The organism is Bacillus cereus group sp. BcHK124 (genome assembly GCF_027712065.1).
GTDB lineage: Bacteria > Bacillota > Bacilli > Bacillales > Bacillaceae_G > Bacillus_A > Bacillus_A pacificus.
Genome location: NZ_JAQFPJ010000001.1, coordinates 460,518 through 517,180, shown reverse-complemented (window position 1 = coordinate 517,180; position 56,663 = coordinate 460,518). Strand labels below are relative to the sequence as shown.

The following is a 56,663-nucleotide window of genomic DNA, read 5'->3' as shown; positions in this document are numbered from 1 at the left end:
GCGGTTTTAGTAACGTAACTAACTTATTAAAGAAGAAATCTTCATACCTTACGTAAATAAATATTAACGTAGATAATATGGTGACTGGAATAACTGTACATAACGCTATCAATTTCTTCTGAATACCTGACATAAATAAAATACATGCAATGGCAGCAGCGTATAAGAACACCATACCTGTATCCGGTTGGCTATATACAACAGCCATAGGCGGAAGGGATACTAGCATAATTTTACCTACTAGTTTTAAATCCGTTTGGAATGTCCTTGCCATATACTGCGCATTATGTTTCACTGCTATACTTGCTACTACGAGAAGCAATGAAATTTTGAAAAACTCAGACGGCTGAATTTGTCCAACTAGCGGAAATACAAACCATCTTTTTGCACCTAATTTTTCAGGTGTGAAAGTGGAAACCGGTAGTATTTTCAAAAGAATAAGTGAGGCAAACCCAACGATATAAAGTGGCCAAGACAATTTTTGCAATTGATCTAAGTCGATGCTTGCAACAAGTAATAACAAGACAGCTCCAATTATGTAGTTCAAACCCTGTTTCATCGCAAAGTTTGCATCTCCATATTGTCCTGTTTGCTGACTGCTATATATAGCAGCTATACTCGTAACACATAATGCACACAAAATTAAAATTAATTTTACATCTAAACTTTTTAAAAACTCGGTACTTCTTTTCATGACATCCTCCTGAAACATTGTTACAGCAAAATAAAAAACCAGGAGTCAACATTCTTCATGTTTTGACGACTGATTACACATTATCTATAAAACACTTATATAGAATAACTCTCTTTTTCATACAATACAATATATTATACTACAGTTTCATCAGTAAGATTTGCCAAAAAAATTATTCTTTTCTTATTTTATATCCATATACCATATATCAGCAATGTATTTTCATAAATTCCTAATACATAATCGTTCATTGTAAGATTACTGGGAAAGGTATTATACATATAGTAGGATGCAAATGAAGAAATAAGATAATAAAAAGCTCGCCATAAGCGAGCTTTTTATTAGTATACAGATGTATTATTTTCTGACGTATTTTCTAAAATTTCTTTTACACGTCCTAAGAACTTACCACAAATTAAGCCATCTAGTACACGGTGATCAAGTGATAAACATAAGTTAACCATGTCGCGAGCACCAAACATGCCATTATCCATAATTACTGGGCGTTTTACAATTGATTCAACTTGTAAAATAGCCGCTTGTGGGTAATTAATAATACCCATAGATTGAACAGAACCGAATGATCCTGTGTTATTAATTGTAAACGTTCCGCCTTGCATTTCGTCCGCTTTTAACGATTTCGTACGTACTTTTCCTGCAAGCTCTGTAATTTCACGAGCGATACCTTTAATTGTCTTCTCGTCCGCGTGTTTAATTACTGGTACAAATAGTTCGTCCTCTGTTGCAACAGCGATAGAAAGGTTAATATCTTTCTTCTGAACAATTTTATCGCCAGCCCACATTGAATTAATTTGAGGGTATTCTTTTAACGCTTGTGCTACTGCTTTTACGAAGAAAGCAAAGAACGTTAAGTTAAAGCCTTCACGCTTTTTGAAATCACCTTTAATTGAATTACGGTATGACACAAGGTTTGTCACATCTACTTCAATCATCATCCAAGCGTGTGGCGCTTCGTGTTTACTACGTAACATGTTCGCTGCGATTGCTTTACGCACACCTGTTACTGGAATTTCGATATCGCCAGGCATTGTTGGTACAGAAACTGGTTTCGCAGATTCTACTTTTTGCGCTACTGGCGCTGCTTTTGGTGCTTCTGGACGCGCTTCTACTACTGCTGCTACCGCTTCCTCTTTCTTCGCCGCACCTGCTTGCGGAATATTTCCAGATTCCACTAGCTTTAAAATATCTTTACGAGTGATACGGCCGTTTGCCCCCGTACCTTCTACTTGATCTAAATCAACGTTATGCTCACCCGCAAGTTTTAACACAGCTGGTGAAAAACGAGGTTTTCCATCAGTTGGTTGTTTTGCTTTCGGTGCTTTTTCAGGCGTAGCTACTTCTGCCTTTGATTCTTCTTTTGTTTTTTCCTCAACAGCTGTTGCTGCTACTTCATCTGCGCCTTCTACTTGAATTACACAAACTACTTCACCTACAGCTAACGTATCACCTTCAGCAGCAATTAACTCTTTCACAATACCAGTGAAAGAAGATGGTACTTCAGCGTTTACTTTATCAGTCATTACTTCTGCAAGCGGATCATATTTGTTTACGTGATCGCCAACATTCACGAGCCATTTACTAATTGTACCCTCTGTAACGCTCTCCCCGAGCTGAGGCATTGTAATATTTTCTACAGCCATGTATAGTCCCCCCGATTAAAATTCCGCAAGCTCGCGCATTGCTTTTTCAACTTTATCTGGATTTACCATAAAGAATTTTTCCATTGTTGGTGCATATGGCATTGCTGGAACGTCTGGACCTGCAAGACGTGCGATTGGTGCATCTAAATCAAACAGACAGTTTTCAGCAATAATTGCTGCCACTTCACTCATAATACTTCCTTCTTTATTGTCTTCTGTTACAAGAAGAACTTTACCTGTTTTAGAAGCTGCTTCAATGATTGCTTCTTTATCTAATGGATATACAGTACGTAAATCAAGAATGTGTGCAGAGATGCCATCTTGTGCTAACTTTTCAGCTGCTTGAAGAGCAAAATGAACACATAATCCGTATGTGATAACAGTAATATCATCACCTTCACGTTTTACATCTGCTTTTCCGATTGGTAATACGTAATCATCTTCTGGCACTTCACCTTTAATTAAGCGATATGCACGCTTATGCTCAAAGAATAATACTGGATCTTCATCACGAATTGCAGCTTTTAGTAAGCCTTTTGCATCATATGGTGTAGAAGGGATAACGATTTTTAAACCAGGTTGGTTTGCAAACATCGCTTCTACAGATTGCGAATGATACAATGCACCGTGAACACCGCCGCCAAATGGCGCACGAACTGTAATTGGACAAGTCCAATCATTATTAGAACGGTAACGAATTTTTGCTGCCTCAGAAACAATTTGGTTTACTGCTGGCATGATGAAATCCGCAAACTGCATTTCAGCGATTGGACGCATTCCATACATTGCTGCACCAATTGCGACCCCAGCGATTGCAGATTCTGCAAGTGGTGTATCTAGCGCACGATCTTCACCAAATTGATCATATAATCCGTGTGTCGCTTTAAACACGCCACCTTTTTTACCAACATCTTCACCTAAAACGAATACTTTCTCATCGCGTTCCATTTCCTCGCGCATTGCTAATGTAATAGCATCAATATAAGACATTACAGCCATGAAACGTTCCCCCCTATTCTGCGTATACGTGCTTCAATGCATCTTCAGGTGCTGCATACGGAGCATTTTCTGCATATTCTGTTGCTTCGTTTACGATATGCATAATTTCGTCTAACATTTGTTTTTCAGATTCCTCAGTTAACACGCCAACCTCTTTTAAATAAGCAGCAAATGTTACAATTGAATCATTTTTCTTCGCTTCTTCTACTTCTTCTTTATCACGATAAACACGATCATCATCGTCACTTGAATGTGCTGTTAAACGATATGATACTGTTTCAATTAAAGTTGGACCTTCACCACGGCGGCCACGGTCTGCTGCTTCTTTTACAGCTTTATATACTGCAAGCGGATCGTTTCCGTCTACTGTATATCCAGGCATACCGTATCCAATTGCACGGTCGGATACATTTTTACATGCTAATTGTTTTTCAACTGGAATAGAGATCGCGTATTTATTATTTTCACACATAAAAATAACAGGTAACTTGTGTACGCCAGCAAAGTTTGCACCTTCATGGAAATCACCTTGGTTGGAAGAACCTTCACCGAATGTAACAAACGTTACTAAATCTTTCTTTTCCATTTTTCCAGCTAATGCAATACCAACTGCATGTGGTACTTGCGTTGTTACTGGAGATGAACCTGTCACAATACGATTTTTCTTTTGACCGAAGTGACCAGGCATTTGACGACCACCAGAGTTTGGATCTCCAGCTTTCGCGAAACCAGATAGCATCAGTTCTTTCGCTGTCATACCAAACGCTAGTACAACACCCATATCACGGTAGTATGGTAATGCATAATCTTTCTCTCTATCAAGAGCGAATGCTGCTCCAACTTGTGCTGCCTCTTGTCCTTGACAAGAAATTACGAATGGAATTTTACCAGCACGGTTTAATAACCACATACGTTCGTCAATTTTACGTGCAAGTAACATCGTACGGAACATTTCTAATACTTGCTCATCACTTAAGCCAAGCTCTTCATGGCGCTTTTCTTTTACTTCTGCCATTTTTCATAACCTCCTAAATCCACATTTTTATGCGTGTAACGCTTTTCCATCTACAGCTAATGCTGCTTCACCAATCGCCTCAGATAATGATGGATGCGGATGAATTGTATGTGCTACTTCCCAAGGTGTTGCATCAAGTACTCTTGCAAGACCCGCTTCAGAAATCATATCTGTTACATGCGGTCCAATCATATGAACACCGAGAATATCATTTGTTTCTTCATCAACTACAAGTTTTACGAAACCATCTGATTCGCCGTATACAAGCGCTTTTCCGATTGCACGGAATGAGAACTTACCTACTTTTAGCTTATAGCCTTTTTCTTTCGCTTCTTGTTCTGTTAAACCGACAGAAGCAACTTCCGGACTGCTATATACGCATTTTGATACCATAGAATAATCAATTGGTGTAACTTCTTTACCAGCAATATGTTCTACTGCAACAATTCCTTCATGAGAAGCAACGTGAGCAAGCTGTAAGCCACCGATTACATCACCGATTGCGTAAATATGAGATTCTTTCGTTTGATAAAACTCATTTGTTTGAATGTATCCTTTTTCCACAACGATATCCGTATTCTCTAAACCAATATTTTGCGTATTGGCTTGTCGTCCTACAGATACAAGCATTTTTTCTGCTTTAAATTCTTTATTCTCACCGTTATGTTCAGCTTGAATTGTTACTCCATTATCTTTTACCAATGTTTCTGGTAATACTTTTGCACCAGTTACCACTTTAATACCTTTTTTCTTGAATAGACGTTGCATTTCTTTTGAAACGTCTTGATCTTCTAGTGGTAGTATCGTTTTCGCATACTCTAATACTGTAACTTCTACACCGAAGTCAGCAAGCATAGATGCCCACTCAATACCGATTACACCGCCACCAACGATAATAATTGAACTAGGAAGCGTTTCCATTTTTAGGGCATGATCGGAAGACATTACGTACTCTCCGTCTAATTCTAAACCTGGTAATGAATTTGGACGAGAACCTGTTGCAATAAGTACATTTTTTGGAATTAACATTTCATTCTCTTCTCCACTTGCAAGTTCAACTGAAATTGTCCCTGGCATCGGAGAGAAAATAGATGGACCAAGAATACGGCCAATACCTTCAAACACATCAATTTTACCTTGTTTCATTAAGTGCTGAACACCTTTATGAAGTTGCGTTACAATCTTCTCTTTACGCTCTTGTACTTTTGCAAAGTTTAGTTCTACATTACTTGCAATAACCCCGAACTCTTCACTTTTCTTAGCAGTTGCGTATACTTCCGCACTACGTAAAAGGGCTTTACTAGGAATACATCCTTTGTGTAAACAAGTACCACCAAGATTTTCTTTTTCAACAAGTGCCGTTTTTAAACCTAGTTGTGATGCACGAATAGCAGCAACATATCCACCAGTACCGCCGCCAACGATGACTAAATCATATTCTTTTGCCATTATCTCAACCCCTAGCTACCGTTTCTTTTTCACGTACAATATATTCTTTTGGAGCTTCTTCTTCACGTAGTACACGAAGTGCCCCTTCTGCTAATGCTTGTAATTCATCTTCTCCTGGATGTACGATAACATCTGCAATCCAGTCTACTCGTTCTTTTATTTCATCAACAAGAATTTTACTGTAAGCAAGTCCACCAGTTAATACAATTGCATCGATTTTCCCGTGAAGTACAGCGCTAGCTCCACCAATTTCTTTTGCAACTTGATACGCCATTGCTTTATAAATAAGAGTTGCTTCAGGATCACCTTTTTCAACCATTTGTTCTACTTTAATCGCATCATTTGTACCAATAAGACTTACAAGTCCACCTTGTCCGACAAGTTTTTTAACCATTTCGTCTCGGTAATACTCACCAGAGAAACACATTTCAACTAGTTGTCCTACTGGTACTGTACCCGCACGCTCTGGGCTAAATGGTCCTTCTCCATTTAAACCATTATTCACATCGATAACTTTTCCTTTTTTATGAGCACCAACTGTAATACCGCCGCCCATATGTGTAACTAATAAATTTAAATCCTCATATTTGTGGTTTAATTCTTCAGCCACTTTGCGAGCGACTGCTTTTTGATTTAATGCATGAAAAATACTTTTACGTTCCATACCAGCGATACCACTTATACGAGCAACCGGCTCCATTTCATCTACAACGACAGGGTCTACAATGAATGCCGGAATATTTAATCCAGAAGCAATTTCATATGCTAAAATGCCCCCAAGGTTTGAAGCGTGATGACCGCTAAATCCATTTTTCAAATCTTCTAACATCGCATCGTTTACTGTGTATGTTCCGCCCTCGATTGGACGAAGTAATCCCCCGCGTCCACAAACTGCGTTTAACTTTGAAATGTTAATACCGTGAGAATGTAGAACTTCTAAGATCGTTTCTTTACGAAACTCATATTGGTCAATAATTCGCTTATATTTTCCAATCTGTTCTTCGTCATGACGAATAGTTTCTTCTAAAACGGGTCTTTCATTATCAAAAACACCGATTTTTGTGGATGTACTACCCGGATTAATAACAAGAATTCGATTTAAAGACACTGTTGCTACCTCCACTAATAAATTCAAAAGGAGGTGGAAACCTCATAAGAGGTAACCACACCTTTTGTAAAAGTAATATATGAATGATTAGCGACGGCTAATAATGTCGTGACCGTTGCGTAAGTATGTGCTACGAGAGTTTTTCAAGCTTGCAATGCGCTCTTCAGCTAGACGATCAGCTGCTACATAAGTTGCAATGCCATCGCGTTTTGAAATTTCGATTACTTTTGCAATTGTGTCATAAATTGACTCAACGCGTTTTAATGCACGTTCTCTATTGTATCCATATAACTCGTCTGCTACGTTAATTACGCCACCTGCATTAATTACATAATCTGGTGCGTATACGATACCCATTTCATGAATGATGTCGCCGTGACGATCTTCTTTTAATTGGTTATTCGCAGAACCAGCGATTACTTTTGCTTTAAGTTGTGGGATAGTTTCGTCATTAACTGTTGCGCCTAATGCACATGGTGCGTAAATATCACATTCAACACCGTAAATTTCATTTGGCTCAACTGCTGTTGCACCGAATTCTTCTACTGCACGTTGTACAGCTTCTTTATTAATATCTGTAACGATTAGTTTTGCTCCTTCAGCGTGTAAATGTTTGCATAGGTGATATGCTACGTTACCAACACCTTGAACAGCAATTACTTTTCCTTCTAAATTATCAGTACCGAAAGCTTCTTTCGCAGCAGCTTTCATACCACGGTACACACCGTATGCAGTTACTGGAGATGGGTTACCAGAAGAACCGAATGATGGTGAAATACCTGTTACAAAGTCAGTTTCTTCGTGGATAATATCCATATCATCTACTGTTGTACCAACATCTTCAGCTGTAATGTAACGTCCGTTTAGTCCTTGAATGTAACGTCCTAATGCACGGAACATTGCTTCGCTCTTATCTTTACGTGGATCACCGATAATTACTGTTTTCGCACCACCTAAGTTTAAGCCAGCTGCTGCGTTTTTGTATGTCATCCCTTTTGCAAGACGCAATGCATCTTCAATCGCCGCTTCTTCAGAATCATATGTCCACATTCTTGTTCCACCAAGAGCTGGTCCAAGTGTTGTATCATGAATTGCAATGATTGCTTTTAAACCAGATTCTTTATCTTGACAAAATACTACTTGCTCATAATCATATTTTTCTAAGTATTCGAAGATTTCTAATGTCATTGTCGTTTCCCCCTAATTGTTTTACCCTATTTGGTTTATTTTGAAGCAGTCGCAACTGCCAATGCTAATGAATATACTTTTGTTTCTGCTGAATCAGCACGAGATGTTAAAACAATCGGTGCTTTTGCGCCAGCAATCATTGCTCCTACTTTTGCATCCGCAAAGTATACGAGTGATTTATATAGCACATTTCCAGCTTCAATCGTTGGGACGAGTAAAATGTCTGCCTTACCTGCTACATCACTTACTATGCCTTTATGTTCTGCTGCAATTTGTGATACTGCATTATCTAAAGCAAGTGGTCCATCAACGACACAATTTTTAATTTGTCCGCGGCGATTCATTTGAGTTAACATCGCTGCATCAATTGTCGCTTGCATCGCAGGATTCACAACCTCTACCGCTGCAATTGGTGCTACCTTTGGCAAATCAATTCCTATTGCCCGGGCAACTTCTACAGTATTCTGTATAATAGCAGCTTTCTGTGTTACATCAGGTGCAATGTTCATCGCTGCATCTGTAACAAAAATGAGACGATCGTAATTTGGAACTTCAAATGCTGCAACGTGTGAAAGTACGCTACCTTTACGAAGTCCCCACTCTTTATTTAATACAGCTTTCAAAATATTTGCTGTTGGGATGTTTCCCTTCATGAGCACATCTGCTTCGCCGTTTCTTACAGCTTTCACAGAAAGTTCTGCAGCCTCAGCACTTGACTGTGCTGCAATCACTTCAATATGTTCTGAAGTTTGTAAATTATGTTCTTGTAACATCCCCATTATTTTTTCTTGGTTTCCATATAGACGAAATTGAGCTAGCTGTAATGTAATTGCTTTCGCTACAGCTTCAATTACTTCATGATCTTCAGCTACTGCTACAGCCACAGTTTTTTTAGGCTGGCCTGCTGCTTGATCAATTAAGTGTTCTAACTTCATATTTTGTAATCAACCCTTTCCGTCGTCCCTCGTCTTTTTATTAAGCAAATACCGTGCCAACTTTTTAAAGTGGTCTTACCAATAATGAAAACGCATTCAAAACACAGTAAAATCAATACTTTGGAAAATAACAAAAGATTCTGTCTCATTTTGTCGCTTTTTGTATACCATGCAATAAATTGCACGGTACGCAATTTATTGCATGCTATTTTTTGCACACTCATACTTTTCTAGCTTGTAATATAAATTTCGAACCGAAATTCCTAACGCTCTTGCTGTTTGTGTTTTATTTCCACCAAACCTCTCTAAATATTCATGAATGATATTCCCTTCAAACTCCGTCACTAAATGCTCAAGTGGCTTTTCTTCTAACTCAGGTAATAAATGAGCTTGCTTTGACTCCACCTGCTCTTCGTTATGTAATGGCGGTAAATGTTGTACATCAATATAAGTCTCGTTATAATTCATAAAGATAATAGCTCTCCCCAAAATGTTTTCAAGTTCCCTCACATTCCCTGGCCATTCATATGATTGTAAATAGGAAATAGCAGAATTAGTGAGCCCCTCTATATTTCGGCCATAATCTTGGTTAATTTTTTGAATTAATCTGTCTGCGATTGCCGGTATATCCCCTTTACGCTGACGAAGGGATGGAATGTGAATTGGAATTTTATTTAATCGATAATATAAATCCTCCCTGAATTCTCCTTCTAAAATGGCTTTTTCTAAATTCACGTGCGTCGCTGCAATTACTCTGACATTAATAGGGATTGCTTTCGTTCCACCAACTTTTACAATTTCTTTCTCTTGCAAAACGCGAAGGAGTTTCGCTTGCGTATTGGCAGATAGTTCGCCTATTTCATCTAAAAAGATACTGCCGTTATTCGCTTCCTCAAAGAATCCACGTTTTCCGCCTCTTTTCGCGCCAGAAAACGCCCCTTCCTCATAACCAAATAATTCACTTTCTAACAAGGTCTCCGAAATAGCTGCACAGTTTACACGAACGAACTTATTATATTTTCGATTACTTCCATTATGGATAGCATGTGCAAACAATTCTTTACCTGTCCCTGACTCCCCGCGTAGCAATACTGTTGCTGGTGTATTCGCCCCCAGTTTTGCCTGCTCAATAGCAGCCGTTGTTTCATCTGAATTTCCGACAATGTCATCAAATGAATATTTCGCTTCTAACGTTCGAATAATTTGCCTTGCTCGATTCAATTCATTTGTTAACTTTTGAATTTCTGATACGTCACGAATTACACCAACGCTCCCTTTCAATATTCCATCTACAATGACTGGTGCTACGTTTACAATTACGTCTCGCTTTTTTTGTCCAATCTTCATATGTATTCCTCGTACTGCCCTACGCGTTCGAAGTACTTTCATATGCATACTTTCACCTTCTACAATATCAGTTGTAGCTGGCTTTCCAATAATGTCCTCTTCTGTTAAACCTGTTAATTTCGTATATGCAGGGTTAATTACTAACCCTCGTCCTTTTTCATCCACGACCGAAATGGCTTCCTCAGACGAGTTAATAATCGCCTCAAGTAACGTTTGAATCTCCTTTAAATCTGTAACTTCTTCCGCAAGATCTACAACCTCTGTTATATCTTTAAAAATCGCAAATGCCCCTTGTACCTCTCCTCCCTCTTTTAATATTGGAATACGGGTTGTAATAATTTTCTTTCCATTCTCAAGCGTCAGTTCATAATTTACTTCTATTTGTTTCGTACGTATAATACGAAGCAGCTTACTAGTCGGAATAACTTCTAAAATATATTTGCCTACCGCATCTTCTTTTTTATATCCGATAATACGTTCTGCACTTTTATTAAATAGGCGAACTTGTCCTTCTTGATCAATCACTATCATACCGTCATGCGTGGAGTTTAAAATTAAATCACCTTGCTGCGTTTGCTCTTCTAACTTTCCAATTAAATCTTCCTTCTCATGTGCTAATCTCGTAACAATCTTTGCAATATCACCTGGTATAAGAAGAGTATCTTTATGCTTTTTCTTTAATAAATCTTTATGTAAATCATCGTCACCTGTCATATCAAACATTACATCAATGTGCATAGAAAGAAACGGAGTCACACTCTCTCCAATTGCAATCCCGTATTCCTTTGCCATCTGTAACCCTTTTGCTATCGGATTTATATCAATAATCCCTATAATTTGAAATATATTCGAACTCTGTAACAGACGTAGCAGTGTACTACCACCTTCACCTGCACCAACAATTAAAACTTTTTGTTTCATATATTACACTTCCTCTCGAAGTATCTCTGCAAAATTTTTCACACCCTTATCTTACTCGTTCAGCCCCCTCTTGACAAACCCCCTTTTCATATAACATTATTGAAATAAACGAAATAATCTGAAAAGGAGCGTTTATATGCAGCGTTACCTTGCTCTATTATTAGCACTCATCCCTATTTCATTAGCTGTGCTTGGCATTAAGTTAATGAGAGATACAGTATTCGGGATTCTATTTCCTCCACTCTCTATACTTTGGTTACAATTTTTAATTGGCGCTCTTTGCTTCGGACTAGGGTTTTATATTTTTGGTGGCTTCGTCTTACACCGAGACCGTAAACGAAATAAAGTACAAGCGCGCTTTAAAAGATAGGAAAGTCCTACTACTTATCAATAAAAAAATGAGACCGTTACACGCGGTCTCATTTTTTTATTGGCAATAACGTTCTTGCCGTTTCAGGATAATCAGTAATAATCGCCGATATGTTCATATCAAAATATTTACGCATAAGTGTTTCTTCATTAATTGTATAGGGCCGAACTTCTACATCACTTTCCATCGTTAATTCAGCAATGGCATCTTGAAGGTAACGATAATTCGGATGCACCGCAGTAGCTCCCATCTTTTTTGCATATGCCCATGGGCTATGCAGGCCTTCGCGATATAAAATCGCTGTTTGAATATCAGGAGCCATCATATGACACCTTTTCATACTGTAGTGATTAAATGAAGAAAATATAACACGATTTTCTAAATTAAATTTGCGTACAAGCGTTATAACTTCTTCCTCTAAGCCTCTGTATGGAATTTTATTATTTTTAAGTTCAACATTAAGTAACAACCCTGTTTGTTCAATCCATTGTAACACTTCTTCTAAAAGAGGTATTTTACAAAAACCTACTTTATCACCAAATTTATAGCTCGCATCTAATTTACATAAATCCTCATATACATAATTTCGAACCGCACCTTTTCCATTTGTTGTCCGGTCCACTGTTTCATCATGAATGACGACAACCTTTCCGTCTTTCGTTAATTGAACATCAAGCTCAATTCCATCTGCCTTAAAAGATTCAGCTGCTTCAAATGAAATCATCGTATTTTCTGGGTACGTTCCCGCTGCACCACGATGTGCAAATATAAGAGTCATCCTCACTCCCCCAATCTTATGCTATACTATACGAAAAAGGAGGTACTTCTATGAGACCATTACAAATTTCTCCAGACACTGCAGTCCGCCTATCAAAAGCATTAGGTGTTCCACTTGAACAACTTATGCATATGCCGCAGCACATTTTAATTCAAAAGTTAGTTGAATTAGAAAAACAAAATAAAGACGAAGAATAATACAGTCCTGTTTCACAGGACTTTTTATTATTTTCTATTATATCACGGATGACTTGCTTGCTAAAATCCCTCATCGGATATACCGTGATTCAATTTAACCTTCACTTCGAACATGTACAATAAAAAGACCAACGAATTCTAACATTCATTGGTCTTTAATTAAAAAGTTCATTGGTTTTAAATTTACTATCAAGTATACATTTCAAGAATTATTAAAAACTTAAATCCCTTACTTCTTCTATTCTCAGCTAGCCTTATGTTCAAGTCTCAGCTTATCCGCAACCATTGCGATGAACTCGGAGTTCGTAGGTTTTGCTTTTGACATAGATACTGTATAACCGAATAAGGACGAAATAGAATCGATATTCCCGCGACTCCATGCTACCTCAATTGCGTGACGGATTGCCCGCTCGACACGGCTTGCTGTTGTATTATATTTCTTCGCGATATCTGGATACAATACTTTCGTAATAGATCCAAGTAATTCGATGTCATTGTACACCATAGAAATTGCTTCCCTTAAGTACATGTACCCTTTAATATGAGCAGGCACACCAATTTCATGAATGATACTCGTAATGCTTGCATCTAAGTTTTTCGGTTTTCCATCTACTGTTGTTGCTGATCGGAAAGATGGCAGTGGACGTTTAATAGTAGCGTTCGCTTTACCGCTCACTTGACGAATATGACTCGTTAAATTCTCCATATCAAATGGTTTTAATATGAAATATGACGCACCTAAGTCAACTGCTTTTTTCGTCACATCTTCTTGTCCAAACGCTGTCAACATAATTACGCTAGGCTGTCTTAACCTTTCAATATGGCGCATTTTCTCTAGTACAGCTAACCCATCTAAATGTGGCATAATAATATCTAATACAAGTACATCCGGCTGCTTATCTTTTAATAAATTTAAACACTCTTGACCATTATAAGCAGTACCGATTACTTCCATATCCTCTTGAGCAGCTACATAACTCTCTAGCATTGATACTAATTCTTTATTATCATCCACAAGACATACTTTAATTTTCTCCACAGCTTTTCCTCCCTTACCGAATCGATTCTCCGACATGTGTATCCTTCTAGGCTACATGAATTGTTCGACAATTGTGTGAAAATTCCCTTTTAAAGTTTGTTACTTTCCGATAAAATCACAAAAAAATATGTTTATCGTTTATTTATTCCTTTTCGCAACACATTCCATCATAGAAAAACAACGAAACGTTCAACCCTTTCCTTTTATTTTACAACAAAAAACACCTCTTGCGGAGCTTTTACAAAATTTCAACGAATTTTTCAATAAAAAAACGAGCTAATTATTAATTAGCTCGCTTTTCTTTCTTGATCATAAATGTTAATTCCAGCCTCATGTAACATCCATTCAATATGAACACCATATCCTGATGTTGGATCATTTACAAATACATGTGTAACCGCGCCAATTACCTTTCCATTTTGTACAATTGGACTTCCGCTCATCCCCTGTACGATACCACCTGTTTTCGCTAATAAACGTTTATCTGTTACTTTTATTACCATGCCTTTTGTTGCCGGAAACTTTTGAGGTACTGTACTCACAACTTCAATATCAAACGCTTCCACTTTATCTTGATCAATAACTGTTAATATTTTTGCTGGTCCTTCTTTTACTTGATGAGATAGTGCAATAGGCATTGCTTTATCCATTACGCCATTTGTCATATTTGTATTCAATTTGCCAAAAATACCAAATGGACTATTGATTGTAATATTGCCAATCACTTCACGATCAGGTGAGAACCTCGCTAATTTCTCCCCTGGATTCCCATGACTACCTCTTTCAATTGATGTAACTGTCGAACGCATAATTTGTCCATCTTCGACTTGAATCGGCTTTTTCGTATCATTATCAGAAATGACATGACCAAGTGCCCCATATTTCATAGAATCAGGATGAACAAATGTCATTGTTCCGATTCCAGCTGCCGAATCACGAATATATAAACCAATGCGATAAGACGATTCTCCACTGTCTTTTTGTGGTGTTAATTTAGTGCGGATATGCTTTCCATCCCTTAACAAAACGAGATTAAGCGGTTCGCCTGTTTCCCCACTATTATGAATAAATGGTGCTACATCACTCATTCTTTCAATTGTTTTACCATTAATTTCAGTAATCATATCTCCAATTTGCACACCAGCTGTTTCACCAGGAGATACTTTCCCTTTTTCAGTTTGAATTAAATGATGGCCTACAACAAGTACCCCTTTTGTGTTTAACTTTACACCAATTGATTGTCCACCTGGAATAACTTTGAAATCTTTTAATACTCTCACATTTACTTTTTTCACTGGAAAACCAGCAAGCTGAAACACCATATCTGCTTCACCATTTTGATGAGAATTTACCATAAGTCCTTGTTTTTGTTCATTTGAACTTACTGTAAACACATGACGATCTGTAGATGAAGCTTTAAACACTGGTAATGAAGCTATTTCTGATTGTTGTCCTTCAAAAACAACAAGTTGCTTCGGAGATGAAATAAACGTCCGAAGCGGTTTAAAACACCCAATAAAAACTAAAGAAACAAGGAGAAAAATACCTATTATTTTGCGAAATCTTTCTAATTTCAATTTATTCACTCTCCTCGCTCCTACCCCACATTCAGCCTTTTGGCTTCACTTTTTAATCTCTCCTTGCAATGCTTTATTTATAACCGGAAGAATTAAGAAATCATCATTTGAGAAAAAAAGCTATCCATTACTGGATAGCCTCTGCTGTCTGTTTAAAATGATGCGCTTGCGTAAGTAATTCTTTCGCATGTTCTGTCGTTAAATCTGTAATTTCCACACCAGAAATCATTCGAGCTATTTCTGTTACTTTATCCTCCATAGTTAAAACGGTAACTGATGTAATTGTTCGATCATTTGCTACTTGTTTTCGAATAAATAAATGCGAATCCGCCATTGAAGCTACTTGAGGTAAGTGCGTAATACAAAGTACTTGTGAGTTTACTGATACTCGATAAATCTTTTCCGCAATAGCCTGTGCGACCCGGCCACTTACACCAGTATCCACTTCATCAAAAATAACAGATGCAACACCTTGATGCTTAGAAAAAATGCTTTTTAAAGCTAAAATAATACGGGATAACTCTCCGCCAGAAGCAACCTTTGAAAGTGGTTTTAGCGGCTCACCCGGATTTGTTGAAATATAAAATTCCACATGATCGTAACCATCCGCTGTAAGTCTTACCGGTGCTCCCTCCACGAGAGGCTCTTCTGCATTTCCTTCTCGCTTCATGATTCTCACTTCAAATTTTGTTTTTTCCATATATAATTCTTTTAATTCCTGATGAATGGCATTTGTAAGATGCTCTGCAAGTTCATGACGCATATTACTTAACAACGTTGCTTCTTTCAGAATAACACTTTCTAATTCCTTCAACTGTTTCTTCGTCGTTTCAATATGAACGTCTTTATTTTCAATCGTAAAAATTTCTTGTTCAATTTTATCAGCATACGCTAAAATCTCTTCTACAGTATTTCCATATTTTCTCTTTAGCATACGAATTTCATTTAAACGCGTTTCAATTTCGTCTAAGCGATTCGGATCATATTCCATCATATCGAGCTTTTCTCTTAGTTGATACGCAACTTCTTCTAATAAATAATAACTATTGGCAATGGAATCATGATTTTCTTGATACACTTCATCTAAATGTGTAATACTCTCCATTTGTCCCATTGCGCTTCGTACATTATCTAACCCTTGTCCGTCAGCACTTAACGAGCGATACGCGTCACCTAATGCTTTATAAATCTTTTCGAAATTAGAAATTTGCAATCGTTCTTCAGTTAAGTCATTTTCTTCATCCATCTTTAAATCAGCTTTACGGATTTCTTCATGCTGGAATTGAATTAAATCTAAGCGATGCGCCATTTGTTGTTCATTTTCACTTAACGATTTCAACTGTTTTTTTAATTTCTCATAGTCAGCATATACGTTTTGGTATATATCTAATTGTTTAACGATACGCTCTCCATCAAAATGATCGAGCATAAATAAATGACGTTCTTCATTCATTAAGTCTTGCGTTTCGTGTTGCCCATGAATATCAACAAGTGTTTTTCCAATTTCTTTTAATACACTAAGGGTAACTAGTTTTCCATTTACACGACATACACTTTTTCCGTTTGCAGCGATATCACGCTTCAAAATAATCATGCCGTCTTCTATTTCTATATCCAACTCTTCTGCTTTTTCAATACATGGATGCTTATCATCTTCCACATAAAATAGCCCCTCTATCTCAGCTTTTTCTGTTCCATATCGAACAAATTCTGCTGAACCACGGCCACCTACAAGTAAACTAATCGCATCAATAATAATCGATTTTCCGGCCCCTGTTTCACCACTTAAAACCGTTAATCCTTTTTGAAAAGAAATATTTAATGCCTCAATAATAGCAAAGTTTCTAATCGATAATTCCGATAACAATGCCCCATTCACCTCGTTATAAACTAATCCCCTATGAAGGGCTTTTCTCAGTTCTTTATTCAAATAGTCATACTATATGTTTGTATGTATAAATTACTTTTCTAACCGCTCCATTGTACCAAACATTTGTTTTACGGGTCAATCCATCTATTTCCTAATTTTATTCAAAGAAAATATTATATTACAATTAAGAATTCACGTTTTTAACCAATAAAAATATCCTGTTCACTTTCCACTTTACAGAGGAAAGCAAACAAGATTTTTTTGTTACAGCATATTTAAGAAACGATCAGAGACAACACCTGTATCTTCAGGTGTACGGCAAATAATTAAGCAAGTATCATCACCACAAATGGTTCCGATGATCTCATCCCACTCTAAATGATCAATAAGTGCTCCAAGTGAATGAGCGTTACCAGGCAATGTTTTTAGCACAAGCATATGTCCTGCCGTGTCTAATTTTACAAATGAATCCACTAGATTGCGTTTTAATTTTTGTAACGGGTTAAATCGTTGATCTGCTGGCAAGCTATATTTATAGCGACCATCATGTAATGGCACTTTCACTAAGTGCAATTCTTTAATATCGCGCGATACTGTCGCTTGCGTTACATTAAATCCCTCATTACGTAGAATATCAACTAATTCATCTTGTGTTTCAATTTCTTTGTTCGCAATAATTTCCCTGATTTTAATATGGCGCTGACCTTTATTCATACATTTGCACCTCACACTATCTCTTACCATAGTTTAAACATTGGTATACTTCACTTATTTATGTTAACTTATAATTCGTTACTTGTACACAATTGTTTTTACAATCATTATACAATTACAACAAAAAGAGGAACAACATATGTTATTCCCCTTTCCCTTTTTGTTTTAGGACATCATGTGCCTCTGTAACTACTTGCTCAACAGAAACTGGAGAATGATTTTCGCCATTCTCACGTTCACCATGCCATTTCAGATGAATTAAAAATTCAATGTTACCATCCCCGCCCGTAATCGGTGAGAATGTTAAACCTTCTACGTCGTATCCTTCTTTTATAGCAAAGTCTACAATCATTTCTACGACAGCCTCATGTACTTTTCGATCGCGAACGATACCCTTTTTACCAACTTGCTCTCTTCCAGCTTCAAACTGAGGTTTAATTAACGCTGCTACATCCCCATTCGGCATAAGCATTGTTTTTAAAACTGGTAATATAAGTTTTAATGATATAAACGAAACATCGATACTAGCAAATTGCGGTAAACCACGTTCTAAGTCTGCTGGTGTTACGTAACGGAAGTTCGTTCGTTCCATTACGACAACACGCTCATCTTGACGCAATTTCCACGCAAGTTGATTGTACCCTACATCTAATGCATAAGATAATTTCGCTCCATTTTGAAGCGCGCAATCGGTAAAGCCACCAGTTGATGAACCAATATCTATCATAACTTTATCTTGTAAATCAAGATGAAATGTCTCTAATGCCTTTTCAAGTTTATAACCACCACGGCTTACATACGGCATAACTTGCCCCTTCACCGTAATCTCTGTATCTTGTGGGATTTTCTCTCCTGGCTTATCCAATCTCATCTCATTCGCATATACAAGGCCGGCCATAATGGCGCGTTTTGCTTTCTCACGTGTTTCTATAAGCCCTCGCTCTACTAATAGTACATCTACTCTTTCTTTTTTCGCACTCATTTGTTACGCCCTTTTTTGTTTTGATGGAATCATTGTATGAATACGGTCTACAACAGCATCTGTCGTTAAACCGATTTCTTCTAATAATTTTGTTACACTACCGTGCTCTATGAAACGATCTGGAATACCCATTCGTTCAACTAACGCACTATGGTACCCGTTCTCAGACGCAAATTCAACTACTCCTGTTCCAAAACCACCAATTAAGCAAGCTTCTTCAATCGTTAAAATTGGTATATTTTTTCCTAAGAGATCATGTAAATATGCTTCATCCATTGGTTTAATGAAGCGAGCGTTCACTACTTTCACTGAAACTCCAGCCTTTTCAAGACGCTCAGCCGCTTCCATTGCCATTGGTATTGTCGTACCAAATGTTAAAATAGCTGCTTGTGTACCTTCTTTTAACGTTTCCCATGAACCGATTGGAATCGCCTTTAATTCTTCATCCATATGAACGCCAAGTCCATTACCTCGCGCATAACGTAATGCGATTGGTCCATCTTCATATTGCATTGCCGTGTATACTAAATGTTGCCCTTCATTTTCATCTTTTGGCATCATAAGTACCATATTCGGCAAGTGGCGTAAGAATGAAATATCAAATACACCTTGATGCGTTTCACCATCTGCTCCTACTAAACCAGAGCGATCGATTCCGATGAAAACATTTAAATTTTGGCGGCATATATCATGAACAACTTGGTCATATGCTCTTTGTAAAAATGTTGAATAAATCGCTAAGAATGGTTTCATACCTTGCGTTGCCATACCCGCTGCCATTGTTGTAGCATGCTGTTCTGCAATACCTACATCAATCATACGATCTGGGAATTCTTTTTGGAATTTCTCAAGTTTCGATCCAACAGGCATTGCAGGTGTAATTGCAACGATACGCTCATCCGTTCTCGCTAACTTAAGTACTGTTTCACTAACAACAGCACTCCATGCTGGTGCAACTTCTTTCGGTTTAACGAAGTCGCCTGATTCAATTTTATAAGGTCCTGTTCCATGCCAAGTGCCAATAACATCACTCTCTGCTGGTTTGTAACCTTTTCCTTTTTTCGTAATAACATGAACAAGCACTGGGCCTTTTGTTTTCTTTGCATATTGCAACGTTTCGAATAACTTTTCATAATCATGTCCATCGACTGGACCTAAATATGTAAAGCCTAACTCTTCGAAAAAGACACCGGATACTAGTAAATATTTAAGACTATCTTTTATTTTCTCTGCTGTCGCAGCAACTTTCCCACCGACAGCTGGGATTTTCTTCAAAATATACTCTAGCTCGTCTTTTACCCAATGGTATTTTCCTGCGGTACGTAGACGTCCAAGCACATTATGAAGCGCACCAACGTTTGGCGCAATTGACATTTCATTATCATTCAAAATAACAATCATGTCTGTTTTTTCATGTCCAATATGGTTCAATGCCTCTAAAGCCATTCCGCCCGTTAAAGCACCATCACCAATGATTGGTATAACATATTCTTTCGTTTTCTTTAAATCACGTGCTAGAGCCATTCCCATTGCAGCAGATAATGATGTCGAGCTATGGCCCGTTTCCCATACATCGTGCTCACTCTCACAACGTTTTGGGAAACCACATAGACCTTGATATTGCCTTAATGTGCCGAATTCTTTTGCACGTCCAGTTAAAATTTTATGTACATAGGATTGATGTCCTACATCCCATAAAAATTTATCTTTCGGACTATCAAATAATTTATGCAGAGCAATTGTGAGTTCTACTACACCTAAATTAGGCGCAATATGTCCACCTGTTTGAGAGAGCTCTTCAATTAAAAACTTACGAATATCCTCACTCAATCCCTCTAGTTCACTGATAGACATATCTTTCAAAAAACTAGGGTTTTGAATTTGCGTTAGATCCACATGGATCACTCACTTTCATTTCATAATCTGTCAACATGTCAAATATTATAAAAAACATTTACACAAAACAAGAAATTCTCTTTTTTTATTTTTCACCTTGTCCTGCTATTAACCAGTCTATTGCGCCCTAATCTTATTATAAACCATATTTCTTTAGGCGATGAAAAAAATAGCCGCTAACACGAAGTGATAACGGCAATGTAATCTACATATATTTTTGCCAATAACAAGAAAAGAAAAACCTTTTCCTACATTTATATCATAAAATGATGAATGACTCAACAAATGAAAACGCTGTTATATTAGTTATTACGTTTTGCAATCAAATCGCAAATAGATAGTAAATATTCATCTTGTAATTGCAAGGAACTAATAGCATCTTTTGCTTTTGCAATCGTTTCTTCTAAAATATCCTTTGCTCTATCTACAGTAAATAACGTCGTATATGTGCTCTTTTCGTTGGAAACATCACTACCAATCGGTTTTCCAATCTCTTCTTCGGTTCCTTCCACATCTAAAATATCATCTCGAATTTGGAAAGCTAGGCCGATATATTTTGCAAACTCAAGTAATTTTTCTTCCTGTTCTTCTGTGGCATTAGAAAGTATCGACCCTGCAAGTACAGCGAATTCAAGTAGTTTCCCAGTCTTATGCTTATGAATATACTCTAGCTCATCGATCGTAAGCTGTTTCCCTTCCGCTTCCATATCTGCTACTTGTCCGCCAACCATTCCCTCTGGCCCTGCCGCCTTTGCAAGCTCAAGAACAAGTCTTACTTTTTTCTCAGCAGAGATTTCCTTTTGTTCATATGCCATAATAACTTGAAAAGCATATGTCAACAAACCATCTCCTGCTAAAACTGCCATCGCTTCACCAAATACTTTATGATTTGTGGGCTTCCCTCTTCTTAAATCATCATCATCCATACAAGGTAAATCATCATGAACTAACGAGTATGTATGTATCATTTCAAGAGCACAAGCTGCACCTACACCAAGATTTTTTTCTTTACCAAACGCTTGTAATGTTGCAAATAAAAGTAACGGGCGGAGACGCTTTCCACCCGCTTCCAAAGAATATGCCATCGCTTCACGAAGTACATTTGGACATTGTAATTCATTTGCATAGCTTACAAGCTTCTCTTCTACGAAAGTTTTACTTTCTTTCAAAAAAGTATCAAAAGCAATTGTCACTATGCTTCATCTCCTAAAGCAGTAAACGGTTCAAGCTCTCCATCTTCCCCAAGAATAACTGCCATTTGTTCTTGTACGTTCTTCAACTTCTCATCACAAAGCTTAGATAATTCCATACCCTCTTTAAAATAAGAAATTGCTTCTTCTAAAGGTACGTCACCTTGCTCTAACTTAGAAACGAGGTGCTCAAGTTGCGAAATTGCCTCTTCAAAGCTTAATTTATTTTCCATTATTCAATTCACGCTCCTCTATTCCTGATACGCTACAATCTAGTATTCCATCTTGTAATTGAACTGAAACAGCATCTCCAAGGCTAACATCTTTCACACTTTTTAACACTTGCTTCTCTTCATCATATACAAGCCCGTACCCTCTCATCATTACTTTAAGCGGACTTAGCGCTTCAAGTTTTTGAGCAGCTCTTACAAAGGCAAATTCTTTCGTTTGGAGTAACGTTTGCATTTCACGTTGCAATTGCTTTTGCAATGTTTCAACTGCTACCTTCGTTTGCATAATTTTTTGAGATGGGTGGTGCTTCTCTAAATAAAATGAAAGCTGTTTTAACTGATTTACCTTTTTATCAATATAGCGCTCTTTCGCTAACACAAGCTGTTCTAACGCTCTATCCAATTGTTCTTCTTTTTGCTCATATACTTGTCTTGGATAACGGAACGCATAAGATTTTTGCAATACTTGTAGTTTTTCTTCTTTTTTATGTACTAACTCTCTCATTGCTCTTTGCAACCTTAGAGTTCTTTGTAATACCTTTTCTTGTAACTCGATAATATTAGGCGCTGCCAGCTCAGCCGCTGCAGTTGGTGTTGGTGCTCTTAAATCGGCAACAAAATCCGCAATTGTAAAGTCTGTTTCATGTCCTACTGCTGAAATAATAGGGATCTCACTCTTGAAAATAGCTCTTGCAACCATTTCTTCGTTAAACGCCCACAATTCCTCAATAGAACCTCCACCGCGCCCAACGATTAGGACATCTATCCCTTCCATTTCATTCGCTGTACGGATCGCTTGTACAATTGAGGGAGCTGCTGACTCCCCCTGTACAAGTACTGGAAACACAATAACATTTCCAATTGGATAACGACGTTTAATCGTTGTTATAATATCACGAATCGCTGCTCCTGTTGGTGACGTAATCACACCTATTGTTTTCGCATAAGGAGGGATTGTTTTTTTATAAACTTGAGAAAACAATCCTTCTTCCTCTAAACGAACCTTTAATTGTTCGTAAGCTAAATGCAGGTTTCCGACTCCGTCAGGCTGCATGTCTTGAATATAAATTTGATAAGAACCACTCGCCTCGTAAACAGAAATTTTCCCTTTCACGAGTACCTTCATCCCATTTTCAGGTCTGAATTTAATATTACGATTATGACCCGCAAACATAACCGCTGCGATTCTTGCATTTTCATCTTTCAATGTAAAATACATGTGGCCACGGCTATGATTTTTAAAGTTGGAAATTTCACCTTTTAACCAAACAGACTGTAAATGCGGATCATATTCTATTTTTGTTTTTATATAGCGTGTTAACGCTGTAACGGTTAAATATTGTTTCTCCATTTCTCTCTCCTCATAGCCGACTCAAATTATTTACAAACGACACCTGCACGCTTAGCCGATTCAACAGTATTATGAAGAAGCATTGTGATCGTCATTGGACCAACACCCTTTGGAACAGGTGTAATGTAACCTGCAACATCTAACACGTTGTCAAAGTCAACATCACCACAAAGTTTTCCTGTTTCTAAACGGTTTACACCAACGTCAATTACAACCGCTCCTTCTTTCAGATAATCAGCTGTTACCATTTTAGGTCGTCCTACTGCTACGATTAAAATATCAGCTAGCTTCGTTAACTCTTTCATATTTTGCGTCTTTGAATGACAGTATGTGACAGTTGCATTTTCATTTAAGAACAATTGTCCCACTGGCTTGCCGACAATATTACTTCTTCCAATTACTACAACATGTTTTCCCGAGATATCAAGATTTGTTTCTTTTACTAACTCTACAATACCATGCGGTGTACATGGAAGGAATGTATCTTGTCCCGTCATCATACGTCCCACGCTGATTGGGTGAAATCCATCTACATCTTTTTCTGGTGAAATTCTTTCAATGATAGCTTTTTCTTCAATATGTTTTGGTAAAGGTAATTGCACTAATATGCCATTAATGCGGTCATCTCCATTTAAGCGATCGATTTCAGCAAGCAAACGCTCCTCCGTAATTGTTTCAGGAAATTCAATTAGCTCTGAATAGATTCCTACTTGTTCACAGCCCTTTTCTTTTCCTTTTACATAAGAACGAGATGCTGGATCTTCTCCAACTAAAATAACTGCTAATCCTGGTACAATCCCTTGCTCTTTCAACTTCACAACTTCTTCTGTTAATTGTGCTCGTTTTTTCTCCGCAACTTCATTTCCTTTGATGATTACTGCTACCATTTTAAGATTCCCCCTTAAAGAAATTACAGTGTATCTTTTATATTAGATAAAACGCCGTTAATAAAACGACGAGATTCCTCATCCCCAAATGTTTTAGCAATTTCAATTGCCTCGTTAATTGTTACGTTGTGCGGAATTTCTTCCATATATTTCATTTCATACACAGCTACACGTAAAATACTGCGATCAACAATACTAATACGCTCAAGCTTCCATTTTTTTAAGTTTTGACGAATCGCTTCATCAATTACTTCTTTATTTTCTACAAAACCTACTACAAGTGATTCTAGAAACTCATTTGTTTCTTCACCTTCATCTAGCGTGTTTTCCACCGCTACTTTCGGTTCTAATTCACCTGTAATATCCATTTGATATAATGCTTGCATAGCTCTTTCTCTAGCCGTCCTACGTTTCATTGTAACTCTCCTTTATGCTTCAAGTCTTTCCTTATGCTTTGTTATATTATTATAATTTATAAGCCGTCAATTCACTTACTCTTACAGTTTTCATTGATTTTCCAACCTTATAATACAATGATAATAACACAATTTATCGTTTCACACACGGGTTACAAGGCTGAAAAATAATAAAAAGATTAACTTCAAGTTCCATATCTTATCACAATGTACGTTTTTTGGTAAAACGAAACATTTTCTTTTTTATTTCTCATTTTTTGAAATAGTATAATAATTAGAGGGTTGTAATTTGTGAAGAAACGAAACGATAAAAAAGATGCCTATGTTACTAGGCACCTTTTTCATTCTTACACTGGTTCGATTTCTGTTTTTTGTGTTTCGAATGTTACGCCAACGATGTGAACATTCACTTCTTTTGGCTCAAGCCCTGTCATTGTAAAGAGTGCTTGGCGGATGTTGTCTTGAATCTTTTGTGCAACAACTGGAATTGCTACGCCAAAATACATCACAACATAAAGGTCAACGATAATATCTTCGTTTGCTAATTCAACCTTTACACCTTTACCATGATTTTTCTTACCTAACTTCTCAACAACATCTGTAGCAAAATTACCACGCATTGCCGCTACGCCTTCTACCTCAGCAGCTGCAATACCTGCGATTACTTCAATTACTTCTGGTGCAATTTCTACTTTACCAAGAGTTGTATCTTGACCCATATCTAACATATGTTCAGCCATGAAAAAAACCTCCTTTAATGTATCACTGCGTCACAAGTTCATGCTCTTCCAAAAATTTCGTATTAAACTCACCTTTTACAAAATCAGGATGATCTAACAATTGCAAATGGAACGGGATTGTTGTATGTACGCCTTCAACGACAAACTCACTGAGTGCACGCTTCATTTTTGCAATTGCCTCTTCACGTGTTTTTCCGTGAACAATTAATTTAGCAACCATCGAATCATAGAAAGGTGGGATTGAATATCCCGGATATACAGCTGAATCGACGCGAATACCAAATCCGCCTGGTGGTAAGTACATTTCTACTTTACCTGGAGATGGCATAAATTTTTTGGCAGGGTTTTCCGCATTAATTCGGCATTCAATTGCCCAACCATTAAATTGTACTTCTTCTTGCTGTAACGATAACTTTTCTCCAGAAGCAACAAGAATTTGTTCTTTAATTAAGTCTACCCCTGTTACCATTTCAGTAACTGGATGCTCAACTTGGATTCTCGTATTCATCTCCATGAAATAAAAGCTTTTCGTTTTATATTCATAAATAAACTCAACCGTACCAGCACCTGTATAATCAACCGCTACCGCCGCTTTAACTGCCGCCTCACCCATCTGCTTACGCACATTTTCATCAAGTGCTGGTGATGGACTTTCTTCTAGTAGTTTTTGCAAGCGGCGCTGAATTGTACAATCACGCTCTCCTAAATGAATGGCATTTCCGTGTGTATCTGCCATTATTTGAATCTCAACATGGCGGAAATCTTCAACGTACTTTTCTAAGTATACACCAGGGTTCCCAAAAGCGGTACTAGCTTCTTGCTGTGTAATTTGAATTCCTTTTACAAGCTCTTCTTCATGGCGCGCAACACGAATACCTTTTCCGCCGCCACCTGCAGTCGCTTTAATAATAACAGGATACCCAATTTGATTCGCAAGTTCGATCGCTTCTTCGGTATTTTTAATAATTCCTTGTGAACCTGGTACAATCGGAACCCCTGCTTCTTTCATTGTATCACGAGCAACGTCTTTTGTGCCCATCTTTGAAATAGCTTCTGGACTTGGACCGATAAAAATTAAGTTACACTCACGGCATAACTCTGCAAAATCTGCATTCTCTGCTAAAAATCCGTATCCCGGATGAATTGCATCGCAGCCTGTTAACTTCGCAACACTAATAATGTTCGTCAAATTTAAATAGCTTTCTTTCGAAATCGTTGGTCCTACACAATACGCCTCATCAGCAATTTGTACGTGAAGTGACTCTTTATCTGCTTCTGAATAAATTGCGACTGTTTCAATATCCATTTCTTTACAAGCACGAATAATTCGTACAGCAATTTCCCCACGATTGGCTATTAATACTTTTTTTATCATCACAAAGACTCCCTTATTACGCTTTTACAAGAAATAGCGGTTGTCCATACTCAACAAGCTGTCCGTTATTAACAAGAATCTCAACAATTTCTCCATCTACATCTGCATCGATTTCGTTAAATAACTTCATAGCCTCGACAATACATACGATAGAATCTTTCGATACTCTATCCCCTACACTTACATATGGAGGCGTATCAGGAGAAGAAGAAGAATAGAATGTACCTACCATTGGTGATGTAATTTTATGTAGGTTTTCATTCTGAACAGCTTTTTTCTCTTCTTGTTTTGGCACTTCCACTTGTGCTGCCGCTACTGTTGTTTCAACTTCAACAGGTGCTACTGGTTGCACGGCTTGTTTTGCTACAGGTGCTTGCACCGCAACAACTTCATTACCACGCTTTTTCATTTTGATTGTCGTACCATCTTTTTTGTATTCAAATTCATCAATATTAGAGCTATCAATTAATTTAATTAATTCACGAACTTCTTGAATTTTAAACATGTAAAATCCACTCCCATACTCTTGTTTGTCCCGTTTTTACAGATTTCTCGTCACTAAAAACTAGATTGACTGTAAAAATACGATGTACTCTATTAGATCCTGCATTTCATTTACTAATAGAAATAGTTACTATTTCCATCTTACGATAAATTTTTTAAACATTCCAATTTATATTTCTTTATAATAAATCGAAATTCCTGTAAAAATGTTATCCCATTAAAAACTTAATACCTAGTAATAATACCAAGTTTCACATGAAATTGGCAAGACCACTTCCTAAAAAACATCCACTACTTATTCAAAACTGTACACAGTAACCCCCCACTCCCTCTCTACTCTTCGCCACATCTATAGTCAATAACGTATTTTTACCAAATATTATTTTTTTGTTTACACGTCGTTCATCATTCCTTCATATAAGAATAGTATGTTCAAAGTGTAGAAAATATATTGTATCGAGGTGTGGACATATGATATGGCTCATTCTCTTCTTACCTGCCGTAATGGTCTGGGCATTCGTTCTCTTCATCCACGTCAAATCCGTAAAAAGTAATCACCGCTACCATGAACCACTAATCTTTTACTCACAACGTATTTCTCCGTTCCGAGTTGAACATAGTAAAAACAATTACAAAGACGAAACAGAAAAAAGCTATCGAAAATGATAGCTTTTTTTCTATTATTATTTTTACCCCACTGATTAAAATTTCACTTTATCTAACTATTTTCAAACAATCCGAGTCTTAAAAACGAATAATCCGCGGAGGATTTCCCCACGGATTATTCGTTTTATTTTGTTGGTGGATCAAATTTTACACCTACATCTTTTGATCCGCCTTCACTTCTTACAAGTTGTATAATTTTATTCGCTTCTTTTTGTGAATGTTTTGCTGCTTTTACAGTCACTTTAATGTCAGTTCCATCAGCTCTTACAAGGGCATCTTTATATCCACCTTGAGATTTAATTACTGTCTCAAGTAATTCTTGCTTCGTTTCCATTGTCGTAATGGCATCAAAATTTTCTTTCGCTTTATTTTTTTCTGTTGCTGAAGCTTTTGTTGAACTCATCACTTCTTGTAATTTTGCTTTTTGTTCACTTCGCTGATCTTCCATTTGCATACGTAATGCTGTGAAATTTTCATCACTTGATTGAACTGTTACGTTAGCTTCTTTTTTGCTTGTTTCTTTTGTAGCACTCTCTTTTTTATCTGTTTCTTTGTTTGTTTCTTTATTTGATGTTTCCTTGCTTGTATTCTCTTTTTTTGGCGTTTCTTTAGGTGCTTCATTTGTTACTGCTTTATCAGTACCTTGTTTTTCTTGTCCAATCTTTTCACCTGTTGCCGGCGATGCTGTATTCATTTTTTCTGGAGTTGTTACGTAATACACAGATAGTACAACAACTAAACTCAACATCGTTAATAGCCAAACCGTTTGTTTTTTTAACACTTTATTTCCTCCCTATCAATTTTTCGGTGATACTGAAACGCGATGGGCTGGTACATCTAGCAGCCGTATGACAGCTTCTTTTACCATCGCTTTAACTTGTATATTATCCACTCCCTTTGCTACGACAAGAACACCTCGCACTTTCGGTTTCTCTGTTCGTAAAACAACGGGAGTTTCTTTATCCCCTTCACGTATAATGACTGTCTTTTCATCAAGAGACTCATCTTCTACTTCCCTCTTGCCACCTGTTTTATCTGTTTCACCTGTTGTTTGTGAACGTTTCACTGTATTTTTTTCTAATATTTTTTCCTCTGATGAGTCCAAATTCACATTAATCGTTACATCTTTTACTCCTGCTATTTCTTCTAAGGCTGCTTTTAATTCTTGCTCATACGCTTTTTCATATTTTTCTACATTTGACATATTATCATTATTTTTTTGTCCAAAAGTTGGTACGTCTTTTTCTTGGTTTTGAGTTTTTTGTTCTTTAAATACAGGTACTTCTTCTTTTTTACTTGAAAAAAAACTACTAGAAAACATAAGCAACATTCCAAGTATGAGTAGGACAAGTAAGAACTTAGGTGTTACCTTTTTTCCCTTCTCATTACTTTCTTTTTCATCTCCATTCAATAAGTTTCGAAAAAATGAGAACTTCGAATTTTTATCTTTATTGTCCATTTACTCTACCTGTCCTCCCTTCCATTTGAACTTGGATTTGTTTATTCTCTAGTTGCCACCTGCTTGAAAAGAAGTCTTTCATTTCTCCATTCGTTTCCTCTACTTTTTTCGGTGGTTCTTTCGTGTTAATTTCAACTGGTTTTACTGTTTCGATTGCATCATTTTTACTACGCTCTTTTTCTTTCAACGTCACAACAACAGATTGAATATCTTTCGCTGACTTTACTTCCGCTGTACTTTCCGCTGCGACTATTTGTATTTCAGAGACTGACATACCATACTGTTTCTCAAACTCTTTTCCTACTTCTTTTTTCATTTTGGTAGCCATCTCTTCTAAACTATATGCACGTGTTAGAGCTTGTATTTCTTTTTTCTTCGAATCTATTGAATTTTTTACAGATCCTTCTGCTACGTACTTCTCTTCATTAAAATTTGCGATTACTTCATTTACATCTGTTTGCAATAGTTTAAATAGAGGCGTTAAAATTAAAACAACTAATAATAGACTTACAACGAATTTAACGTACTTTTGCAAATTAGAATTTGGAAGAATAAGATGAAGCATTGTCGCTAAGAGTAAAAAAACGATAATATTTCTAATCCACTCTGTAACAAATTGCATACTCTTCACCTCCTACCGCATCATAAGTGTAATATTCCCCGCAGCAATAATAATTGTGATACTTAAAAAGAACATAAACGATACGATAGCTAAGCAAGCAAATACATAAATAATGCTCCGTCCAATGATATCTAAACATTGAATAATTGCTCCGCCGCCAACTGGTTGCAATACTGCTGCTGCGAACTTATAAATAAATGCAATGCAAAAAATTTGAATCGCTGGAAAAGCGACAATTAAACATAGAATGACGAGTCCGATAATTCCGACTGTGTTTTTTAATAATCCCGACGCACTAATAACTGTATCCGCCGCCTCTGTAAACATTCTTCCTACTACGGGAATAAAGTTTCCTGTTACAAATTTAGCTGTTTTCACAGCAATTCCATCAGCAACAGCTGTCGCTGTTCCTTGTACAGATAATACGCCTAAAAAAATCGTTAAAAAGATACCGATAATCCCGACGCTAACGTTTTGCAGAAGCTTGGACAATTTCGTAACTTTATATTGATCACTCATCGTACTTACAATACTTAATATCGTTGCAAGTAATAAAAGTGGTAGAACGATATAATTCATCAAAAGCCCACTCGTATTCATTAAGAAGATGATAATCGGATGAAAAAACGATACGGATACAACACCACCGCCTGTCGCTATGAGTGCAAGCAAGATAGGCAATAACGCTAATATGAAATCTACCATTGTTTGTATCGTTTCTCTTGCATATGTCATAACGACATAAAAGCTATTTAAAGCGAAAATAATCAGTACCATATATACAACTGCATCGGCTATTTTGCTTACGCTACTCTTTGAAAATGCAGATTGCAGTGATTGCAACAATGCACTAAAAATTGTGAGCATAATGAGCGTTCCGAGTAGTTTCCCATTTGCAACAAGTTCGTGAAATAAGTACTTTAATAAACCTAGCATCCACTCTTTTATAGAGATTTCTTTTTCTCCCTTTACAAACTCCATAAAGCTACCTTTTTGACTCTCTGGTAAGTAACCTCCATATTTTGTAACAAGCCCGTCCCAAAATTGCTTCACATCTTCAATTCCGAGCTTATCCAATTGTTGATCAACGACGTTTGTCTCTACAGGAGAAGCTTGTACAACAACCGGTAAAGAAAAGAAAAGGAAGCAAGCAAATAGCAGCTTAGCTCCAAACCCCCTCAACATTCACTCCCCCTTATCCCGTCGGTAAAAATCCGAGAATAGTTTCAATTACAACCGTCAAAATAGGGATTGCCATAACGAGAATTAAAATCTTTCCAGCTAATTCAATTTTCGAAGCGATTGCCCCCTGCCCTGCATCCTTTGTAATTTGCGCTCCAAACTCAGCGATATAAGCAATCCCAATAATTTTTAGCAACGTTTCTACATATACGTTGCTAACTTTCGCTTCACTCGCTACTCTCTCAATCATTTGTAAAATAGCGTGAATTTGATCAATTAAAAGAAGGAACATTACGCTACCTACGAACACAATAAATAATGACGTAATGCTAGATTTATGCTGATTCAATACAGCTGCTAAAAACGTAGCAACGAGGCCTAATCCGACAATTTGTATAATTTCGATTCGAACCGCCCCCTTTACTGGAAGAGAAAGACACTTTTAATCTTGTCGAATAGTGTATTAATTAAAAATGCGACATGAAATAAAATAACGACAAAACCGACGAGGATAACCCAATTTGCAATATCCTCACGCTTTAATTCTTTTAGTACAGTATGAATGAAAGCTAAAACAATGCCGATTCCGGCGATTTGAAATATTAATCCAACATCAATGGACATCGCCTTTCTCCCCCCTATAGCAGTAAAATTACGATAAGTAGCCCCGCTAGTACTCCTAAGCTCTTAATCATCTTTTCATATTGCAGCTGTAATGCTTTCGCTTCTTCTTCTTCTCTCTCTAAATGTGTAATACATAACCGAATATGTTTTTGTTGTGATTCACGATCATGTTGTCCGAGCGTTTCACCAAATTGCTGCAAAATCTCATACTCAGTTTGTTGAAATGCTGTTAGCTTCCAATTTTCTTTCAAACTATCTATCCAAGCTTCTCTAACTGTTTGTTCTCCACTTTCTAGCCTGCTAGCGAAACTTTGAAATATCCAATTTAACGGCTTCGGCATTTGTTTCACTAATCGCTCAGCGGCTTCAGACAATGGTGTATGCCCATACATAATTTCTGCCTCTAATGATTGCAGTGCCGCTTTTAATAATCTAAGTTGCCTCGGTCTCTCACTGTATCTTTTGGCGTATGAAAACCCGAAAAAGGTGCTGACCGCAACGATTAACACTGCACCAAATATTTTCACCATACGCCCTCAGCCTTTCTATGAGGTAATACCGGTTTTCCATATTTATCTTTCACTTGCATAACTGTTCCTGGCCCTCTTGCTTTTGACAATTCCACAAACCTATCAAAAATGCCGAGCTCTAGCACTGCCTTTAATGATGGGCGTTTCACAACATCATCATAGGAAAATCCATGTGCACTTATAAAAAGCTGAACCCCTGCATGTACAGCCTCCATAATTGCTTCACTATCTTCTTTACGACCAATTTCATCCACAATTAATATATCTGGGCTCATAGAACGGATCATCATCATCATTCCTTCAGCTTTTGGACATGCATCTAACACATCTACTCGTGTGCCAAAGTCATATTGCGGGATGCCTTTCACACAGCCAGCAATTTCTGACCGTTCATCAACAATCCCGACTTTACAAGAAGGAATTTTCGAAGTACTTACACCTTGACTCATGCAACGCGCTACATCTCTTAAAAGTGTTGTTTTTCCCGTTTGTGGCGGGCCAATTACCATCGTGTTTAACCATCGTGATTCATACAAATACGGTAAAAGTGGTTCAGCAATGCCTATTTTTTGACGAGCAATACGAATATTAAAAGAAGAGACATCTCGAATCATTTTCACTGTGCTTTTTTCTGTAATAACTTTTCCTGCTAAGCCTATTCTATGCCCACCTCGGAGTGTCACATACCCACGCTTTAATTCTTCTTCCATTGTATAAATTGAGAAGTGACTTAACTTATTCAATAAGTAAATAGCATCCTCTGCTGTAACGATATAGTCATAAAAAAACACTTCACCTTGAGCAATACACTCTAGCGGTCTTCCAATTCGAACACGGATTTCCTCTAGAGCATCGTACTGCTTACAATTTTCCACTAACTGCTTCATCGTTTTTGGTAAAACTTCTAATACTTCTTTCATCATCTTCGCCCCACTATACTCGACTTACTTATTTCAACAACGCGATAAAAATACAGCCAATTCCAAGCGCTAGAAAAAAGAGTTTCAAGAAAGAGATCTCACTTGCCACACTCGCTATGCCTATTGTCATTGTTAAAATTAATACGGTCGGTCCAACAAACGCCAACATACCATTTATAAACAATGCTTTCTTCGCATCATTCACATAAAGCATAAGCAAAGCGGCGAATATTTCCGCGCTACCTGAAAACAACCGAAGCAGCCCCATTACAAGCACAGATGTTTCCATTGCCGCTAGCCACTGTTTCATTCTCCCACCTTCTCCCATAACGGTTACTAGTGCTGCACTCCAAAAAAGAATATATTTGTACAACCATATGCAGAGGTTGTCTATTTCAGAATTAAAAACATAATTTTTATCTACCGCCTATAATAATTTGAATATTCTTAATAATTATGGTATTTTATGGTATATTTATTGAAAAGGAGGGAAAATAATGCAACGAGTTACTTTATTACCACTCGATTTCCGGTATGCAAATGTGATTTTCAAGCTATCAAGTGATCCACATGTAAAAAACGCATTAGGAATAAAAGTAGAAACAATCGAAGACACGAAAGCATTCCTTCTTTTCGCCATAGAAGAAGAACGCCAAAAGAAGTCTTTATCGAGAGTGATTGTAAATGAAGAGAATGAAATAATTGGTCTCACCACACTTAAACATATTAATTACGAGAAGAAACAATCTCACATTGGTAGTTGGCTCGGCTATCCGTACTGAGGAAAAGGATATAATGAGGCTGCTAAAAAAGAAATTTTTAAGATTGCTTTTTTAGACTTACAACTTTCCTACGTATTTGCTGGTGCTAAAACGAATAATATTCGCTCGTTAAAAGCACAAGAAAAACTCCCTTATATTTCATTGCATGTGGAAGATACGTTCCCTGATGAACATTCTGCCTTAGAGAATGGAGTAAAATCTTCTTGTGTACTACATGTTGTGTCACGTGAGAACTTTCTCAATTGGCTAGACCTACAAAAGGAGGAGGAAAAATATGAAGATATTGAAAATTAGTTTAACCGTTGTAGTAGAAGTAGCTCTTATTTATCTTTTTTCATTATTGGTCGGTTGGTCATTTATGGAGGCCTTTTTTCTTGGTAGTTTAGCGATATTCGGGGTAATCTGGCTCATTGCTTTAAATATAAATCAAAATAACAACATTGATCACACTATATATAAAACAGGTACGGTAAAACCTTTTCAAATGACATGGGGTCCTTACACAACAGGCGCTGCTAGTCTTACGGCTTTCAGTTTTATAATAACCACTATTCATTATCTGCCCTATTTTCTATAAAAAAAGCACTCGTGATAATCACGAGTGCTTTTCTACTATGCACGAGAAACGTATTTACCTTCACCAGTGTTGATGATAAGTGTTTCTCCTTCGTTAATGAAGATTGGTACTTGTACAACAAGGCCAGTTTCTAATGTAGCTGGTTTTGTTACGTTAGAAGCAGTATCACCTTTAATACCTGGCTCTGTTTCTGTAACTTGTAATTCAACTGTGTTTGGAAGTTCAACACCAAGTACTTCGCCTTGGTAAGTCATAATAGATACTTCCATGTTTTCTTTTAGGAATTTAAGCTCGCGCTCGATTTGTTTTTCACCAAGTTCGATTTGCTCATAAGTTCCGTTATCCATAAATACGTGAGCCTCACCGCTTGCGTATAAATATTGCATACGACGGTTTTCGATGTGTGCTTTTTCTACTTTCTCACCTGCACGGAATGTTTTCTCTTGAACAGAACCTGTGCGAAGGTTACGTAGTTTAGAACGAACGAATGCAGCACCTTTACCTGGCTTTACGTGCTGGAAATCAAGTACTTGCCAAAGGCCATTATCCACTGCAATTGTTAAACCTGTACGAAAATCGTTTACTGAAATCATGTAAAAAAATCCTCCTGTATGTTACAAAATAATAAGTTCTTTTGGTGATTTCGTAATTACTTCATTACCTTCACTTGTTACAATGATATCATCTTCAATACGTACGCCGCCAATACCTGGAATATAAATACCTGGTTCTACTGTTACAGCCATACCTGGTTCAAGTACTGTATCAGAACGGAATGCTAAACCTGGTGCTTCATGGATTTCAAGACCGATTCCATGACCAGTAGAATGTCCGAAGTATTCACCGTATCCTTTTTCCGTTATGTAATCGCGCGTTAACGCATCCGCTTCACGGCCAGTTAAACCAGCTTTAATACCGTTCACACCACGTAATTGTGCTTCTAAAACGATATTATAAATTTCTTTCAATTTATCAGATGGTTCACCAACTGCTATCGTACGAGTAATATCAGAGCAATATCCTTTGTAATAAGCGCCGAAGTCTAATGTAACGAAATCTCCTGTTTCTATCACTTTTTCAGATGCCACGCCGTGCGGTAATGCCGAACGAAGACCTGAAGCAACGATAATATCAAACGAAGAAGATGTTGCTCCTTGTTTTCTCATGAAAAATTCAAGTTCATTTGACACTTCAATTTCAGATACTCCCGGGCGAATGAATGATAGAATATGTTCAAAGGCAGCATCTGCAATCTGTGCAGCTTCCTTTAATATCTTAATCTCTGAATCAGTCTTTATCAAGCGTAACTTTTCTACAAGCCCAGAAGTTGGGATAAATTCAGCATCGATTGCTTCTTTATGCGCTGAATAAGAACTATATGTAAGAGTATCTTGCTCAAAGCCAAGCTTTTGAATTCCTAATTCTTTCACTTGCTTTGCAACTTCATCAATGATTAGTCCTGCATGCTGTACAATCTCGTATCCAACCGCTTGTTTAGTAGCTTGCTCTACGTAACGGAAATCTGTAATAAATTGAGCACGGTTTTTCGAAAGGAGTACAACACCAGCTGTTCCTGTGAAGTTAGCCATATATCTACGACTATGTTCATTTGTTAACAAAATACCGTCAATACCAGCCTCATCAAATGCACTTCTTAATCTTTCGATTTTCTCCATTACTTTATGCCTCCCTCAATTTCTCCATTAATGCAAATAACGCTAACTTATAGCCATAAAAACCAAATCCAACAATTTGTCCCGCACAAACAGCTGCCGTCACAGATTCGTGACGGAACGACTCACGCTGGTGAATGTTAGAAATATGTACTTCAATAACAGGAATCGAAATGCTTGCAATTGCATCTCGAATCGCATAGCTATAATGCGTAAATGCTCCAGGATTTAAAATGATCCCTTCATATATATCTTCCGCCTCATGAATACGATCGATAATCGCACCTTCATGATTCGATTGGAAACATTCTAACTCTACTCCCATTGTTTCTGCTTCTTGCTTCATATCTGCTTCAAGTGTCGCTAGCGTGCCCTTTCCATATACATTTACCTCTCTGACACCGAGGCGATTTAGGTTAGGACCGTTTACGAGGAGTACCTTTTTCATATGCTTAAAACTCCTTAATATTAAATGTCTATATAACATTTTAACATAGGAGTTACTTGTTTGAATAGTTTGTCTTCTCTTCCCCTTCTCGCTCGGCTTTATTGGTATTTACTGCGTAAGAAACAGAGTATGCTATAAACACACCATACAATATAAAGATGCATATTGTCGTCACAATTGTTTCTTTCGGTAAATGGAGTGCACTTTTAATAGCAGGTGCTATTAACCCTACTCCGAAAAATAGTAACGCCCACCAAAATAGACCATAAATCATCCCTGGAAGAATCCCTTCAAACTTTGCCAAAAACGCTTTATACAAAAAGGCAATTAAAATCGAAAGTAGTCCCATACAAACAATTCCTGACACATTTCCCCATACCCCTTCTTTCCAGCTTCCAAAGGCAAATGGTAAAAGTAAATAGTTCGGCCCCGCTTCTGTAAATGAAAATATATGAAGGAAATACCATATCCCTCCCCAAAACAGTCCACCAAATAAACCAATTTGTACAAAATTCCTTGTTCCTAATTGTTCTTGACTCACATCGACACCTCCGCTCAATAGTATGCCCGAAACTATTTTGAACCATGTTTAAATACTGCGAAATTTGTCTATAAAAAGAATAAGAAATGTCCGACTCTCGTAACATTTTTCCTTGTCATCTACTTGTATTTGTCGATAAAATAAAGGAAACTCGGTGATTGTCTTATTTCAAAACGACAGAACCCAGTATGACAATTGCCTCTTTTTCTACATAAGAGAGAAACAAATACAGGTTGGTGTTAATAACATGGCAGAAGAGTCAAAACAAATATATGGCGGGCAAGCAGTCATAGAAGGAGTTATGTTTGGCGGTAGAGAATATACTGTTACAGCGGTTCGTCGTAAAGATAAATCGATTGAATTTTATCGATTACCGCGCGTTCGTAATAAAGCATTATCTATCCTAAAAAAAATTCCATTTTTACGAGGGATTGCCGCTATTGTGGATGCAAGCGCGAACGGGGCAAAACATTTAAACTTTGCTTCAGAACGATTTGATGTTCACCCAGAAGAAGACGAACAAATTGCAAATAAAAAAGAAGAACAATCGAAGTTAACGATGGTATTAGGAGTTGCAGCTGTTGGCGTTTTATCTTTCATATTCGGTAAAGTCATTTTTACAGCAGTTCCTGCATTACTAGCTGAATTAACGAGACCGATTTTCCCATCTCATACAGGGCAAATCATTGTCGAAAGTGTCATTAAGCTCATGCTATTATTGAGCTATATATACTTTATTTCTTTAACGCCACTCATTAAGCGGGTATTTCAGTACCATGGTGCGGAGCATAAAGTAATTAATGCCTATGAGAATAATCTTTCATTGACTGTAGAAAATGTTCAAAAACAAACTCGCCTTCATTATCGTTGTGGCAGTAGCTTCATTATATTTACAGTCATTATTGGAATGTTTGTTTATTTCCTTGTCCCTACAGATCCACTTTGGGCCAGAGTGGTAAACCGAATTTTATTAATTCCAGTCGTTCTCGGCATTTCTTTTGAAGTGTTACAATTTACGAATCGATTACGCGATATTCCAGTATTACGCATACTTGGATATCCCGGATTATGGCTACAACTATTAACAACGAAAGAACCAACAGATGATCAAGTGGAAGTAGCCATTGCATCGTTTGAAGAATTATTACGTTTAGAAAACAAACAATAATTATTTAAAAATGGTGTTCAACTCCTTTCCTCATCGTTAATATACTAATTTTAATATATGTTTTTAGGAGGTGTTCCTTATGAACGGTCGTTCGTTTACTTTCGCTATATTTGTGCTTATTATCGGATTAGCAATATTCGGCCTTGTTTCATCTGTCATTACAGATCCAATGGGAGTGTTAAGAAATATTGGTATCATGTTGGCTGTCGTTGGTATCTTTTATTTACTCTACAAAATGTTTACAAACTCTAGTGGTTCTGCAAATTCGCAAAGCTCATATAAGCGTGCTGCAAAACAATCGAGCCGCAAACATGGGAAACAAAATGTAGCACCCCTAAGCAATTCTTTCTTTAAATCAAACGCTTCTAATGACAAAGGGAAAAAAGGCACTCCTTCCACTTTGAAGCGTAAAAGAAAACAATCTCATTTAACTGTCATTGAAGGTAAAAAGACAAAAAAGAAAGACCGTGCTTCCTTTTAGGAAATACGGTCTTTTTTTATACTTTGAAGCACTTCTTTCAAACTTTTATCTTTCATACTTTCAATTCGAAGGTGATGATTTTCAAAGGGTAAATTCCGTGTTACATCATTCGGTACAACAACGCACGTTAACCCTGCCGCAATCGCTGCTTTCAATCCGTTTAATGAATCCTCAAATACAACAGCTTCAGACGGATCAATCCCTAACTCTTCTATTGCAATTTGATAAAGTGCTGGATCTGGTTTTACCTTTTCAACATCTTCTCTCGTTTTAATGACTTCAAAATAATCTCGAATTTGTAGCTCTTCCAAAAAAGGAATCACCCATTCTCTAGATGAACTAGAAGCTAATGCGATTTTTAATCCCATTTCTTTCGCTTCTTGTAAGTATTCTTTTACCCCGTCACGAGCTTCTGTTATTTTCATTTTCTCTTTATGTAAAGTTTTCACTTTTTCTTTTAATACATGCTTGTTAAACTTCTCTTTTAATTGCTCATTTAAATATGCATATAGTACATCATCTGTCGTTCCAATACATTTTGCAAATTCTTCTAAAGGTAACTCCCCGCCATACTCACGAACGGCGTCTCTGAAAGAGTGAAACCATATTGTTTCTGTGTCCACAATTAATCCATCAAAATCAAAAATAATTGCTTTCATAATTCTCCCATCCTTTTCAGTTGAAATAAAAAAGGAAACGACATACGTTCCCCTTAATTACTTTTCTCTTCATTTGCTTTTTGAACACCACGAAGGGTTTCCACTCGAACCTCATCTTGTTCAAAGTATTGCACTAAATCACCAATGCGGTCAATTGCTTCCCAGCTTAAATGATGTTCAATTCCTTCTACATCATTGTAAATTTTACTTTCATCCACACCGATAATACGCATAAATTGCTCTAGCAAGTCATGACGGTATACGAGACGTTCTCCGATTTTTTTACCTTTTGATGTTAATACAAGCCCTCTATATTTTTCATAAATTAGATATTCATCTTTGTCTAATTTTTGCACCATTTTTGTTACAGAGGATGGATGTACACTCAGCGCTTCAGCAATATCAGATACGCGGGCATAACCCTTTTCATCAATCAACAAATAAATTTGTTCAATATAATCTTCCATACTAGGGGTAGGCATCGGTTTCCTCCATCCAATTTCATTTTGCTCATTCCGTACGAAGCAATCAATAAAATGATACACCAGAAAGAATAACGTGACAAGTTGAAAACAAGCCTAAATATATAAAACAAAAAAGAATCTGTATTTGTATACAGACTCCTCTTAAGTAAAGTATTGTATTTCTGCATCAGGAAAAAACTCATGTATATAACCTCTTATTGTTTCTTCCAATACTTCTGCATCATCTTTTTTATATACGTATTTCCCGATGCCGTATCGTCCCCATTTATATTTACGCTTCTCTTCATCCATTTCAAGCTTCGTACTCGGATAACGCTCCTGAATGACCTTTTTTGCTGGTTTTGTAAAGCGATGTTGAATTAATTCAAATGTTAAATTCGGTATGGACAAATCTTTTAGTGCATTGTACAGTCGTTCAAATAATTCACGGTATCCTTCTTCCCATCCTTCATGCATATAAAGTGGCGCAACTATAAAACCAAGTGGATAATCAGCACCTGCTACTTTACGTGCTGCTTCAATACGCTCTTCAAAGGGTGACGTCCCCGGCTCAAAATTTTTAATCACATACCGTGAATTAATACTAAACCTGAAACGAGTTTTCCCGTTATGTTTTGCATCTAACAAATGATCAACGTGCGAATATTTCGTAACGAAACGTAAACGCCCATGCTCACTTTCTCCAATAAATTCGATTGCCCGCTTTAATGCATGTGTTAAATGATCGATCCCAACGATATCTGATGTACAAGCAGCTTCAAACCTTGTTATTTCAGGTGCTCTTTCATCCATATATTGCTGTGCCTTCTCAAATATTTCATCAAGATTCACATACACGCGAACGTAAGGCTTACTCCCAAGTGTCGTTTGTAAATAGCAATAATGACAATGTCCCATACACCCTGTTGCAAGCGGAATTGCATATTCAGCTGACGGTTTTGACGTATCAAACTTTAATGTCTTCCTCACCCCAACGACAAGCGTTGCTTTTGCATTACGATACTTTTGCAAATCATTTTCACCCGGCAAATTTCGAATTTGATTATGGGATGTCGTTTCACGAATCTCTAATCCCATCTTCGTAAACTTCTCATATAGCTCTTTTCCAAGTGGATATTCAAGTGCCTTCGGTTCAAAGTAAACGAGTTTTGGCATAAATGGTTTCATACGCTTCCCTCCTCTCGTTAGTATGGGGAACATAGAAAAATTAAAACGCATTAAAGTTTTCCACCTCAGTAACTTGCGTTGCAAGTTACTGAATGTTACAATTTGGATAACAGCTACCTTGCACAGCAAGTTACCTGAGTAAAAGGTGGTGAAATCATGCACAGCCAAATGTTAAAAGGTGTACTCGAAGGCTGCATCCTATACATCATTTCACAAGAAGAAGTGTACGGATATGAACTGAGTACAAAATTAAATAAACACGGATTTACATTCGTAAGTGAAGGAAGCATATATCCGTTATTGTTACGTATGCAAAAAGAAAAATTGATTGAAGGAACATTAAAAGCCTCCTCACTTGGGCCAAAGAGAAAATATTATCACGTAACGGATAAAGGATTAGAACAGCTTGAAGAATTTAAACAAAGCTGGGGAATGGTTTCAACAACGGTGAACAATTTATTACAGGGGGAGTGATGAGGATGAATGCACAAGACATGATTAAATTGAACAACAAAAAACGCGAACTTCTAACACTTGAAAATGAAGTTGCTTATAGCGATATGTTAGTTTATCTTCGTTTATCTAACGTGCCAGAGCAACAAGTAGAAGAACTATTACTAGAAATATTAGACCATCTCATCGAAGCACAAACAGAAAATAAAAATGCTTATGACATTTTTGGTGATGACTTACAATCTTATTGTGATGAACTCATATCGGCTTTGCCGGTTCAAACAATGTTAGAAAAAACTTCTTTAATCGGCTTTGTTATTAGCTTACTTCTCGCTATACAGTTTGGAATGGACACCATTGCTTCTCTTTTTATTTTCTTTTTTGAAAAGAACACCGAAATAATAAGTCCACCTTTTAGTATCCTTGGAACTACTTTGTCTGTTTCAATAATTATACTAGGTATACTATTTATTTTATATTTATTAAAGCGGTACTCCTTTAATCAGAAAATGAATTGGAAAAGAAGAATTCTATTTGGATTCGCATTTGCTATCCCGTTTTGTTCCGCTATATTCTTAAATATTTATTTTAAAAAACAACCTTATCTCATTTATCATCTAACCTTTTGGCAAAATGCTTTAATTGCTATATTATTTTTCATTTTATATAAATTACTATACAAAAAATCAAATTTTTAACAGCCCTTCAAAAGGCTGTTTTTCTTCTGTCTAATTTTACAAATTGAAAAATTTCATAAAGAAAATAAGAAAAATGCAAAATAATTAAAGTTAATTGTTGACGTGATGCTTTTATTATCGGTATCATAAATCTTCGTGAGCAATTATTTTTCGTTATACGATTTTTTTATTATTACTGAATTTTTGAGAGGAGAAATTAGATGTCAGTTAAGAAGAAAACGCAAGTACGCACCGGCAAAATGGTACGTGAACTAATGTTAGCAGACGAAGATGTAAGTGCTTCGCTAATTATGGTATATAGTGAAAACGGTGTAAACGCAGAAATTAAAATCGAGGGCTTAACGCCGAAATGTAACGAAGAATTATTTTTGAGCGGAAACGTGGATTGGAACAAGAGTGTTATTTATAAAATTGTTGATTTCACTGGAAACGCTGAAGTTGGTAAAGTTACATTAACAGCGATGAACAAAAATAATGTTTCTCTAGAAATAGAACGCGTTATGTGGAGTAAAGAAAATAAAGAGGCTGCTGAACAAGAAGAAACAGTTGTAGAAGCTACTCCGAAAAAAGAAGTAATTGTAGAAGCTCCAAAAGCAGTTACACCTGCTCCAAAGCCTGTTACACGTGTGGAAACACCTGCTATAGCACCAACACCTAAGCCTACTCCGGCACCGAAGCCAGTAAGTGTAGAAGCAGCTGTGGAATTATCTACTCCAGCACCTGTGAAACGAGAAGTACCAACTCCAGTTACAAAGCAAGAGACAACGCCGGTCGCGCCTGCAAAACCGAAGCAACCTGCTTTGACTGAAACAAATTCAAAACTACAAGAAAATTATGTGAAACTCGTGAAAAAGACAATTGAAGTTTGTCAAGATTACGAGCTTGGCATCGACATAGATGATTCTATTGAAAGCTTAAAAGAAGAATTACAAAGCCAAGGTATTAGCGTTACATTTGACAAAGAAATTATGGACGTTGTCAATCGCCTTCGTTCTTTACAAGATAAAGGAATCAAAGTAGAAAAAGTACTTAATTTACTATAAAAAAAATAAGAGGTGGCAATTGCCATCTCTTATTTTTTATAATTCCACTCTTTACTTTCATACTTTTCTTTTGCTAACGTTTGCACTTCACGTAATTGTTCTTCTGTTAATTCATACGGAACAAGCTCTACATCTAATCCTTTTTCAAACCCAACCTCAAACGCTTTAATTAACTGCTCGATTGTAAACGTACGGTCTGTTAATTCATTAATTGCTACCGCTTTAGAAGAGAACATACTCTTCATACGTTCTTTCACACGTTCATTCGGGAATAAAAACAGATCATATAACTCATCTAAATCTATTTCTAATGGAATCGACCCGTGCTGTAAAATAACGCCTTTTTGACGTGTTTGCGCACTACCTGCGATTTTTCTTCCTTCTACTACAATTTCATACCAAGACGGTGCATCAAAACATACGCCTGAGCGTGGATTTTTCAAATTTTCACGATCTGCTTCTGTTTTTGGAACTGCATAATACGCTTCTAACCCTAATGCTTTAAAACCATCTAATAAACCTTGCGAAATAACACGATACGCTTCTGTAACTGTTTTTGGCATATTTGGATGATCTTCAGACACAATAACACTGTACGTTAATTCTTTATCATGTAGTACACCCCTGCCGCCTGTTTGACGACGAACGAATCCATATTTCTTTTCGTTAACTACATCCATATTAATATCTTTTTCAACACGTTGGAAATACCCGACTGTTAATGTTGGTACTTCCCATTCGTAAAAACGAATGGTTGGTGGCATTTTCTTTTCACTTTGCCAATTTAATAAACATTCATCTAACGCCATATTAAATGCCGGTGAACATTGACCAGAGTTAATATAACACCATTTTTCTTTTCCCATCCTGCACCTCATATAACCAATTATTTTTCACATTCTCTAGTCTACCAAATTCGACAAAATTTGTGAAAGAATACGAAATTTCTTCTTATATACAAATGAATCTGTTGCATAAATACATACGGGCATTATAATATTGAAAGTAGGATAAGAAAAAAGGGAGCGATAGAATCGTGTCAACAACTTGGATTATTTTATTAGCCGTAATCGTAGCGTTCATCGGTTATACCGTATGGATGTATTTCTATCAGAAGAAATTAATTACAACACTTTCAGAAGAAGAGTTTCGCGCTGGCTACCGTAAAGCACAGCTTATCGATATTCGCGAAGCAGACGAATATACTGCAGGGCATATTTTAGGCGCACGTAACATTCCGTTATCACAAATTCGCCTTCGTCATAAAGAACTTCGTAAAGATCAACCAGTTTACTTATACTGTCAAAGCGGATTCCGTACTGGTCGTGCGGCTCAATACTTAAAGAAACAAGGCTACAAAGATTTCTACCAGTTACAAGGTGGATTCAAAACGTGGACTGGAAAAATTAAAAAGAAATAATAACATACAAAAACTAGCTGAATGATTCAGCTAGTTTTTTCATTCCATATTATTTGCAATGTATACTAAATTTTTCTTAATCACATCTTTATCATTTTCTTGTGCATTACGATACAGCAGCTGATATTCAAGTCCTTTCTCTTTCCATATAAGTGCAGCAAATTCATCTCCTCGCTCAGAGTCATTCTTATTTTTAAAATAAGCGAATGCTCCATTATTCAATTTCATTTGTTCTTGAAATCGCTTCTCTTCCACGAGATCTGGAAAACTATAAGGAAAGTTCGCAACATTTAACTCAATATATTCATTTCTACCTGACTCCTGCTGTTTATATTTAATCATGACAACAGCCTTCTTTTTTCCAATCGTTCTGACTTCCCCCTTCACATCACTCGTAATGTCATACGGTAAAAATGCCGGAACTTTAAATTTCACTGGAAAATATTTCGAAAGCTCCTTCAGCGGAATTGGATCCGTAACACGATCCATAGCTCCCCCTGTTGTTCCCACAAAGTGTTTTTCTTCTTGCATCGTTTGCTGAAACGAACATGAACTTAGTACGAAACTAGAAAACACGAAACAAATGATCCTTTTTTTCAATTTGTTTCCGCCCTTTCATACCGCCCTCTTAACGAACGAAGCGTTTATATGCTCTTCATATTCGCTTCGCCACCAAGCTCCACCTTTGAAAACTTTCCACGTTATTCTCACACATTTTGACAAAACTATTTTGCAAACAAAAAGACCTCTATCATTCTTACGCCCAAGTGAAAAGGTTACGCGAATAAAAAGAAGCCTTATTCATACCATAGTTTGTGAAAAGCTTTTCAGGTCAAGATTTTTTCATTCTTATTATTTTCCCTTTATAATAAGGGGAAGAGGTGATACATATGGCCAATATAAAACAAATTGCAAAAACCGCTGGTGTATCCATATCAACTGTTTCTCGCGTCCTGAATAATCACCCTTACGTAAAAGAAGAAAAACGTAAGCGTGTTCTAGATGCTGTTGAAGAATTGAACTATGCCAAAAATATAAATGCTATTCATTTAATAAAAGGAAAAACATATACGATCGGTGTTATGCTCCCTTTCATTAACCTTCCATACTTCAGTACCATTATTGAAGGAATCGGTAACGAAGCGTTAGCAGCTGGATATCACATTAATTTATGTCAAACGAATTACGATAGTATCGAAGAAATTCGTGTTCTGGAAATGATGAAAATGAAACAATTCGACGGGATGATTATTTGCTCTCGAACGAGTTCATGGGAACAAATTGAACCTTTCGCAAAATTTGCTCCTATTATTTCATGCGAAAAAATGCACCACCCCCTCATTTCATCTGTCTACGTAGATCATTATGAAGGCTTCCGTCTCGGCACCGCCTATTTACTCAAGAAAGGTCATGAAAAAATCGGGATTTGCTTAGCAAGAAAAACAAGTGTAAATTCTATGGAACGTGAAAAAGCGTTTGCTGATACACTTCGTAACGAAGGCAAAACGTTACATCCCGAATGGATTTTTCATCAATGCTATACAATGCAAGACGGTGCACAAATACTCCATCGTATTTTAAACATGAAAAATCGTCCAACCGCTATTTTTACAGCGAACGATCAAGTTGCAGCAGGTTTATTAACAGAGGCTCGAAAGCAAGGTCTTCGAGTACCCGAAGATCTTGCTATCCTCGGATTTGATAATCATGAAATTTCAAAGGCGTTAGAAATTTCAACAATTGAACATCCCGGTCTCGAAATGGGCTCACATGCGTTTTCTTTATTCCATAAACAAATCCAAAGCGAGCAAATTATCGGGAACGCAAAAGAGCTTTCATTCCATTTAATTGAACGAGATACTGTCTAAAAAGAGCGTTACCTATAGCGCTCTTTTTCAGCTCTTCACCTATTGACTTTATATTTTTACTCGCATATAATAAACCTAACGAACGGTAGGTAGGGGATGAAAATGACAGCAAACCGCATTAAAGCTGTAGCACTTTCTCATTTCGCACGCTACGGCTACGAAGGAACTTCATTAGCAAATATTGCTCAAGAAGTCGGGATTAAAAAACCATCAATTTACGCACACTTTAAAGGAAAAGAAGAGCTATATTTTATATGCTTAGAATCCGCTCTTCAAAAAGATTTACAGAGCTTCACAGGCGATATCGAAAAGTTTTCAAATTCGTCTACTGAAGAATTGCTCTTACAGTTACTAAAGGGCTATGCAAAACGATTTGGTGAAAGTGAAGAATCAATGTTTTGGTTACGAACTTCTTATTTTCCACCTGATGCATTTCGCGAACAAATTATTAATAAAGCAAATGTACACATTGAAAACGTCGGAAAACTTTTATTCCCTGTATTTAAAAGAGCAAGCGAACGAGATGAGTTGCATAACATTGAAGTAAAAGACGCCTTAGAGGCTTTTCTATGCTTACTTGACGGTCTTATGGTTGAACTACTATACGCAGGTTTAAATCGTTTTGAGACACGTTTAGACGCTTCTTGGAAAGTATTTTGGCGTGGACTTTCAAACTGACGGATTGCTCCTTTGCAATGCGTCAGTTTTAAGCCCTTTACCTAACGACTGGTAGGAAGGAGAAATGACATATGGCATGGATTTATGTAATCTTAGCTGGTATTATTGAAATCTTTTGGGTAATTGGATTAAAACACGCGGAGGCTCCACTTGAATGGGCTGGTGTTGCGTTATTAATTACAATTAGTTTCGTCTTATTATTTAGAGCTTATAAAGATTTACCTGTTGGTACTGTATACGCAGTCTTCACTGGAATTGGAGCTGGCGGAATCGTTCTTACAGAAATTTTCGTTTTCGGAGAGCCATTCTCTATCGTAAAAGTATTATTAATTGGTTTAATCTTCTTTGGCGTAATTGGTTTAAAACGAGTAACAGAAGAAAAAGAAGCGAAGGAGGCCGCATAAAATGGCTTGGGTATTTTTAATTCTAGCTGGTATTTGTGAAATTATTGGTGTACTCTTTATGAAAGTAGCCACTGAAAAGAAAGGCTGGGCACCAAAAGTTATTTTAATCGCTAACTTCGGCGTAAGCTTCTTCTTCTTATCCCTTGCGATGAACACATTACCGATGGGAACTGCTTACGCGATTTGGACTGGAATCGGAACTGCCGGAAGTGCACTTCTAGGCATCCTTATTTTCCGCGAATCAGCGGATTGGCGTCGTCTTGCTTTCTTAAGCTGCATTCTATGCGGCGCTGTTGGCTTAAAACTATTAAGCTAACGTGAGGTGAATGTCATGTGGAAAGAAAAAGGGAAGCAACTGTTAGCATGGATCACACTTAGTATCGTCATTCTATTACAAATCAGTTTTCACATAATAGAATGGTTGTTTCATAAAGTAGTATCCATTCTCACATTCCTTCCTAACATGACACTTGAAATGATATCAATCGTTTGGTCCATTATTGCCTCCATTGCAATCGTCATTATATGGAGTATCGCCAAACTATGGAATACGTTATTTAAAAAGGACAGTTCTTCTGAAAAAGAGTAACTGTCCTTTTTTATATTCATTCGGACTTTCTGTAGAAGTTTGATGTGATAAGACAAAGAAGACCAACTATGACAATACTTATACCAATCCCTTTATGCAAATTAGGAAATGGTGATGGTATGTCTGAATAAAAATTTGCTAATATGAGACCGATTGAAGCGAAAAGTACCCCTATTCTATATAACCATTTTCTTTTGTTCATTATTCTCCCCTCCTAAAATGTTTCATACACTCCTTTCTTTTGGACATACTACCTAAAAAAGGAGTGGATAATATGCAAAATTCCGTACATAAGCAGATCCTATTTTTATTTTTCCTCTTTCTTATTCTCGTTATCGTTTTCAGCTTTATATTACATACTCCAAAAGATGTTGTACCGAATAGCCTCTCTGTTTATAAACTTTTACTTTCCTATTGTCGCTATTGAAGAAGGTGCCTTACATAAGGCACCTTTTAAAATTCTCTCTTCTCATACAATTTCACTGAAACGAAGATAGATACTATGAACATGCATATGGAACTAATGAATAACACGTTATTATATAGTTGAATTTGTTCCAAGTTGATTTGAAACAAAGCTTCTAAAACAACTATCGGTGCCATGAATATTACTATCGTAATAAAAATAGTTTTCTTATACCCTAACCAAAAGGATATTGGTAGAACAAAGCTTAAATACACTAAAATAAAGCTAATACTAGCAACCATTGTCGTTTCAATAAATTCAAATAGGTTAACCCCATTCTTCATTCCCATCGTAAAACAACCGACCGTTACGCTTATAAAAAGAATAATAATTGCTACTATATATTTTGCAAATACAATATGTTTTTTCAATATTGGTAAACTATTTACTATAACTTCACTCTCATTTTTACTATCTGCTTCAAATGTTTTTACTGTTGCTCCAATTGTAATAATTACGGACATAATTATGAACAGATTTTCCGTATCTGTTAAGGCCATATAAAAGAAAACAGGATACAGTATGTACCAAATTAAAAACTTCCATTGAATGATGAAATCTTTTAAAATTAGTTGCTTCACAATCGCTCCCTCCTTATAAATCACGCTCATTGTACAAATGAATTGAGAAAAACATAGACATAACATATAAAAAAAGCAATCCTGCTATAAAACAAATATTTACGACTAGACTCGTGTTCCAAGCATTTTCTACATCTAACCAAACGTTACTTACAATCAGTCCACTCAAATATCCCAATGCAAGTCCGGCAAACGGAGCAATTTGTTTGGCACTGCTATATCCTACTGAGAATTCAATCGGAAGTACAATTATGCTACAAACAAACCCACCTGTTATACCTCCGAGAATTTCTCCCCACAGCATAAATCCAGTCATATGCTCATTTTGTAGCTGCATGAAACCAATCACTAGTGAGAAACATCCACCTAGAGCAACTAAAATACTTACAAATATGTATTTCCCTATGACAAGATCTTTACGGTCAAAAGGTAAACTATTTACTATCAGTTCACTTTTATTTTTCCCCTCATAACTCATTGACAGTATCATGCCAAGAGCAGGTACAAACATACTAAATGTCATCAAAAAACTATCACTACTAAAATCAACAATGAGCAGAAACAAAAAACATATAAGGTAAACAAACCCTAACTTTCTTTGCATCATCATATCTTTTAAAACTAATTGCTTGATCATGTATTGCACCTCCTAATATGAAAATGTCCCTTCTATAACTCTGCCTGCTGAAACATTTTCATTGAGAGGAACATTGATATGAATATACTCACTAATACTCCAATACCAAGAACACTCATTGCTTGTGTAGCCTCTTGAAAGTGAAGTACTTTTAACATAATTGTTTTATCACCAAAAATATTGCACATAAGACCAATCATACCTATTAAAGGAAACAGCATAATCAAATTCAAGACTGTAATAACTTTATATCCCCCAATGTAATTAGTCGGTATCGTTACTACACAATAAATCAAAGTTGCTACTATCGCTGAAAACACTGCATATCCAGACATGACTATATCCCTGCCCAATAAAATATTTCCTAATATTACGACTATAAAAGTTACACTCAAACCAACCATAATAAATAATGTGCTTGAAATATATTTAGCTATAACTATTTCTTTTCTCGTTATAGGCAAACTCACTAATACTTTTTCTGCTTTACTTTTCTCTTCATAATAAAAAGAAATATATATAATCGTACTACATGTTATAAATAATCCTATTGCAATCCCCATTGGTTCGACGGAATCCTTAAAAATAGATAAAATAGGGATTAAAAAATAGAAAGGAAACATCTTCTTCTGTAAAAAAAACTCCTTCAAAATCAACTGTTGCATATGAATTCTCCTCTCTATAAATCACGCGTTTCATAAATTTTAATTGTAAGAAACATAGAAGCGATATAAATACTAACTAATGTAATGAATCCAACTACAAATACACAAATATGTAATGGATTCACAATCCACTCAATGAATGATGCCGTAGCGCTTTCTCCGTCACCAATAAACACTCCAACAATAACACCTATTCCAGCGGCTCCACCTGTAAATATTCCACGTACTATTTTTGATTTTGTCCCATAATAACTCGGGAATAATGCTGTAATATAAACTAAAGAATATACACCACCTCTGACTACTACATACCAAGGAATTTCAATATATAAATTGGGATGATAAACTCCAATATCACCAATGACAGCGATACCTCTTATAAGAAAAACAACTAGCATAGTAGAAATCATGCCCCCTACAATGAATATTGCACAGGAAATATATCTAGCAATTATGATATCTTTTCTACTTAGCGGTAAACTATTAATCATAATGTCACTTGTATTCCGTTCTTCTATTATGATTAATATAATAACTGAGGAAAGAGTTATAAATAAACAACTCATAGGAAACAGCATTCCCTCACCGGGTTCAAATAAAAAGAATATAAAGGGTATAATAAAGTATACGAACCATATCCCCCGAAAAAAGAACAAATCTTTATAGATTAGCTGACGCATAGGCACTTCTCCCTTTCGCGGTGTAAACGATAATATCATCTAATGTAGGCTTTTCTAGTACAGCCTCATTTCCAAACCAGTCAATAATTGCTTGTTTATCCTTCGCTAAACCTTCAAAACCAAATTTATTTTTTCGTAATCCAACAAATAGTTCTTTTCCTTCTCGATCTAATAAATCATTACTTCCTTTTACGATTACGTAGTTCTCCATCAAGTCTTCTTTTTCACCAGTAAATATAATTTCTCCATCGTTGATAAACGTAATATAATCTGCAATGCGCTCTAAATCTGTTGTAATGTGCGTTGAGAATAATACCGATACTTCATCTTCCATTACAATTTCTTGCAACATATCAAGTAATTCACTTCGAACAACTGGATCTAATCCTGCTGTTGGTTCATCCATGATGATAAATTCTGCGTGGTGCGAGAGCGCGATGGCAATCGCAAATTTCATTTTCATCCCTTTTGATAATTCTTTAATTTTTTTATACTTCGGAACTTGCAATCTATGCATATACGATTGATACTGCTCTTCATCCCACTTTTTATATAACGGTGCAATAATACGCTTCATTTGCTCGCACGTTAAATCTTCGTAATAATGATTTTCATCATATACAAAGCCGATATTTTGTTTTATTTCCTTTTCGGCTTTCTTATTGTCCTTGCCAAAAATTTTTATATCTCCACTATCTTTTTTAATTAAATTCATAATCATTTTAATCGTCGTACTTTTCCCGGCCCCATTCGGTCCGACAAATCCCATAATATATCCGCGTGGTAATGTAAAACTTATATTTTTCACTGCAAAATCTTCATAGCTTTTACATACGTTTTTTAGCTCTAACACCCTTTATTCCCCCTCATATAAACACGCTATCATCTGCTGTAAATCTTCAAGTGAAAGCTGTAACGCTTTACTTTCATTCACAATCTCTTCCGCTTTACTTTCCAATAGGCGAAGCCGCTGTTCTTTTAATAGTTCATTATTTTTACGTGAAACATAAGTCCCCTTCCCAGCAACAGTTTCTATATATCCTTCTTTCTCAAGCTCCTCGTACGCACGCTTCGTTGTAATTACACTAATTTGCAATTCCTTCGCTAAGCTACGAATAGACGGTAATTGGTCTCCACCCTTTAAACCACCATTTAAAATAAGCTGGCTTAATTGTTTTCTTATTTGTACATAAATAGGGTCTTGGGAAGAATTCGAAATAATAATATTCATGTTTTCCTCCAGTGTGTATATACTGTATATACCTTATATATACAGTATATACACACCATCCTATTTTTGGCAAGAAAAAAAGACCAACATTTTCCTGTTGGTCTTTCGTATATGTATCACTTTTCAAAGCGATCTAACATCTCATCTCTCATTCCGAAACTCACTACCGCAATTCCTACATACATAAACAGAAGGAACGCCGGATGAACTGTGTTGTACCAAGTGCTATCAACAATTAAATAAATCGTTAATGCCACAACAAGAACAAACGCTAAGATAAACATATAAAAGTGTCTTGTACTACCCATGATAAACTCCTCTCTTCTCACTTCACCATTCAACAGTATATTTTATCGAATAATTCGATATGACTCAAGGTTAACTTTCTGTTATGTAATCAAGTTCCACCTTTACAATGTCCTCACATGCTATTGAAATGATCGTTCCTTGCTTATCAATTGCCGTCACTTCTCTATTATCCATTACACGATGCGCTACTCTTTCTAACACTTTTCCTTGGTCTCGATAGCAAAATTCTTTTACATCTTTAATTGTTTCTCCATTTTCTAAATGGTATACCATTCTATAACATCGATATCCCACACTTTCACCCCCGTCTTGCTCGTTTTTTCACATATACATAAAAATGAGTAATTTTTGCCTCATCACATCTTCTTAATTTCAATAAAATTCTAACAAAAATAAATACTTTTATCAAACTGACTTTTTCAACAAAATCACCTATAAAACTGCTTCTTTACACCATTATGAAACAAAAAATATAAATTTTTAACATTTTCTTCACCACTTCTGCACAAATTCTCCATACAAAAAAGAACCCGCCGCAGCGAGTTCTTCTTTTGTTATTCTAATCAAACTTGTACAGGAGCTGGCTTTTCATAACGTAAAACTGGTTTACGTGCAGCCATCGTTTCGTCTAAACGTTTAATGACTGTTGTATGAGGTGCTTCTTGTACAACTTCTGGATTTTCTTCTACTTCTTTAGCGATTTGAATCATCTTATCAATGAAACCGTCTAATGTTTCTTTTGATTCTGTTTCTGTCGGCTCAATCATAATACATTCTTCCACATTTAATGGGAAGTAAATTGTTGGTGGATGGTAACCGAAATCAAGCAGACGTTTTGCGATATCTAATGTACGTACACCAAGTTTCTTTTGACGACGACCTGATAATACAAACTCATGCTTACAATGTCTATCGAATGGAAGATCATAGAATGGTGCTAATCTTCTCATCATATAGTTCGCATTTAATACCGCATACTCCGTTACTGCACGCAAGCCATCTGGACCCATAGAACGAATGTATGTGTATGCACGAACGTTAATTCCAAAATTACCGTAGAATGGTTTTACGCGCCCAATTGCCTCTGGACGATCATAGTTAAAGCGATAGCCATCTTCCGTTTTCTCTAAAATTGGTTTTGGTAAGTACGGAATTAAATCAGCTTTCACACCTACTGGACCAGAACCTGGGCCACCGCCGCCGTGAGGGCCTGTAAATGTTTTATGAAGGTTTAAATGCACAACGTCAAATCCCATATCTCCTGGGCGCGCTTGGCTTAATACCGCATTTAAGTTTGCACCATCATAGTATAATTTACCGCCTGCGTTATGGACGATTTCTGCCATTTCTAAAATATTTTCTTCGAATAAACCTAATGTATTAGGGTTTGTTAACATAAGTGCTGCTGTTTCTTCATTTACAACACGTTTTAAGTCTTCTAAGTCAACAAGACCATGTTCATTTGATTTTACCGTAATTGTTTCAAAACCAGCTACAGTTGCAGATGCTGGATTCGTTCCGTGAGCAGAGTCAGGAACAATTACTTTCGTACGGTTAAAGTCACCATTTGCTTCATGGTATGCACGAATTAACATTAAGCCTGTCCATTCTCCGTGTGCACCAGCTGCTGGTTGTAATGTAACAGTATCCATACCTGTAATTTCAATTAAATGCTCTTGTAAATCGTACATTAATTCCATTGCACCTTGTACTGTCTTTTCATCTTGCAACGGATGAATATTTGCAAATCCTGCGAAACGAGCTACACTCTCATTAATTTTCGGATTATATTTCATCGTACAAGATCCAAGTGGATAGAAACCAGAATCAACACCGTGGTTACGGTTTGAAAGTGCTGTATAGTGGCGCATAATATCAAGTTCAGATACTTCTGGTAGCTCTGCATCTTCTACTCGAATATAATCGCTCTCAAATACATCTTCTAGTTTCACTTCTTCTACATCTAATTTTGGTAGGCTATATCCTATGCGTCCTTCTTTACTTACTTCAAAGATAAGTGCTTGGTCTTGGTTCTTCATTGGATAGCCCCCATTTCGTTTACAAGTGTGTCAATTTCCTCTTTTGTACGAAGCTCAGTTACTGCTACAAGCATATGGTTCTCATGCTCTTTATAATCACGGCCTAGGTCGTAACCGCCGATAATATTCTTTTGTAATAATGCATCGTTTACTTCTTTCACTGGGCGCTTGCAATCTACAACGAACTCATTGAAGAATGGTCCAGCAAATGTAACTGTGAAGCCTTTCGCTTCAAATTGACGTTTTGCATATTGTGCTTTAGAAATGTTTTGGCGTGCCATTTCTTTCACACCTTGTTTACCAAGTGCCGTCATTGCAACTGATGCTGCTAATGCATTTAACGCTTGGTTTGAACAAATGTTAGATGTCGCTTTGTCACGGCGAATATGCTGTTCACGTGCTTGTAACGTTAATACAAATCCACGTTTACCATCTGAATCTACAGTTTGTCCGACAAGACGTCCTGGAATTTTACGCATGAATGCTTTCGTCGTTGCAAAGTAACCACAGTGTGGTCCACCAAACTGCGTTGGGATACCAAATGGTTGTGCATCACCAATGACAATATCAGCACCAAATTTTCCTGGTGGTGTTAATGCGCCTAATGATAATGGATTTGAAGAAACGATAAATAATGATTTTTGTTGATGAACGATTTTTTCAATATCAGCTAATTTTTCAACTTGTCCGAAGAAGTTTGGATATTGAACGATTACACAAGCAACTGTATCATCTACTTCACTTTGTAATACGTCTAAATCTGTTACACCATCTTTATGATTAATTTCAACAACTTCAAGGTGTTGACCTTTTGCATATGTTTCAAGTACAGCTCTTGATTCTGGATGAACTGCGCTAGATACAAGAATTTTCTTTTTACGAGTATGGCCAGCTGCTAGCATTGCCGCTTCAGCTAAAGCTGTACCTCCGTCGTACATAGAAGAGTTTGCTACATCCATTCCTGTTAATTCACAAATCATTGTTTGGAATTCAAAAATTGCTTGTAATTCCCCTTGTGAAATTTCCGGTTGGTATGGCGTGTAAGCTGTATAAAATTCTGAGCGAGAGATAACATGATCTACGATTACTGGAGCGTAATGGTCGTATACGCCTGCTCCTAAGAAAGAAGCGTACTCTTTTAAGTTAGCATTTTTACTAGCCATTTGAGATAACTCTTTTAAAAGCTCTGGCTCTGATTTTGCTTCTTTAATTTTTAAATCCCCTTTAAAACGAACACTCTCTGGAATATCAGAGAATAACTCATCGATCGTTTGAACGCCGATCGTTTGTAACATTTCTTTTTTGTCTTCTTCTGTCATTGGAAGATAACGATGCAACATGAAATCTACCCCTCTCCCCGTTACTTTGAACGTTTATAAAATGGTGTTGGAACAACTACTGCTTTGACGCGTTTATTACGAATTTCAATTTCTACTTCTGTATCAACTGCTGCGTATTTTACATCAATTAGTGCTAAACCAATGC

General features: G+C 36.7%; 69 protein-coding genes and 1 pseudogene (2 of these 70 cut by a window edge). 16 read left to right on the top strand and 54 right to left on the bottom strand.

Annotated elements, in window-relative coordinates:
* The 9 genes from PDK19_RS02840 to PDK19_RS02800 form a co-directional block, all read right to left on the bottom strand.
* Window positions 1-694, bottom strand: the 5' portion of a protein-coding gene (locus PDK19_RS02840; protein WP_000831185.1) for an FtsW/RodA/SpoVE family cell cycle protein. The gene continues 485 nt to the left of window position 1, outside the view; 694 of the gene's 1,179 nt are visible here — the first part of the coding sequence; it begins with the start codon at window positions 692-694; its stop codon lies off the left edge, out of view.
* Window positions 695-1,035: 341 nt separating this feature from the next.
* Window positions 1,036-2,355 (bottom strand): dihydrolipoamide acetyltransferase family protein, encoded by a 1,320-nt coding sequence (locus tag PDK19_RS02835; RefSeq protein ID WP_000257637.1) that lies wholly within the window; start codon window positions 2,353-2,355, stop codon window positions 1,036-1,038.
* Between the two features lie 15 nt (window positions 2,356-2,370).
* Window positions 2,371-3,354: a 3-methyl-2-oxobutanoate dehydrogenase subunit beta gene (gene bfmBAB, locus PDK19_RS02830; RefSeq protein WP_000290076.1), complete on the bottom strand. Its 984-nt coding sequence runs from the start codon at window positions 3,352-3,354 to the stop codon at window positions 2,371-2,373.
* 13 nt (window positions 3,355-3,367) lie between these two features.
* Window positions 3,368-4,369 carry a 3-methyl-2-oxobutanoate dehydrogenase subunit alpha gene (gene bfmBAA / locus PDK19_RS02825; protein WP_000852555.1) on the bottom strand — a complete coding sequence of 334 codons (1,002 nt, stop codon included), beginning with the start codon at window positions 4,367-4,369 and terminating at the stop codon, window positions 3,368-3,370.
* 27 nt (window positions 4,370-4,396) lie between these two features.
* On the bottom strand, window positions 4,397-5,818 hold the full coding sequence (lpdA, locus tag PDK19_RS02820) for a dihydrolipoyl dehydrogenase (RefSeq protein ID WP_001051291.1): 1,422 nt from the start codon (window positions 5,816-5,818) through the stop codon (window positions 4,397-4,399).
* Window positions 5,819-5,822: 4 nt separating this feature from the next.
* Window positions 5,823-6,926, bottom strand: coding sequence for a butyrate kinase (gene buk, locus PDK19_RS02815; protein ID WP_000056191.1), 1,104 nt, complete (start codon window positions 6,924-6,926; stop codon window positions 5,823-5,825).
* An 87-nt stretch (window positions 6,927-7,013) separates the two neighbouring features.
* Entirely contained in the window at window positions 7,014-8,114 is a 1,101-nt protein-coding gene (locus tag PDK19_RS02810) for a leucine dehydrogenase (RefSeq protein ID WP_000171362.1), read from the bottom strand.
* Between the two features lie 35 nt (window positions 8,115-8,149).
* Window positions 8,150-9,049, bottom strand: a complete 900-nt coding sequence (gene yqiS, locus PDK19_RS02805; protein WP_000763072.1) for a phosphate butyryltransferase — start codon at window positions 9,047-9,049, stop codon at window positions 8,150-8,152.
* Between the two features lie 195 nt (window positions 9,050-9,244).
* Window positions 9,245-11,317, bottom strand: coding sequence for a sigma-54 interaction domain-containing protein (locus PDK19_RS02800; protein ID WP_000811006.1), 2,073 nt, complete (start codon window positions 11,315-11,317; stop codon window positions 9,245-9,247).
* Between the two features lie 136 nt (window positions 11,318-11,453).
* Here PDK19_RS02800 and PDK19_RS02795 point away from each other — a divergent pair, with 136 nt between their 5' ends.
* Window positions 11,454-11,687, top strand: coding sequence for a DUF2627 domain-containing protein (locus tag PDK19_RS02795; RefSeq protein ID WP_001190192.1), 234 nt, complete (start codon window positions 11,454-11,456; stop codon window positions 11,685-11,687).
* Window positions 11,688-11,736: 49 nt separating this feature from the next.
* Here the strand turns inward: PDK19_RS02795 and PDK19_RS02790 are convergent, their stop codons facing one another.
* On the bottom strand, window positions 11,737-12,465 hold the full coding sequence (locus tag PDK19_RS02790; protein ID WP_000172558.1) for a glycerophosphodiester phosphodiesterase: 729 nt from the start codon (window positions 12,463-12,465) through the stop codon (window positions 11,737-11,739).
* Window positions 12,466-12,515: 50 nt separating this feature from the next.
* Between PDK19_RS02790 and PDK19_RS02785 the strand changes: the two genes are divergently transcribed.
* Window positions 12,516-12,662 carry a YycC family protein gene (locus PDK19_RS02785; RefSeq protein WP_001247671.1) on the top strand — a complete coding sequence of 49 codons (147 nt, stop codon included), beginning with the start codon at window positions 12,516-12,518 and terminating at the stop codon, window positions 12,660-12,662.
* A gap of 244 nt (window positions 12,663-12,906) precedes the next feature.
* Here the strand turns inward: PDK19_RS02785 and spo0A are convergent, their stop codons facing one another.
* The 14 genes from spo0A to accB all read right to left on the bottom strand — a co-directional run bounded on the left by spo0A (window position 12,907) and on the right by accB (window position 27,434).
* Window positions 12,907-13,701: a sporulation transcription factor Spo0A gene (gene spo0A, locus PDK19_RS02780; protein WP_014297988.1), complete on the bottom strand. Its 795-nt coding sequence runs from the start codon at window positions 13,699-13,701 to the stop codon at window positions 12,907-12,909.
* 287 nt (window positions 13,702-13,988) lie between these two features.
* Window positions 13,989-15,287 carry a SpoIVB peptidase gene (gene spoIVB / locus PDK19_RS02775; RefSeq protein ID WP_002028467.1) on the bottom strand — a complete coding sequence of 433 codons (1,299 nt, stop codon included), beginning with the start codon at window positions 15,285-15,287 and terminating at the stop codon, window positions 13,989-13,991.
* 118 nt (window positions 15,288-15,405) lie between these two features.
* The gene (gene recN / locus PDK19_RS02770) at window positions 15,406-17,145 is read right to left on the bottom strand and encodes a DNA repair protein RecN (RefSeq protein ID WP_000947752.1); all 1,740 of its coding nucleotides are present in this window, start codon (window positions 17,143-17,145) and stop codon (window positions 15,406-15,408) included.
* Window positions 17,146-17,412: 267 nt separating this feature from the next.
* The gene (argR, locus tag PDK19_RS02765; protein WP_001032581.1) at window positions 17,413-17,862 is read right to left on the bottom strand and encodes an arginine repressor ArgR; all 450 of its coding nucleotides are present in this window, start codon (window positions 17,860-17,862) and stop codon (window positions 17,413-17,415) included.
* A 142-nt stretch (window positions 17,863-18,004) separates the two neighbouring features.
* The gene (locus tag PDK19_RS02760) at window positions 18,005-18,844 is read right to left on the bottom strand and encodes a TlyA family rRNA (cytidine-2'-O)-methyltransferase (protein WP_001274742.1); all 840 of its coding nucleotides are present in this window, start codon (window positions 18,842-18,844) and stop codon (window positions 18,005-18,007) included.
* Between the two features lie 3 nt (window positions 18,845-18,847).
* Window positions 18,848-20,740: a 1-deoxy-D-xylulose-5-phosphate synthase gene (gene dxs, locus PDK19_RS02755; protein WP_000366448.1), complete on the bottom strand. Its 1,893-nt coding sequence runs from the start codon at window positions 20,738-20,740 to the stop codon at window positions 18,848-18,850.
* Window positions 20,741-21,042: 302 nt separating this feature from the next.
* Window positions 21,043-21,933, bottom strand: a complete 891-nt coding sequence (gene ispA, locus PDK19_RS02750; protein ID WP_000150362.1) for a (2E,6E)-farnesyl diphosphate synthase — start codon at window positions 21,931-21,933, stop codon at window positions 21,043-21,045.
* Window positions 21,933-22,163 carry an exodeoxyribonuclease VII small subunit gene (xseB, locus tag PDK19_RS02745; RefSeq protein WP_000428423.1) on the bottom strand — a complete coding sequence of 77 codons (231 nt, stop codon included), beginning with the start codon at window positions 22,161-22,163 and terminating at the stop codon, window positions 21,933-21,935. Before xseB ends, ispA begins: the two co-directional genes overlap by 1 nt.
* On the bottom strand, window positions 22,153-23,511 hold the full coding sequence (gene xseA, locus PDK19_RS02740) for an exodeoxyribonuclease VII large subunit (RefSeq protein WP_000415266.1): 1,359 nt from the start codon (window positions 23,509-23,511) through the stop codon (window positions 22,153-22,155). Before xseA ends, xseB begins: the two co-directional genes overlap by 11 nt.
* 26 nt (window positions 23,512-23,537) lie before the next feature.
* On the bottom strand, window positions 23,538-24,398 hold the full coding sequence (gene folD / locus PDK19_RS02735) for a bifunctional methylenetetrahydrofolate dehydrogenase/methenyltetrahydrofolate cyclohydrolase FolD (RefSeq protein ID WP_000226727.1): 861 nt from the start codon (window positions 24,396-24,398) through the stop codon (window positions 23,538-23,540).
* Between the two features lie 23 nt (window positions 24,399-24,421).
* Window positions 24,422-24,814, bottom strand: coding sequence for a N utilization substance protein NusB (nusB, locus tag PDK19_RS02730; protein WP_000830249.1), 393 nt, complete (start codon window positions 24,812-24,814; stop codon window positions 24,422-24,424).
* Between the two features lie 347 nt (window positions 24,815-25,161).
* Window positions 25,162-25,554, bottom strand: coding sequence for an Asp23/Gls24 family envelope stress response protein (locus PDK19_RS02725; protein ID WP_000807630.1), 393 nt, complete (start codon window positions 25,552-25,554; stop codon window positions 25,162-25,164).
* Between the two features lie 22 nt (window positions 25,555-25,576).
* Window positions 25,577-26,929, bottom strand: a complete 1,353-nt coding sequence (accC, locus tag PDK19_RS02720; protein ID WP_000592876.1) for an acetyl-CoA carboxylase biotin carboxylase subunit — start codon at window positions 26,927-26,929, stop codon at window positions 25,577-25,579.
* A 16-nt stretch (window positions 26,930-26,945) separates the two neighbouring features.
* Window positions 26,946-27,434: an acetyl-CoA carboxylase biotin carboxyl carrier protein gene (gene accB / locus PDK19_RS02715; protein WP_000472870.1), complete on the bottom strand. Its 489-nt coding sequence runs from the start codon at window positions 27,432-27,434 to the stop codon at window positions 26,946-26,948.
* Between the two features lie 470 nt (window positions 27,435-27,904).
* Between accB and PDK19_RS02710 the strand changes: the two genes are divergently transcribed.
* Window positions 27,905-28,099, top strand: a complete 195-nt coding sequence (locus PDK19_RS02710; protein ID WP_270706551.1) for a DNA recombination protein RecO — start codon at window positions 27,905-27,907, stop codon at window positions 28,097-28,099.
* 124 nt (window positions 28,100-28,223) lie between these two features.
* Here the strand turns inward: PDK19_RS02710 and PDK19_RS02705 are convergent, their stop codons facing one another.
* The 9 genes from PDK19_RS02705 to PDK19_RS02665 are packed head-to-tail and all read right to left on the bottom strand — an operon-like array spanning window position 28,224 to window position 33,746.
* The gene (locus tag PDK19_RS02705; RefSeq protein WP_000914729.1) at window positions 28,224-28,880 is read right to left on the bottom strand and encodes a SpoIIIAH-like family protein; all 657 of its coding nucleotides are present in this window, start codon (window positions 28,878-28,880) and stop codon (window positions 28,224-28,226) included.
* Between the two features lie 15 nt (window positions 28,881-28,895).
* On the bottom strand, window positions 28,896-29,558 hold the full coding sequence (spoIIIAG, locus tag PDK19_RS02700; RefSeq protein WP_000368876.1) for a stage III sporulation protein AG: 663 nt from the start codon (window positions 29,556-29,558) through the stop codon (window positions 28,896-28,898).
* Window positions 29,548-30,180 carry a stage III sporulation protein AF gene (spoIIIAF, locus tag PDK19_RS02695; RefSeq protein WP_001161050.1) on the bottom strand — a complete coding sequence of 211 codons (633 nt, stop codon included), beginning with the start codon at window positions 30,178-30,180 and terminating at the stop codon, window positions 29,548-29,550. The genes spoIIIAG and spoIIIAF overlap by 11 nt, the downstream gene beginning before the upstream one ends.
* A 12-nt stretch (window positions 30,181-30,192) precedes the next feature.
* Window positions 30,193-31,365: a stage III sporulation protein AE gene (gene spoIIIAE / locus PDK19_RS02690; protein WP_000943695.1), complete on the bottom strand. Its 1,173-nt coding sequence runs from the start codon at window positions 31,363-31,365 to the stop codon at window positions 30,193-30,195.
* Window positions 31,366-31,375: 10 nt separating this feature from the next.
* Window positions 31,376-31,759, bottom strand: coding sequence for a stage III sporulation protein AD (spoIIIAD, locus tag PDK19_RS02685; RefSeq protein ID WP_077317075.1), 384 nt, complete (start codon window positions 31,757-31,759; stop codon window positions 31,376-31,378).
* Window positions 31,760-31,782: 23 nt separating this feature from the next.
* The gene (spoIIIAC, locus tag PDK19_RS02680) at window positions 31,783-31,986 is read right to left on the bottom strand and encodes a stage III sporulation protein AC (RefSeq protein WP_000020914.1); all 204 of its coding nucleotides are present in this window, start codon (window positions 31,984-31,986) and stop codon (window positions 31,783-31,785) included.
* Window positions 31,987-32,000: 14 nt separating this feature from the next.
* Window positions 32,001-32,516, bottom strand: coding sequence for a stage III sporulation protein SpoIIIAB (gene spoIIIAB, locus PDK19_RS02675; protein WP_000238697.1), 516 nt, complete (start codon window positions 32,514-32,516; stop codon window positions 32,001-32,003).
* Entirely contained in the window at window positions 32,510-33,436 is a 927-nt protein-coding gene (gene spoIIIAA, locus PDK19_RS02670; protein ID WP_000665886.1) for a stage III sporulation protein AA, read from the bottom strand. Before spoIIIAA ends, spoIIIAB begins: the two co-directional genes overlap by 7 nt.
* A 28-nt stretch (window positions 33,437-33,464) precedes the next feature.
* On the bottom strand, window positions 33,465-33,746 hold the full coding sequence (locus tag PDK19_RS02665) for a YqhV family protein (RefSeq protein ID WP_000816054.1): 282 nt from the start codon (window positions 33,744-33,746) through the stop codon (window positions 33,465-33,467).
* A gap of 187 nt (window positions 33,747-33,933) precedes the next feature.
* On the opposite strand from PDK19_RS02665, the pseudogene PDK19_RS02660 reads away from it, so the two are divergent.
* Window positions 33,934-34,512, top strand: a pseudogene (locus PDK19_RS02660) (GNAT family N-acetyltransferase).
* Complete coding sequence (locus tag PDK19_RS02655) at window positions 34,493-34,795, top strand: hypothetical protein (RefSeq protein ID WP_074615146.1); 303 nt, start codon at window positions 34,493-34,495, stop codon at window positions 34,793-34,795. The pseudogene PDK19_RS02660 and the gene PDK19_RS02655 overlap by 20 nt, the downstream one beginning before the upstream one ends.
* A gap of 35 nt (window positions 34,796-34,830) precedes the next feature.
* On the opposite strand, the gene efp is transcribed toward PDK19_RS02655, so the two are convergent.
* Genes efp through PDK19_RS02635 form a run of 4 tightly spaced genes read right to left on the bottom strand, consistent with a single transcriptional unit; the run spans window position 34,831 to window position 37,457 of the window.
* On the bottom strand, window positions 34,831-35,388 hold the full coding sequence (efp, locus tag PDK19_RS02650; protein WP_000626508.1) for an elongation factor P: 558 nt from the start codon (window positions 35,386-35,388) through the stop codon (window positions 34,831-34,833).
* Window positions 35,389-35,409: 21 nt separating this feature from the next.
* Entirely contained in the window at window positions 35,410-36,471 is a 1,062-nt protein-coding gene (gene pepQ / locus PDK19_RS02645) for a Xaa-Pro dipeptidase (RefSeq protein ID WP_074567432.1), read from the bottom strand.
* Between the two features lie 4 nt (window positions 36,472-36,475).
* Entirely contained in the window at window positions 36,476-36,916 is a 441-nt protein-coding gene (gene aroQ / locus PDK19_RS02640) for a type II 3-dehydroquinate dehydratase (protein WP_000757087.1), read from the bottom strand.
* Window positions 36,917-36,968: 52 nt separating this feature from the next.
* The gene (locus PDK19_RS02635; RefSeq protein ID WP_000076898.1) at window positions 36,969-37,457 is read right to left on the bottom strand and encodes a YqhR family membrane protein; all 489 of its coding nucleotides are present in this window, start codon (window positions 37,455-37,457) and stop codon (window positions 36,969-36,971) included.
* A 247-nt stretch (window positions 37,458-37,704) separates the two neighbouring features.
* On the opposite strand from PDK19_RS02635, the gene PDK19_RS02630 reads away from it, so the two are divergent.
* Window positions 37,705-38,625, top strand: a complete 921-nt coding sequence (locus tag PDK19_RS02630; RefSeq protein ID WP_000807112.1) for a DUF1385 domain-containing protein — start codon at window positions 37,705-37,707, stop codon at window positions 38,623-38,625.
* 79 nt (window positions 38,626-38,704) lie between these two features.
* A complete protein-coding gene (locus PDK19_RS02625; protein ID WP_061661232.1) occupies window positions 38,705-39,106 on the top strand; it encodes an SA1362 family protein in 402 nt (133 codons plus the stop codon).
* On the opposite strand, the gene PDK19_RS02620 is transcribed toward PDK19_RS02625, so the two are convergent.
* From PDK19_RS02620 to splB, 3 genes are all read right to left on the bottom strand, one after another.
* Complete coding sequence (locus PDK19_RS02620) at window positions 39,103-39,765, bottom strand: HAD family hydrolase (RefSeq protein WP_049111140.1); 663 nt, start codon at window positions 39,763-39,765, stop codon at window positions 39,103-39,105. The two genes, PDK19_RS02625 and PDK19_RS02620, sit on opposite strands and share 4 nt — an antisense overlap.
* Before the next feature lie 53 nt (window positions 39,766-39,818).
* On the bottom strand, window positions 39,819-40,247 hold the full coding sequence (gene mntR, locus PDK19_RS02615; RefSeq protein WP_001143073.1) for a transcriptional regulator MntR: 429 nt from the start codon (window positions 40,245-40,247) through the stop codon (window positions 39,819-39,821).
* 144 nt (window positions 40,248-40,391) lie between these two features.
* Window positions 40,392-41,417, bottom strand: a complete 1,026-nt coding sequence (gene splB, locus PDK19_RS02610; protein WP_049111141.1) for a spore photoproduct lyase — start codon at window positions 41,415-41,417, stop codon at window positions 40,392-40,394.
* A 156-nt stretch (window positions 41,418-41,573) separates the two neighbouring features.
* On the opposite strand from splB, the gene PDK19_RS02605 reads away from it, so the two are divergent.
* The 3 genes from PDK19_RS02605 to PDK19_RS02595 all read left to right on the top strand — a co-directional run bounded on the left by PDK19_RS02605 (window position 41,574) and on the right by PDK19_RS02595 (window position 43,611).
* Window positions 41,574-41,891, top strand: a complete 318-nt coding sequence (locus tag PDK19_RS02605) for a PadR family transcriptional regulator (protein ID WP_000556083.1) — start codon at window positions 41,574-41,576, stop codon at window positions 41,889-41,891.
* A 5-nt stretch (window positions 41,892-41,896) separates the two neighbouring features.
* Window positions 41,897-42,568: a DUF1129 family protein gene (locus tag PDK19_RS02600; RefSeq protein ID WP_014893519.1), complete on the top strand. Its 672-nt coding sequence runs from the start codon at window positions 41,897-41,899 to the stop codon at window positions 42,566-42,568.
* A 200-nt stretch (window positions 42,569-42,768) separates the two neighbouring features.
* Complete coding sequence (locus tag PDK19_RS02595; protein ID WP_014893518.1) at window positions 42,769-43,611, top strand: hypothetical protein; 843 nt, start codon at window positions 42,769-42,771, stop codon at window positions 43,609-43,611.
* Window positions 43,612-43,640: 29 nt separating this feature from the next.
* On the opposite strand, the gene PDK19_RS02590 is transcribed toward PDK19_RS02595, so the two are convergent.
* Window positions 43,641-44,477: a lipoate--protein ligase family protein gene (locus PDK19_RS02590; protein WP_000514083.1), complete on the bottom strand. Its 837-nt coding sequence runs from the start codon at window positions 44,475-44,477 to the stop codon at window positions 43,641-43,643.
* A 170-nt stretch (window positions 44,478-44,647) separates the two neighbouring features.
* Here PDK19_RS02590 and PDK19_RS02585 point away from each other — a divergent pair, with 170 nt between their 5' ends.
* Window positions 44,648-45,031, top strand: coding sequence for a rhodanese-like domain-containing protein (locus tag PDK19_RS02585; RefSeq protein ID WP_000108655.1), 384 nt, complete (start codon window positions 44,648-44,650; stop codon window positions 45,029-45,031).
* Window positions 45,032-45,070: 39 nt separating this feature from the next.
* Here PDK19_RS02585 and PDK19_RS02580 read toward each other — a convergent pair whose 3' ends face one another.
* A complete protein-coding gene (locus tag PDK19_RS02580) occupies window positions 45,071-45,607 on the bottom strand; it encodes a hypothetical protein (protein WP_041184575.1) in 537 nt (178 codons plus the stop codon).
* A 314-nt stretch (window positions 45,608-45,921) separates the two neighbouring features.
* Here PDK19_RS02580 and PDK19_RS02575 point away from each other — a divergent pair, with 314 nt between their 5' ends.
* The 5 genes from PDK19_RS02575 (at window position 45,922) to PDK19_RS02555 (ending at window position 48,570) form a co-directional block, all read left to right on the top strand.
* Window positions 45,922-46,899 carry a LacI family DNA-binding transcriptional regulator gene (locus PDK19_RS02575; RefSeq protein ID WP_001273957.1) on the top strand — a complete coding sequence of 326 codons (978 nt, stop codon included), beginning with the start codon at window positions 45,922-45,924 and terminating at the stop codon, window positions 46,897-46,899.
* Between the two features lie 96 nt (window positions 46,900-46,995).
* On the top strand, window positions 46,996-47,577 hold the full coding sequence (locus PDK19_RS02570) for a TetR/AcrR family transcriptional regulator (protein ID WP_041184139.1): 582 nt from the start codon (window positions 46,996-46,998) through the stop codon (window positions 47,575-47,577).
* Window positions 47,578-47,648: 71 nt separating this feature from the next.
* On the top strand, window positions 47,649-47,981 hold the full coding sequence (locus PDK19_RS02565) for a DMT family transporter (RefSeq protein ID WP_000312349.1): 333 nt from the start codon (window positions 47,649-47,651) through the stop codon (window positions 47,979-47,981).
* Between the two features lies 1 nt (window position 47,982).
* On the top strand, window positions 47,983-48,297 hold the full coding sequence (locus tag PDK19_RS02560; RefSeq protein WP_000312623.1) for a DMT family transporter: 315 nt from the start codon (window positions 47,983-47,985) through the stop codon (window positions 48,295-48,297).
* A gap of 15 nt (window positions 48,298-48,312) precedes the next feature.
* The gene (locus PDK19_RS02555) at window positions 48,313-48,570 is read left to right on the top strand and encodes a DUF3975 family protein (protein WP_049114359.1); all 258 of its coding nucleotides are present in this window, start codon (window positions 48,313-48,315) and stop codon (window positions 48,568-48,570) included.
* A gap of 16 nt (window positions 48,571-48,586) precedes the next feature.
* Here the strand turns inward: PDK19_RS02555 and PDK19_RS02550 are convergent, their stop codons facing one another.
* From PDK19_RS02550 to gcvT, 12 genes are all read right to left on the bottom strand, one after another.
* Entirely contained in the window at window positions 48,587-48,772 is a 186-nt protein-coding gene (locus tag PDK19_RS02550; RefSeq protein WP_049114360.1) for a hypothetical protein, read from the bottom strand.
* 251 nt (window positions 48,773-49,023) lie between these two features.
* The gene (locus tag PDK19_RS02545) at window positions 49,024-49,620 is read right to left on the bottom strand and encodes an ABC-2 transporter permease (protein WP_270706682.1); all 597 of its coding nucleotides are present in this window, start codon (window positions 49,618-49,620) and stop codon (window positions 49,024-49,026) included.
* A gap of 10 nt (window positions 49,621-49,630) precedes the next feature.
* Complete coding sequence (locus tag PDK19_RS02540; RefSeq protein ID WP_270706539.1) at window positions 49,631-50,254, bottom strand: ABC-2 transporter permease; 624 nt, start codon at window positions 50,252-50,254, stop codon at window positions 49,631-49,633.
* A gap of 32 nt (window positions 50,255-50,286) precedes the next feature.
* A complete protein-coding gene (locus PDK19_RS02535; protein ID WP_270706537.1) occupies window positions 50,287-50,919 on the bottom strand; it encodes an ABC-2 transporter permease in 633 nt (210 codons plus the stop codon).
* Between the two features lie 14 nt (window positions 50,920-50,933).
* Complete coding sequence (locus tag PDK19_RS02530) at window positions 50,934-51,599, bottom strand: ABC-2 transporter permease (protein WP_049114368.1); 666 nt, start codon at window positions 51,597-51,599, stop codon at window positions 50,934-50,936.
* Window positions 51,580-52,452: an ABC transporter ATP-binding protein gene (locus PDK19_RS02525; RefSeq protein ID WP_049114370.1), complete on the bottom strand. Its 873-nt coding sequence runs from the start codon at window positions 52,450-52,452 to the stop codon at window positions 51,580-51,582. The genes PDK19_RS02530 and PDK19_RS02525 overlap by 20 nt, the downstream gene beginning before the upstream one ends.
* Before the next feature lie 3 nt (window positions 52,453-52,455).
* Window positions 52,456-52,830, bottom strand: a complete 375-nt coding sequence (locus tag PDK19_RS02520; RefSeq protein ID WP_001021351.1) for a GntR family transcriptional regulator — start codon at window positions 52,828-52,830, stop codon at window positions 52,456-52,458.
* 116 nt (window positions 52,831-52,946) lie between these two features.
* A complete protein-coding gene (locus PDK19_RS02515) occupies window positions 52,947-53,138 on the bottom strand; it encodes a hypothetical protein (RefSeq protein WP_000535935.1) in 192 nt (63 codons plus the stop codon).
* A 70-nt stretch (window positions 53,139-53,208) separates the two neighbouring features.
* Window positions 53,209-53,412, bottom strand: a complete 204-nt coding sequence (locus tag PDK19_RS02510; protein ID WP_000262495.1) for a DUF3929 family protein — start codon at window positions 53,410-53,412, stop codon at window positions 53,209-53,211.
* 290 nt (window positions 53,413-53,702) lie between these two features.
* Entirely contained in the window at window positions 53,703-55,178 is a 1,476-nt protein-coding gene (gene gcvPB / locus PDK19_RS02505) for an aminomethyl-transferring glycine dehydrogenase subunit 2 (RefSeq protein WP_000795696.1), read from the bottom strand.
* Entirely contained in the window at window positions 55,175-56,518 is a 1,344-nt protein-coding gene (gene gcvPA / locus PDK19_RS02500; RefSeq protein WP_000903231.1) for an aminomethyl-transferring glycine dehydrogenase subunit 1, read from the bottom strand. Before gcvPA ends, gcvPB begins: the two co-directional genes overlap by 4 nt.
* Before the next feature lie 20 nt (window positions 56,519-56,538).
* On the bottom strand, window positions 56,539-56,663 hold the final stretch of the coding sequence (gcvT, locus tag PDK19_RS02495; protein WP_000631772.1) for a glycine cleavage system aminomethyltransferase GcvT. It continues 976 nt past the right edge of the window; the window shows 125 of its 1,101 coding nt (coding positions 977-1,101); its start codon lies off the right edge, out of view; its stop codon occupies window positions 56,539-56,541.

Excerpts from the sequence above, each read along its gene's own strand:
- PDK19_RS02725 (WP_000807630.1), bottom strand. The coding sequence starts at position 25,554 with ATGGCTGAACATATGTTAGATATGGGTCAAGATACAACTCTTGGTAAA.
- aroQ (WP_000757087.1), bottom strand. The coding sequence starts at position 36,916 with ATGAAAAAGGTACTCCTCGTAAACGGTCCTAACCTAAATCGCCTCGGT.
- xseB (WP_000428423.1), bottom strand. The coding sequence starts at position 22,163 with ATGGAAAATAAATTAAGCTTTGAAGAGGCAATTTCGCAACTTGAGCAC.
- PDK19_RS02565 (WP_000312349.1), top strand. The coding sequence starts at position 47,649 with ATGGCATGGATTTATGTAATCTTAGCTGGTATTATTGAAATCTTTTGG.
- PDK19_RS02835 (WP_000257637.1), bottom strand. The coding sequence starts at position 2,355 with ATGGCTGTAGAAAATATTACAATGCCTCAGCTCGGGGAGAGCGTTACA.
- PDK19_RS02790 (WP_000172558.1), bottom strand. The coding sequence starts at position 12,465 with ATGACTCTTATATTTGCACATCGTGGTGCAGCGGGAACGTACCCAGAA.
- splB (WP_049111141.1), bottom strand. The coding sequence starts at position 41,417 with ATGAAACCATTTATGCCAAAACTCGTTTACTTTGAACCGAAGGCACTT.
- nusB (WP_000830249.1), bottom strand. The coding sequence starts at position 24,814 with ATGAAACGTAGGACGGCTAGAGAAAGAGCTATGCAAGCATTATATCAA.
- bfmBAA (WP_000852555.1), bottom strand. The coding sequence starts at position 4,369 with ATGGCAGAAGTAAAAGAAAAGCGCCATGAAGAGCTTGGCTTAAGTGAT.
- bfmBAB (WP_000290076.1), bottom strand. The coding sequence starts at position 3,354 with ATGGCTGTAATGTCTTATATTGATGCTATTACATTAGCAATGCGCGAG.
- PDK19_RS02600 (WP_014893519.1), top strand. The coding sequence starts at position 41,897 with ATGAATGCACAAGACATGATTAAATTGAACAACAAAAAACGCGAACTT.
- accC (WP_000592876.1), bottom strand. The coding sequence starts at position 26,929 with ATGATAAAAAAAGTATTAATAGCCAATCGTGGGGAAATTGCTGTACGA.
- spoIIIAE (WP_000943695.1), bottom strand. The coding sequence starts at position 31,365 with ATGTTGAGGGGGTTTGGAGCTAAGCTGCTATTTGCTTGCTTCCTTTTC.
- argR (WP_001032581.1), bottom strand. The coding sequence starts at position 17,862 with ATGAATAAAGGTCAGCGCCATATTAAAATCAGGGAAATTATTGCGAAC.
- yqiS (WP_000763072.1), bottom strand. The coding sequence starts at position 9,049 with ATGAAGTTAGAACACTTAATTGATCAAGCAGCAGGCCAGCCTAAAAAA.
- PDK19_RS02665 (WP_000816054.1), bottom strand. The coding sequence starts at position 33,746 with ATGAAACAGTGGCTAGCGGCAATGGAAACATCTGTGCTTGTAATGGGG.
- PDK19_RS02540 (WP_270706539.1), bottom strand. The coding sequence starts at position 50,254 with ATGATCAAGCAATTAGTTTTAAAAGATATGATGATGCAAAGAAAGTTA.
- PDK19_RS02550 (WP_049114360.1), bottom strand. The coding sequence starts at position 48,772 with ATGAACAAAAGAAAATGGTTATATAGAATAGGGGTACTTTTCGCTTCA.
- PDK19_RS02535 (WP_270706537.1), bottom strand. The coding sequence starts at position 50,919 with ATGCAACAGTTGATTTTGAAGGAGTTTTTTTTACAGAAGAAGATGTTT.
- spoIIIAB (WP_000238697.1), bottom strand. The coding sequence starts at position 32,516 with ATGGTGAAAATATTTGGTGCAGTGTTAATCGTTGCGGTCAGCACCTTT.
- PDK19_RS02785 (WP_001247671.1), top strand. The coding sequence starts at position 12,516 with ATGAGACCATTACAAATTTCTCCAGACACTGCAGTCCGCCTATCAAAA.
- PDK19_RS02620 (WP_049111140.1), bottom strand. The coding sequence starts at position 39,765 with ATGAAAGCAATTATTTTTGATTTTGATGGATTAATTGTGGACACAGAA.
- PDK19_RS02605 (WP_000556083.1), top strand. The coding sequence starts at position 41,574 with ATGCACAGCCAAATGTTAAAAGGTGTACTCGAAGGCTGCATCCTATAC.
- PDK19_RS02520 (WP_001021351.1), bottom strand. The coding sequence starts at position 52,830 with ATGAATATTATTATTTCGAATTCTTCCCAAGACCCTATTTATGTACAA.
- PDK19_RS02710 (WP_270706551.1), top strand. The coding sequence starts at position 27,905 with ATGATATGGCTCATTCTCTTCTTACCTGCCGTAATGGTCTGGGCATTC.
- PDK19_RS02760 (WP_001274742.1), bottom strand. The coding sequence starts at position 18,844 with ATGAGTGCGAAAAAAGAAAGAGTAGATGTACTATTAGTAGAGCGAGGG.
- PDK19_RS02515 (WP_000535935.1), bottom strand. The coding sequence starts at position 53,138 with ATGGGTAGTACAAGACACTTTTATATGTTTATCTTAGCGTTTGTTCTT.
- gcvPB (WP_000795696.1), bottom strand. The coding sequence starts at position 55,178 with ATGAAGAACCAAGACCAAGCACTTATCTTTGAAGTAAGTAAAGAAGGA.
- folD (WP_000226727.1), bottom strand. The coding sequence starts at position 24,398 with ATGGTAGCAGTAATCATCAAAGGAAATGAAGTTGCGGAGAAAAAACGA.
- mntR (WP_001143073.1), bottom strand. The coding sequence starts at position 40,247 with ATGCCTACCCCTAGTATGGAAGATTATATTGAACAAATTTATTTGTTG.
- pepQ (WP_074567432.1), bottom strand. The coding sequence starts at position 36,471 with ATGGAGAAAATCGAAAGATTAAGAAGTGCATTTGATGAGGCTGGTATT.
- spoIIIAA (WP_000665886.1), bottom strand. The coding sequence starts at position 33,436 with ATGAAAGAAGTATTAGAAGTTTTACCAAAAACGATGAAGCAGTTAGTG.
- efp (WP_000626508.1), bottom strand. The coding sequence starts at position 35,388 with ATGATTTCAGTAAACGATTTTCGTACAGGTTTAACAATTGCAGTGGAT.
- PDK19_RS02555 (WP_049114359.1), top strand. The coding sequence starts at position 48,313 with ATGTGGAAAGAAAAAGGGAAGCAACTGTTAGCATGGATCACACTTAGT.
- PDK19_RS02800 (WP_000811006.1), bottom strand. The coding sequence starts at position 11,317 with ATGAAACAAAAAGTTTTAATTGTTGGTGCAGGTGAAGGTGGTAGTACA.
- PDK19_RS02810 (WP_000171362.1), bottom strand. The coding sequence starts at position 8,114 with ATGACATTAGAAATCTTCGAATACTTAGAAAAATATGATTATGAGCAA.
- accB (WP_000472870.1), bottom strand. The coding sequence starts at position 27,434 with ATGTTTAAAATTCAAGAAGTTCGTGAATTAATTAAATTAATTGATAGC.
- xseA (WP_000415266.1), bottom strand. The coding sequence starts at position 23,511 with ATGGAGAAACAATATTTAACCGTTACAGCGTTAACACGCTATATAAAA.
- PDK19_RS02570 (WP_041184139.1), top strand. The coding sequence starts at position 46,996 with ATGAAAATGACAGCAAACCGCATTAAAGCTGTAGCACTTTCTCATTTC.
- spoIIIAC (WP_000020914.1), bottom strand. The coding sequence starts at position 31,986 with ATGTCCATTGATGTTGGATTAATATTTCAAATCGCCGGAATCGGCATT.
- PDK19_RS02530 (WP_049114368.1), bottom strand. The coding sequence starts at position 51,599 with ATGCGTCAGCTAATCTATAAAGATTTGTTCTTTTTTCGGGGGATATGG.
- PDK19_RS02510 (WP_000262495.1), bottom strand. The coding sequence starts at position 53,412 with ATGGTATACCATTTAGAAAATGGAGAAACAATTAAAGATGTAAAAGAA.
- gcvPA (WP_000903231.1), bottom strand. The coding sequence starts at position 56,518 with ATGTTGCATCGTTATCTTCCAATGACAGAAGAAGACAAAAAAGAAATG.
- PDK19_RS02560 (WP_000312623.1), top strand. The coding sequence starts at position 47,983 with ATGGCTTGGGTATTTTTAATTCTAGCTGGTATTTGTGAAATTATTGGT.
- PDK19_RS02590 (WP_000514083.1), bottom strand. The coding sequence starts at position 44,477 with ATGGGAAAAGAAAAATGGTGTTATATTAACTCTGGTCAATGTTCACCG.
- PDK19_RS02575 (WP_001273957.1), top strand. The coding sequence starts at position 45,922 with ATGGCCAATATAAAACAAATTGCAAAAACCGCTGGTGTATCCATATCA.
- PDK19_RS02625 (WP_061661232.1), top strand. The coding sequence starts at position 38,705 with ATGAACGGTCGTTCGTTTACTTTCGCTATATTTGTGCTTATTATCGGA.
- PDK19_RS02595 (WP_014893518.1), top strand. The coding sequence starts at position 42,769 with ATGTCAGTTAAGAAGAAAACGCAAGTACGCACCGGCAAAATGGTACGT.
- PDK19_RS02655 (WP_074615146.1), top strand. The coding sequence starts at position 34,493 with ATGAAGATATTGAAAATTAGTTTAACCGTTGTAGTAGAAGTAGCTCTT.
- spoIIIAF (WP_001161050.1), bottom strand. The coding sequence starts at position 30,180 with ATGCAATTTGTTACAGAGTGGATTAGAAATATTATCGTTTTTTTACTC.
- PDK19_RS02630 (WP_000807112.1), top strand. The coding sequence starts at position 37,705 with ATGGCAGAAGAGTCAAAACAAATATATGGCGGGCAAGCAGTCATAGAA.
- spoIIIAG (WP_000368876.1), bottom strand. The coding sequence starts at position 29,558 with ATGGACAATAAAGATAAAAATTCGAAGTTCTCATTTTTTCGAAACTTA.
- PDK19_RS02795 (WP_001190192.1), top strand. The coding sequence starts at position 11,454 with ATGCAGCGTTACCTTGCTCTATTATTAGCACTCATCCCTATTTCATTA.
- lpdA (WP_001051291.1), bottom strand. The coding sequence starts at position 5,818 with ATGGCAAAAGAATATGATTTAGTCATCGTTGGCGGCGGTACTGGTGGA.